Source organism: Urbifossiella limnaea (assembly GCF_007747215.1).
Classification (GTDB): domain Bacteria; phylum Planctomycetota; class Planctomycetia; order Gemmatales; family Gemmataceae; genus Urbifossiella; species Urbifossiella limnaea.
Genome location: NZ_CP036273.1, coordinates 4,005,212 through 4,061,453, shown reverse-complemented (window position 1 = coordinate 4,061,453; position 56,242 = coordinate 4,005,212). Strand labels below are relative to the sequence as shown.

At 69.9% G+C, this 56,242-nt stretch carries 51 protein-coding genes (2 of these 51 cut by a window edge); 28 read left to right on the top strand and 23 right to left on the bottom strand.

What is annotated here, in order from left to right:
* Positions 1-453: the end of a hypothetical protein gene (locus ETAA1_RS16625; RefSeq protein ID WP_145240361.1), read on the top strand. The gene continues 1,017 nt to the left of window position 1, outside the view; 453 of the gene's 1,470 nt are visible here — the last part of the coding sequence; its start codon lies off the left edge, out of view; the stop codon is at positions 451-453.
* A gap of 44 nt (positions 454-497) precedes the next feature.
* Entirely contained in the window at positions 498-1,349 is an 852-nt protein-coding gene (locus ETAA1_RS16620) for a DUF429 domain-containing protein (protein WP_145240358.1), read from the top strand.
* Between the two features lie 60 nt (positions 1,350-1,409).
* Here ETAA1_RS16620 and ETAA1_RS16615 read toward each other — a convergent pair whose 3' ends face one another.
* On the bottom strand, positions 1,410-2,867 hold the full coding sequence (locus ETAA1_RS16615; RefSeq protein ID WP_145240356.1) for a tetratricopeptide repeat protein: 1,458 nt from the start codon (positions 2,865-2,867) through the stop codon (positions 1,410-1,412).
* 118 nt (positions 2,868-2,985) lie between these two features.
* Here ETAA1_RS16615 and ETAA1_RS16610 point away from each other — a divergent pair, with 118 nt between their 5' ends.
* Positions 2,986-3,900 (top strand): L-threonylcarbamoyladenylate synthase, encoded by a 915-nt coding sequence (locus ETAA1_RS16610; RefSeq protein ID WP_238389235.1) that lies wholly within the window; start codon positions 2,986-2,988, stop codon positions 3,898-3,900.
* A 74-nt stretch (positions 3,901-3,974) separates the two neighbouring features.
* On the opposite strand, the gene ETAA1_RS16605 is transcribed toward ETAA1_RS16610, so the two are convergent.
* Complete coding sequence (locus ETAA1_RS16605; RefSeq protein WP_145240354.1) at positions 3,975-4,160, bottom strand: hypothetical protein; 186 nt, start codon at positions 4,158-4,160, stop codon at positions 3,975-3,977.
* Positions 4,161-4,406: 246 nt separating this feature from the next.
* On the opposite strand from ETAA1_RS16605, the gene ETAA1_RS16600 reads away from it, so the two are divergent.
* Positions 4,407-5,720, top strand: coding sequence for a hypothetical protein (locus ETAA1_RS16600; RefSeq protein WP_145240352.1), 1,314 nt, complete (start codon positions 4,407-4,409; stop codon positions 5,718-5,720).
* A 7-nt stretch (positions 5,721-5,727) separates the two neighbouring features.
* Here the strand turns inward: ETAA1_RS16600 and ETAA1_RS16595 are convergent, their stop codons facing one another.
* Entirely contained in the window at positions 5,728-7,005 is a 1,278-nt protein-coding gene (locus ETAA1_RS16595) for a Glu/Leu/Phe/Val family dehydrogenase (RefSeq protein WP_145240350.1), read from the bottom strand.
* Between the two features lie 116 nt (positions 7,006-7,121).
* A complete protein-coding gene (gene pfp / locus ETAA1_RS16590; protein WP_145240348.1) occupies positions 7,122-8,480 on the bottom strand; it encodes a diphosphate--fructose-6-phosphate 1-phosphotransferase in 1,359 nt (452 codons plus the stop codon).
* A 104-nt stretch (positions 8,481-8,584) separates the two neighbouring features.
* Here pfp and ETAA1_RS16585 point away from each other — a divergent pair, with 104 nt between their 5' ends.
* From ETAA1_RS16585 to ETAA1_RS16575, 3 genes are all read left to right on the top strand, one after another.
* The gene (locus tag ETAA1_RS16585; RefSeq protein ID WP_145240346.1) at positions 8,585-8,908 is read left to right on the top strand and encodes a hypothetical protein; all 324 of its coding nucleotides are present in this window, start codon (positions 8,585-8,587) and stop codon (positions 8,906-8,908) included.
* Between the two features lie 134 nt (positions 8,909-9,042).
* Positions 9,043-9,693, top strand: a complete 651-nt coding sequence (locus ETAA1_RS16580) for an FHA domain-containing protein (RefSeq protein WP_145240344.1) — start codon at positions 9,043-9,045, stop codon at positions 9,691-9,693.
* A 20-nt stretch (positions 9,694-9,713) separates the two neighbouring features.
* On the top strand, positions 9,714-10,799 hold the full coding sequence (locus ETAA1_RS16575) for a cellulase family glycosylhydrolase (protein WP_145240342.1): 1,086 nt from the start codon (positions 9,714-9,716) through the stop codon (positions 10,797-10,799).
* A gap of 50 nt (positions 10,800-10,849) precedes the next feature.
* On the opposite strand, the gene ETAA1_RS16570 is transcribed toward ETAA1_RS16575, so the two are convergent.
* On the bottom strand, positions 10,850-12,667 hold the full coding sequence (locus tag ETAA1_RS16570; RefSeq protein WP_145240340.1) for a hypothetical protein: 1,818 nt from the start codon (positions 12,665-12,667) through the stop codon (positions 10,850-10,852).
* Between the two features lie 161 nt (positions 12,668-12,828).
* Complete coding sequence (proS, locus tag ETAA1_RS16565; RefSeq protein WP_145240338.1) at positions 12,829-14,373, bottom strand: proline--tRNA ligase; 1,545 nt, start codon at positions 14,371-14,373, stop codon at positions 12,829-12,831.
* A 510-nt stretch (positions 14,374-14,883) separates the two neighbouring features.
* Between proS and ETAA1_RS16560 the strand changes: the two genes are divergently transcribed.
* The 4 genes from ETAA1_RS16560 (at position 14,884) to ETAA1_RS16545 (ending at position 19,342) form a co-directional block, all read left to right on the top strand.
* Positions 14,884-15,546, top strand: coding sequence for a hypothetical protein (locus tag ETAA1_RS16560; RefSeq protein WP_145240337.1), 663 nt, complete (start codon positions 14,884-14,886; stop codon positions 15,544-15,546).
* 90 nt (positions 15,547-15,636) lie between these two features.
* Positions 15,637-16,719 (top strand): substrate-binding domain-containing protein, encoded by a 1,083-nt coding sequence (locus ETAA1_RS16555; RefSeq protein WP_145240335.1) that lies wholly within the window; start codon positions 15,637-15,639, stop codon positions 16,717-16,719.
* A gap of 101 nt (positions 16,720-16,820) precedes the next feature.
* Complete coding sequence (locus ETAA1_RS16550) at positions 16,821-18,335, top strand: sugar ABC transporter ATP-binding protein (protein WP_145240333.1); 1,515 nt, start codon at positions 16,821-16,823, stop codon at positions 18,333-18,335.
* Positions 18,332-19,342: an ABC transporter permease gene (locus tag ETAA1_RS16545; protein ID WP_145240331.1), complete on the top strand. Its 1,011-nt coding sequence runs from the start codon at positions 18,332-18,334 to the stop codon at positions 19,340-19,342. Before ETAA1_RS16550 ends, ETAA1_RS16545 begins: the two co-directional genes overlap by 4 nt.
* A gap of 56 nt (positions 19,343-19,398) precedes the next feature.
* On the opposite strand, the gene ETAA1_RS32045 is transcribed toward ETAA1_RS16545, so the two are convergent.
* The 7 genes from ETAA1_RS32045 to ETAA1_RS16515 form a co-directional block, all read right to left on the bottom strand.
* The gene (locus ETAA1_RS32045; RefSeq protein ID WP_202920178.1) at positions 19,399-19,551 is read right to left on the bottom strand and encodes a hypothetical protein; all 153 of its coding nucleotides are present in this window, start codon (positions 19,549-19,551) and stop codon (positions 19,399-19,401) included.
* A 120-nt stretch (positions 19,552-19,671) separates the two neighbouring features.
* Complete coding sequence (locus ETAA1_RS16540; RefSeq protein ID WP_145240329.1) at positions 19,672-20,346, bottom strand: metal-dependent transcriptional regulator; 675 nt, start codon at positions 20,344-20,346, stop codon at positions 19,672-19,674.
* An 84-nt stretch (positions 20,347-20,430) separates the two neighbouring features.
* Entirely contained in the window at positions 20,431-21,573 is a 1,143-nt protein-coding gene (gene lpxB, locus ETAA1_RS16535; RefSeq protein WP_145240327.1) for a lipid-A-disaccharide synthase, read from the bottom strand.
* Positions 21,574-21,653: 80 nt separating this feature from the next.
* Positions 21,654-22,034, bottom strand: coding sequence for a hypothetical protein (locus ETAA1_RS16530; protein WP_145240325.1), 381 nt, complete (start codon positions 22,032-22,034; stop codon positions 21,654-21,656).
* Between the two features lie 219 nt (positions 22,035-22,253).
* Positions 22,254-23,237, bottom strand: a complete 984-nt coding sequence (locus tag ETAA1_RS16525) for an ABC transporter permease (protein ID WP_145240323.1) — start codon at positions 23,235-23,237, stop codon at positions 22,254-22,256.
* Positions 23,230-24,726 carry a sugar ABC transporter ATP-binding protein gene (locus tag ETAA1_RS16520; protein ID WP_202920962.1) on the bottom strand — a complete coding sequence of 499 codons (1,497 nt, stop codon included), beginning with the start codon at positions 24,724-24,726 and terminating at the stop codon, positions 23,230-23,232. The genes ETAA1_RS16525 and ETAA1_RS16520 overlap by 8 nt, the downstream gene beginning before the upstream one ends.
* A gap of 17 nt (positions 24,727-24,743) precedes the next feature.
* Positions 24,744-25,799 carry an ABC transporter substrate-binding protein gene (locus ETAA1_RS16515; RefSeq protein WP_145240319.1) on the bottom strand — a complete coding sequence of 352 codons (1,056 nt, stop codon included), beginning with the start codon at positions 25,797-25,799 and terminating at the stop codon, positions 24,744-24,746.
* A 98-nt stretch (positions 25,800-25,897) separates the two neighbouring features.
* Here ETAA1_RS16515 and ETAA1_RS16510 point away from each other — a divergent pair, with 98 nt between their 5' ends.
* Positions 25,898-26,581 (top strand): hypothetical protein, encoded by a 684-nt coding sequence (locus ETAA1_RS16510; RefSeq protein WP_145240317.1) that lies wholly within the window; start codon positions 25,898-25,900, stop codon positions 26,579-26,581.
* The gene (locus ETAA1_RS16505) at positions 26,578-27,153 is read left to right on the top strand and encodes a RipA family octameric membrane protein (RefSeq protein WP_145240316.1); all 576 of its coding nucleotides are present in this window, start codon (positions 26,578-26,580) and stop codon (positions 27,151-27,153) included. Before ETAA1_RS16510 ends, ETAA1_RS16505 begins: the two co-directional genes overlap by 4 nt.
* Here the strand turns inward: ETAA1_RS16505 and ETAA1_RS16500 are convergent.
* Complete coding sequence (locus tag ETAA1_RS16500) at positions 27,116-27,901, bottom strand: AMP nucleosidase (protein ID WP_145240314.1); 786 nt, start codon at positions 27,899-27,901, stop codon at positions 27,116-27,118. The two genes, ETAA1_RS16505 and ETAA1_RS16500, sit on opposite strands and share 38 nt — an antisense overlap.
* Positions 27,902-28,063: 162 nt before the next feature.
* Here ETAA1_RS16500 and ETAA1_RS16495 point away from each other — a divergent pair, with 162 nt between their 5' ends.
* The 4 genes from ETAA1_RS16495 to ETAA1_RS16480 all read left to right on the top strand — a co-directional run bounded on the left by ETAA1_RS16495 (position 28,064) and on the right by ETAA1_RS16480 (position 33,268).
* Positions 28,064-30,307, top strand: coding sequence for a DUF4139 domain-containing protein (locus ETAA1_RS16495; protein WP_145240312.1), 2,244 nt, complete (start codon positions 28,064-28,066; stop codon positions 30,305-30,307).
* Positions 30,308-30,389: 82 nt separating this feature from the next.
* A complete protein-coding gene (locus tag ETAA1_RS16490; protein WP_145240310.1) occupies positions 30,390-31,289 on the top strand; it encodes a sugar phosphate isomerase/epimerase family protein in 900 nt (299 codons plus the stop codon).
* 10 nt (positions 31,290-31,299) lie between these two features.
* Positions 31,300-32,376, top strand: coding sequence for a Gfo/Idh/MocA family protein (locus ETAA1_RS16485; protein WP_145240308.1), 1,077 nt, complete (start codon positions 31,300-31,302; stop codon positions 32,374-32,376).
* Positions 32,377-32,626: 250 nt separating this feature from the next.
* The gene (locus tag ETAA1_RS16480) at positions 32,627-33,268 is read left to right on the top strand and encodes a hypothetical protein (RefSeq protein WP_145240306.1); all 642 of its coding nucleotides are present in this window, start codon (positions 32,627-32,629) and stop codon (positions 33,266-33,268) included.
* A gap of 105 nt (positions 33,269-33,373) precedes the next feature.
* Here the strand turns inward: ETAA1_RS16480 and ETAA1_RS16475 are convergent, their stop codons facing one another.
* From ETAA1_RS16475 to ETAA1_RS16465, 3 genes are all read right to left on the bottom strand, one after another.
* Positions 33,374-33,754: a hypothetical protein gene (locus ETAA1_RS16475; RefSeq protein ID WP_145240304.1), complete on the bottom strand. Its 381-nt coding sequence runs from the start codon at positions 33,752-33,754 to the stop codon at positions 33,374-33,376.
* A 55-nt stretch (positions 33,755-33,809) separates the two neighbouring features.
* Positions 33,810-35,615, bottom strand: a complete 1,806-nt coding sequence (locus tag ETAA1_RS16470; RefSeq protein ID WP_145240302.1) for a hypothetical protein — start codon at positions 35,613-35,615, stop codon at positions 33,810-33,812.
* Positions 35,616-35,778: 163 nt separating this feature from the next.
* Positions 35,779-36,744, bottom strand: a complete 966-nt coding sequence (locus ETAA1_RS16465; RefSeq protein WP_145240300.1) for a DNA integrity scanning protein DisA nucleotide-binding domain protein — start codon at positions 36,742-36,744, stop codon at positions 35,779-35,781.
* 215 nt (positions 36,745-36,959) lie between these two features.
* Here ETAA1_RS16465 and ETAA1_RS16460 point away from each other — a divergent pair, with 215 nt between their 5' ends.
* Together ETAA1_RS16460 and ETAA1_RS16455 are read left to right on the top strand one after the other, a co-directional pair.
* Complete coding sequence (locus tag ETAA1_RS16460) at positions 36,960-37,439, top strand: TIGR03067 domain-containing protein (protein ID WP_145240298.1); 480 nt, start codon at positions 36,960-36,962, stop codon at positions 37,437-37,439.
* 56 nt (positions 37,440-37,495) lie between these two features.
* Complete coding sequence (locus tag ETAA1_RS16455) at positions 37,496-39,421, top strand: endonuclease MutS2 (RefSeq protein ID WP_238389234.1); 1,926 nt, start codon at positions 37,496-37,498, stop codon at positions 39,419-39,421.
* A gap of 6 nt (positions 39,422-39,427) precedes the next feature.
* Here ETAA1_RS16455 and ETAA1_RS16450 read toward each other — a convergent pair whose 3' ends face one another.
* From ETAA1_RS16450 to ETAA1_RS16440, 3 genes are read right to left on the bottom strand one after another with little or no spacing between them, the layout of a single operon-like run.
* Positions 39,428-40,048, bottom strand: a complete 621-nt coding sequence (locus tag ETAA1_RS16450; protein ID WP_202920177.1) for a CbiM family transporter — start codon at positions 40,046-40,048, stop codon at positions 39,428-39,430.
* A 5-nt stretch (positions 40,049-40,053) separates the two neighbouring features.
* Positions 40,054-43,500 (bottom strand): PVC-type heme-binding CxxCH protein, encoded by a 3,447-nt coding sequence (locus tag ETAA1_RS16445; RefSeq protein ID WP_145240294.1) that lies wholly within the window; start codon positions 43,498-43,500, stop codon positions 40,054-40,056.
* Positions 43,501-43,519: 19 nt separating this feature from the next.
* Entirely contained in the window at positions 43,520-44,425 is a 906-nt protein-coding gene (locus ETAA1_RS16440; protein WP_202920176.1) for an SGNH/GDSL hydrolase family protein, read from the bottom strand.
* A gap of 164 nt (positions 44,426-44,589) precedes the next feature.
* Here ETAA1_RS16440 and ETAA1_RS16435 point away from each other — a divergent pair, with 164 nt between their 5' ends.
* The 3 genes from ETAA1_RS16435 to ETAA1_RS16425 are packed head-to-tail and all read left to right on the top strand — an operon-like array spanning position 44,590 to position 46,846.
* Positions 44,590-45,207, top strand: coding sequence for a fused DSP-PTPase phosphatase/NAD kinase-like protein (locus tag ETAA1_RS16435; RefSeq protein WP_145240290.1), 618 nt, complete (start codon positions 44,590-44,592; stop codon positions 45,205-45,207).
* Complete coding sequence (locus tag ETAA1_RS16430) at positions 45,204-46,337, top strand: LptF/LptG family permease (RefSeq protein ID WP_145240288.1); 1,134 nt, start codon at positions 45,204-45,206, stop codon at positions 46,335-46,337. Before ETAA1_RS16435 ends, ETAA1_RS16430 begins: the two co-directional genes overlap by 4 nt.
* A gap of 44 nt (positions 46,338-46,381) precedes the next feature.
* Positions 46,382-46,846, top strand: coding sequence for an acyl-CoA thioesterase (locus ETAA1_RS16425; RefSeq protein ID WP_238389233.1), 465 nt, complete (start codon positions 46,382-46,384; stop codon positions 46,844-46,846).
* A gap of 23 nt (positions 46,847-46,869) precedes the next feature.
* Here the strand turns inward: ETAA1_RS16425 and ETAA1_RS16420 are convergent, their stop codons facing one another.
* Entirely contained in the window at positions 46,870-47,091 is a 222-nt protein-coding gene (locus ETAA1_RS16420; RefSeq protein WP_145240284.1) for a hypothetical protein, read from the bottom strand.
* A 397-nt stretch (positions 47,092-47,488) separates the two neighbouring features.
* Here ETAA1_RS16420 and ETAA1_RS16415 point away from each other — a divergent pair, with 397 nt between their 5' ends.
* Entirely contained in the window at positions 47,489-48,565 is a 1,077-nt protein-coding gene (locus ETAA1_RS16415; RefSeq protein ID WP_145240282.1) for a tyrosine-type recombinase/integrase, read from the top strand.
* A 658-nt stretch (positions 48,566-49,223) separates the two neighbouring features.
* On the opposite strand, the gene ETAA1_RS16410 is transcribed toward ETAA1_RS16415, so the two are convergent.
* Both ETAA1_RS16410 and ETAA1_RS16405 read right to left on the bottom strand, forming a co-directional pair.
* Positions 49,224-49,421, bottom strand: coding sequence for a helix-turn-helix domain-containing protein (locus ETAA1_RS16410; RefSeq protein WP_145240280.1), 198 nt, complete (start codon positions 49,419-49,421; stop codon positions 49,224-49,226).
* Positions 49,422-49,553: 132 nt separating this feature from the next.
* Positions 49,554-50,432 (bottom strand): IS1 family transposase, encoded by an 879-nt coding sequence (locus ETAA1_RS16405; RefSeq protein WP_145240278.1) that lies wholly within the window; start codon positions 50,430-50,432, stop codon positions 49,554-49,556.
* A gap of 154 nt (positions 50,433-50,586) precedes the next feature.
* Between ETAA1_RS16405 and ETAA1_RS16400 the strand changes: the two genes are divergently transcribed.
* From ETAA1_RS16400 to ETAA1_RS16380, 5 genes are all read left to right on the top strand, one after another.
* Positions 50,587-51,408 (top strand): hypothetical protein, encoded by an 822-nt coding sequence (locus ETAA1_RS16400; protein WP_145240276.1) that lies wholly within the window; start codon positions 50,587-50,589, stop codon positions 51,406-51,408.
* 44 nt (positions 51,409-51,452) lie between these two features.
* Positions 51,453-51,923: a hypothetical protein gene (locus tag ETAA1_RS16395; RefSeq protein ID WP_145240274.1), complete on the top strand. Its 471-nt coding sequence runs from the start codon at positions 51,453-51,455 to the stop codon at positions 51,921-51,923.
* A 6-nt stretch (positions 51,924-51,929) separates the two neighbouring features.
* Positions 51,930-54,926, top strand: coding sequence for a reverse transcriptase domain-containing protein (locus tag ETAA1_RS16390; protein WP_145240272.1), 2,997 nt, complete (start codon positions 51,930-51,932; stop codon positions 54,924-54,926).
* A gap of 205 nt (positions 54,927-55,131) precedes the next feature.
* Positions 55,132-55,833, top strand: a complete 702-nt coding sequence (locus tag ETAA1_RS16385; protein ID WP_145240270.1) for a hypothetical protein — start codon at positions 55,132-55,134, stop codon at positions 55,831-55,833.
* Positions 55,834-55,944: 111 nt separating this feature from the next.
* Positions 55,945-56,242, top strand: partial view of a hypothetical protein gene (locus ETAA1_RS16380; protein WP_145240268.1) — the 5' end (the start) only. It continues 536 nt past the right edge of the window; only the first 298 of its 834 coding nucleotides appear in the window; the start codon lies at positions 55,945-55,947; its stop codon lies off the right edge, out of view.

Here is a 56,242-nt window from a genome sequence, read left to right as displayed (position 1 = left end):
CAGGACCTGCGAGTCAAGGCGTTCCCGCCGATGCAGGTCATCTTGATCGACGAGGTGAACCGGTTCGAGGCGTCCCGCGACGACATCCTTAAGTGGCTCACCGTGCCTGCGTGGCAACTCCCCGCCGGGTTCGACAAGGCGCAACCGACCGGCGTGTTCGGTCCGCTCGGGCCGGGCATCGGCAAGGTGTCGATCGCCCGCAGCCGCATCCAACAACAGGTCGCCATGCTCCAGGCCGTCGAGGCGGTGCGGGCGTTCGCGGCAGCCAACGGCGGCCGGCTCCCCGGCACGCTCGACGAGACGCGACTGCCGATCCCGCACGACCCGTTCACCGGCCGGCCGCTGCGGTACGAGGTGGCGAACGGCACCGCCGTGATTCGCGGCACGCCGCCGTCCGGCCGCGAGGCGGACGCGACTCTCAACCGCGTCTACGAGGTGCAACTGCGGAAGTGACTCCTGACCTGGGCCGCTCCCCCGCCGTCGTGCAAAATGGCGGGATGCGCGTTCCCGACTTCGCGGTGGTCTACGGCGTCGATTTCTCCGGGGCGAAGCTCGCCGGCCGCAACATCTGGATCGCCCGCATCGAGCCGCGCCGCCGCGGCCGGCCGGTCCTCACGGCCCTCGACCGGCTCGAAGACATAGCCGGCACCGCGAAACGGGCGCCGGCACTGGCCCATCTCGTCGATCTGGTCGCGGCGTCCGAGTCGGCGCTGTGGGGCTTCGACTGCCCGTTCGGGCTGCCAGTCGAACTGTTCCCCTCAACCGCCGAGTGGCTCCACCAGTTCGATTTCCTCCGCGAGTGGGGCGACGAGGCCTACGCCTGCGGACTCGAATGCATCCGCCGCGCCCTGCTCGTCGGCGACCGGATGCACCTCCGCCGCACCACCGACACCGACGCGAAGGCGCCGTTCGACGGCTACCACTACCGCATGATCTACCAGACCTTCTACGGGATGCGCGACGTGGTTCAGCCGCTGACCCGCGTCCCCGGCACCGCCATCCTGCCGTTCCACTACCGCAAGCTGGGCCGGGCGAAACGCGTGTTGGTGGAGTGCTGCCCGGGGAGCGTACTGAAGAAGCTCGGCCTGCCGCACCAGAACTACAAGCAGCCGGAGGGCGGCCCGCTGACGCGGAAGCGGCTCCGCACGCGGCACGCGCTGCACACCGCGCTCGACGAGTTGGTGCGGATCGACGAGCGGTTCCGCCGGGTGATGATGCGCAACCCCGGGGCTGACGCGCTGGACGCGGTGATTGCGGCAGTCGGGGCAGCGCGGGCGGTCGCAGCGGCGGACCACGCTGCGATTGCGCGGCACCCACGGTATCCGCGGGAGGGGCATTTGTACGTGTAACGGCTCGGGGCTTGGCCGCTTGCGGCTTAGCGGCGTCGACGCCGCTAAGCCGCAACGTACCTACGCGTTCTGCAGCCGGTCGTTCCAGTCGTCCAGCAGCTTGCCGATCCCCTTGAACGAGTAGTCCAGGTTCGCCAGCTCGTGCCCCAGGTCGATCGCCCGCGCCAGGTCGTCCTGCTCGGCCGCGCCTGTCGCCAGCTCGAACAGTAACTCCTTCCGCCCGCGCTCCTCCGACTCGGGCACCGCGGCGAGCGCCTCCTCGAAGTTCCGCTGCGCCAGCCGCCAGTTGTTCCGCTTGCGGAAGCACAGCCCCAGCGAAAGGCCCGCCCGCCACTTCAGCCGCTCCTCCTTGCGGGCCTGCTGCAACTCGGCGATGGCCTCGTCGTAAAGCTCGGCCTTCATCAGCCGCACGCCCAGCTCGTACCGCTGCGACAGGTCCGTCGGTGTGCGGTCGGCCTTCAGCCGGTACAGCTCGATCTCGCGGGCGTTCACTTCCTTCGTCAGCTTGCCGCGGAGCGTCACCAACTCGCCCTCCGTCAGGGGCTCGTCGTCCTCCGACTTGTCGCGGTCCGGGTCCTTCATCCGCTCGCGGAGTTTCTTCAGCCGCCCCTCGGCCAGCTCCAGGTTCTTGCGGACCGGGGCCAGGTCCAGGTCCATCAGCGCGAGTTGAATCTGATAGTTGTTGCCGGTCGGGCCGAGCCCCTGTTGCAGGGTGGCGCGGGCGCGGTCGTCCTGGTTGTACTTGCGATAGGTGTTGGCGAGCTGGATGTACAGCGACGGCTCGGTCGGCTCCGCCTCGATGCGGCGGCGTAGCGGCTCGGCCTCGCGGGTGCCGCGCTCCTTGCTCTCGGTCGCCCGCGCCTCGATCCGCCCGATCACCGGCGACTCCTTGGAGCCGCTCGCGGCCTCGACGTACTGCCCGCGCTTGATCGTCTCACTGGCCGCCAGGTCCTTCGCCTTGTGGGCGGCCTCCACGTCGTTCGGGGCCACCTCGCGCACCATCTGCCACAGCACGATGGCCTTCTGGAAGTCGCCGCGCTTCTCGAACAGCCGGGCCAGCGCGCGGTTCAGGGTGGCGTCCTTGGGGTTCTTCTGGCGTGCCTGATCGAGGCTGAACACGGCCAGGTCGGCGAGCCCGAGGGCGTCGAACGCCTCGGACATGTCCATCTGGATGCCCACGTCCCACGGGTTGCGGCACAGCACCTGTTCGCCGTGCTCCAGCACGCGGGTGTAATCGCGGCCTCGCTTGGCGGACTTGGCCTTGGCCTTCCACCGCGGCGTGGTGAAGAACGCGAACCGGCTGCCGCGCAGGTTGTTGCCGTACTTCTCCTTCTGCGTCTTGCGGAGCGTCTGGCGGTAGAAGTAGTTCGCCGGGTCGAGCTTGCAGCAGGTGAGGAGCAGGTTGATGGCGTAGTCGAGCCCGCCCGACGCGATGGCCTCCTTCGCCCGGGTGAAGCTGTCGGTGGCGATGCGCTTCTGCTCGGCGGTGGGAGGGGGAAGGGCGGGCGTGTCGGGCATGGGGTCACGGCCTCCGCGCCGCGGCCGTCCGGAGAGTGGACAGCGTACAGTATCGTTGTACCTCATCCTACGGCCCGCCGGAATAGGTGGCGAACCGGTGACGACGGACCTACTGCGCGTGGACCCGGACAACCCCGACCCGGCGCTGATCGAGCGGGCCGCCGCCGTCATCCGCGCCGGCGGGTTGGTCGCGTTCCCGACCGAGACGGTGTACGGCCTCGGGGCCAACGCCCTCGACGCGGCCGCGGTCGGCCGCATCTTCGCCGCGAAGGGCCGGCCGGCGACGAACCCGGTCATCGTTCACGTGGCCGACGTGAGTGACGCTGTAAACGTTACCGCCGAATGGCCGGCAACGGCGGGCGCGCTCGCCGCACGCTTCTGGCCCGGACCTCTCACGCTCGTGCTGCCGCGCGGGCCGGCCGTGCCGGATGTCGTCACCGCCGGCGGGCCGACGGTCGCGGTTCGCTGCCCGGCGCACCCGGTGGCGCGGGCGCTGATCCGGGCTGCGGGAGTTCCGATCGCGGCGCCGAGTGCCAATCGAAGCACGGAACTTTCGCCGACGCGGGCCGAACACGTGGTGAAGGGGCTGGCGGGGCGAATCGATCTGATCCTGGACGGCGGGCGTTGCCAGGGCGGGATCGAATCCACTGTCGTGGATATGACCGGTACGCGAGTCCGCGTGCTGCGACCGGGATTGATCACTTCGCCGATGCTGGAAGCGGTCGTCGGTTCCATCGACTCGCAACGCGAACCATCCACGAGCACAATCGCCCGTTCGCCCGGTCAGATGGCAAAGCACTACAGCCCGCACACGCCGGTTGTGCTCGTGGCTCCGGGAGCCGAGCAACGATACGGCGAACGTGTGGGGCTGCTTCAGAACATGCCCGATTGCCCAACTGCCTACGCAGCTGTGCTATACGACCGACTGCACGAATTAGACTGGGAGGGTTACGAGCGAATCGTCATCGAGTTGCCGCCGGACACCGCGGACTGGGCGGGCGTGCGCGATCGACTGATGCGGGCCGCGGAGTAGTCGTCTTTCCGTCGAAGACACTTGTTTCCGCGACCCGGGGGTGGGGGTCGCGAAAACACAAATCTTGGTCCGACTCAGGCCGCGTTCTCGACGCTCAACGCCTGAGCCTGATCGACCCAGGCCCAAACACGGTTGGCCGCTTCGAGTTGCCCGGCGGCCACGAGCACACGCGCCAGCCCGTCCAGGGCTTGCGGGGCGTCGTTGCACAGGTCGCGGAAGCGGAATAGTTCGACGCTGAGGTCGCCACCAATCGACTGCATGTACGTATCTCCAATCCATCCCAGCCGGGGAGGGTGGCGGGTGGAGCAACTCCCCAGAAACGACTTCGCCTGATGGAGAATTTATTCTACTGATTCGGGCCAGGAAATCCAGTCAAACTCGGCGCTTCCGGCGAATTGTCGTAACCCCACCCCGAGAACCGGTTCCGTCGAGGATGGCGAAACTCCCTTCCGCCCGTACAGTGGTCCCAACGGACCCCGCATCGCCCCGGAGTGGGCCGGCCCGAAATGCCGATCACGCTCTCGCTCACCGGCCAGGCCGACGACGGCCCCGAACGGTTTAGCCGCGCCGAGGCCCGCGACTGGCTCGGGCGCGCGGCCGTCTGGTTCGAGCAGATCGGCGACACCGTCCTCGAAGCACCCGTCGTCCGCGACGCCGACGACAAACCTGTCGTCCTGGTGTCCTGCCATCCTGCGGTTCCGCCGGCCGAGATCCGGCTCGGTGCCAGCGGTCGGCTGCGGGTGTCAGCCCGCACCGACGCCGCGGGTCCCGGCTACCACGCCCACCTGTGCGGCCTACTCAAGCAGTTCGCCGCGGAGTTCAACGTCGGATGGGTGGCCGACGACGCGGACGACCCTACGGGCTTCTTCACCGACACGAACCGGCCGGCGTGCGAGCGGGCGTCCGACGCCTGGCTCGGAGCCGAGTGCAGTCGGGCACTCGCCGCGCGGCCGCCGGCGGCAATCGGACTACCGCCGAACCACGGCTTCCTGCACCCCGGTCCGGTGTTGACGCCGCTCGGCCCGCGCTCCCGCGCGTGGCTCGAAGCCGCGGCGTCGAACCCGAGTTCTGGCCGAGACGTGTTCGCGTGGTGGTCGCCGGGGACGGATGCCGCCTTCTACCGCAACCGCGCCCTGTGCCGGCTCTGGTGCGACTTCCCGTGGCGGCCGCCACTCACGGAGGCCGAGGGGGAGATGACCGACGGCATCGCCAACGACCTGGCCAGCGCCTACAAGCTCGACCCGGCGGGTGACCTGCCGTGGCGCGAGTGGCTGGAGGTGCTCGACGCGATCGAGAACGACGAGGAGGGGCACACGGTCAACCCGTCGGACCCGGAGTTGCGCGAGCGGGTGGCGCAGCGGGCGTTCGAGTTCGCCGCCGAGGGGCCGCCTATCGGCTACCGCCGAGGCCCGGTTCGGACCCCGGTCGGCTCCGGCTGGTCGATCGTCGTGCCCGGCGACTTCGCCCGCGAACTCGGCGACGACCGCACCTGGACCGGCTGGAACGCCACCCGCACGGTCTGGTTCCACGCGGTCGGCTACACCAAGCCCGACGGCACCCGCCCGACGCCGGAAGAATCCGTCGCGGTCGGCCGCCGCAGCCTGCCGGACGGCGACGCGGTCGCAGCCGTGAACTTGCCGGGGGTCCGCGGCGAGGCGGTGTTCGGCGAGACGACCGACGAGGGCGAGCGCCGCGTGTGGCGGCTCAGCGGCGTGACGGCGGCCGACGGCCAACTCGTGGTGTGTCACGTCTACAGTGAGACCGCCGCCGACCGCGACTGGGCCGTGGAGACGTGGCACAGCCTGAGGCACGACGGCTGACGCAGGGTTACGGGAAGAGGCCGCGCTTCAACTTCTCGGTGGCGACCTTCTGCACGCCGAGGCTCAGCGCCGCCAGCCGGTTCGACAGCTTCCGCTCGACCGCCTGCTTGCGGACGCGGGTGAAGGCCTGCATCATCAGCTTCCGCAGCTCGTGGTTCACGTCCTCCTCACTCCACATGAACTGCTGGATGTCCTGCACCCACTCGAAGTAGCTCACCGTAACACCGCCGGCGTTGCACAGCACGTCCGGGATGATGTAAATGTCCGACGCCGCCAACACGGCGTCCGCGTTCGGCGTCGTCGGCCCGTTCGCCCCCTCGGCCAGCACCCGGCAGCGGAGCTTTCCCGCCACGGTCTCCGTGACGACGCGCTCCATGGCCGCCGGCACCAGCACCGTGCACTCCGTCGTGAGCAGGTCGTCCGCCGCGATCTCGTCCGCGCCCGCGAAGCCGACCACCGTCCGGCGGGTGTTCGCCGGCGCGTTGACGTGCCTGGACAGGGCGGCGACGTCGATCCCCTTCGCGTTGCGGATCGCGCCGTAGCGGTCGCCGATCGCCACGACTTTCGTGCCGATCTTGTTCAGCTCCTCGCACGTCACCGAGCCGACGTTGCCGAAGCCCTGCACGACGGCGGTCGCGCCGACGGGGTCGATGTGGAGTTCGTCGAGGGCCGCGCGGACGCAGTATACCACGCCGCGGCCGGTGGCCTCGCGGCGGCCCATGCAGCCGCCGAGTTCCACCGGCTTGCCGGTCACCACCTCGGGGACCGCGTACCCGATCTTCATCGAATAGGTGTCCATGATCCACGCCATCGTCTGCTCGTCGGTGCCCACGTCCGGGGCCATCACGTCCACCCGCGGGCCGATGATGGACAGCACTTCCTCGGTGAACCGCCGGGTGACGCGCTCCTTCTCGCCGGCGCTCAGTGCCGCCGGGTCGCAGGTGATGCCGCCCTTGGCGCCGGCGAACGGCAGGTTCATGATGCCGCACTTCCAGCTCATCCACATGGCCAGCGCCGCGACTTCGCCCAGGTCCACGGACGGGGCGTAGCGAAGGCCGCCCTTGCTCGGGCCGCTGGTGAGCGAGTGCTGGACGCGGTAGCCCATGAAGATGCGGGTGGCGCCGTCGTCCATGCGGACCGGGAAGCCGGTGATGAGCGAGCGCTTGGGGACGGCCAGCCGGGCGGCGATGCCGGGGTCCAGGTCGATCGCCGCGGCGACGGCCCGGAGCTGTTCCGCGGCCATCCGGTACACCGGCGACGAGTCGTACAGGTTGTCGGAGGCCATGAGGCGGTCTCGGCGGAGAGGGGGGAATCCCCTCTATTCTACCGCCGGGGCCGACGCAACCCCGAGTCCGAGGAGGCCCACCCGCCTGCCGGGACGGGTGGGCCGGTTGACGTCGGCTACTCGACGACGTGTCCGAACTCCTCGCGGAACTTCTCCGGCGTGAGCTTCACCACCGCAGCCAGCTTCTGGAGCCGCTCGGGGTCGGAGAAGTCGGCCGGCTCCAGGCGGATCATGTAGCGGCGGGCACACTCGTAGTTCTCGGCGTCCACGTCCACCAGCCGCGGCCGCATCCGCTGCGTCTTCGGGTTGATCATGTCCTCGAACTTCAGCGGCACCAGCTTCCCCTCGAGGAAGCTGACGATCGCCCCGTACTTGTCCGCCTCCGGCGACAGCAGGAACTTCACCGCCCCGTACCCGAGGTTGCGGGTGTACTCGGCGTCGAACGGGATCGGGTCGGCGCAGCGCAGCTCGTACCCGAGGTCCTTGTCCACGATGGTCGTCTTGAGCCCCAGCACGTCGAGCCGCTTCGACAGCAGGGCTCGGACCATGCGGCCGAACTCGATCTCGCCGAGCCGGAGGTGGCCGAAGGCGTCGCGCTCGACGTTGCCGAACCGCCCCAGGTACTCGGCCAGTGCCTCGTCCTGCTCCTTCGTGCTCCGCCGCTTCAGCTCCGCGACGAGGGCCGCGGGCATCAGGTCCCACATGGCGGCGAGCAGGCCGGCCTCGCCGATCGACTCCAGCAGTCCCTCGGAAAGAATGGCCAGGCCGTACCCGCGGCCCTGGGCCTTCCGCTTGATCATGGAGCCGATCAGGATGTCGCACACGAGTTTGAGGGTGACCGGCTTGCCGCGGAACTCCTCGGCGATGATCGTGACCGTGGCGGCGGACGCCTTGCCGACGCCGAGCGCGAGGTGCCCCGCGGCGCGGCCCATGCACACGATCATGTACCACCGCGTCGTCGTCTTGGCGTCCTCGCGGACGTTGCTGGCCACCTGCACGCCGTAGTGCCGGGCCGTCTCGAACCCGAACGTCGGCACGCCCGGCGGCAGCGGCAGGTCGTTGTCGATCGTCTTCGGCACGTGCGCCACCTTGATGGCCCCGTTGCACTGCTTGTACACCTGGCTGCCGCCGAACGCCGTGTCGTCGCCGCCGACCGTGACCAGGTACTTTACGCCGAGCCCCTGGAGGGTGCTGATGACGCGGGCGAGGTCTTCCGGCTTCTTGGCCGGGTTCGTCCGGCTGGTGCCGAGGATGGAGCCGCCGCGGTGGTAGTACGGGGCCACGTCCGGGATGGTCAGCGGCCGGGCGGCGGAGGCGTCGCCGAGGACGAGGTTCTTGAACCCGTCGGTGAAGCCGATCACCTCCAGCCCCTGGTTGATGGCCTCGATGGTGACCGAGCTGATGACCCCGTTAATGCCGGGGGCCGGCCCCCCGCCGGTGACGATCGCCAACTTGCCGCGGCTCGACTCGGCCATGTGCTGCACCCTTCTCGACCCCCAACCGGGGTGGACGTTCGGTGTTCAGGATCGGAACTGCCGCAGTCGTTTCAAGGGGCCGCGCCGCGGGGTAAGATGAAGCCGTGAGCCACGCACACCACGTCATCCGCCTCCGCGGCGCCTGGACCGTCACCGCCGACGGCCCGCGGTTCCGGCACGCCCGCCCGTTCGGTTGGCCGGCGGCCCTCGACCCGCGCGAGCGCGTCTGGCTGGTCGTCGTCGGGGGCGGAGACGTCGCACTGAATGGAGTTCAACTCGTACCTCGTTCCGCCACCGGGGAGCAGTTCGAGGCGGACATCACGGCCCTCCTTCGACCACGAAATGAAATTCTTCTCACGCGCGACACGGCGGCCCAGTCGCTTGACGTGACGCTCGAGGTGCGGGACACGAATTCGGTTCCCGCCTGAGCGCCGTTGCGACCCCCGCCCGCATCGCCCGGAAATCAACCGGCCGTTCCCCACTCGACGGCGCCGTGAGCTACGATTTGCCCGGCGGTCGGTGACGCCACCGCCCGGTCGCCCCGTGTCAAGGACCGCGTTCGATGTCCAGTTGTCCGACGTGCCTGACGGCACTTCCCGACGGGGCCGCCGGCTGCGCCCGCTGTGGCGCATTCTCCCCGGGATCACCGCTGCTCGTCACCGTGGCACTCAGCCCCGGCGTCGCCTGCCTCGACTCCCGCTACCCGGCCGACTCGCGGCCGCCAGTCACCCCGGCCCCCGACCGCACACTGGCCCCTGCCACCGTACTCGTCAACACGAGCGGTGACGCGCGAGTCACTGTGACCCCGGCCCCCGCCGGGTCGCCCGACCGGCCGACGATCTTCGCGGTCCCTCCGCCGCCGCCGCCCGCGTTCGTCGTGAAGCTGCGGGTGATCCGCGGGCTTCGGATCGGGGCGGAATACCCCGTCTACCCGGGCCGGAACATCATCGGTCGGTTCGCGGACAAGCCGGTGGACGTTGATCTGACGGCGATCGAGCCCGACGGCCAGGTGTGGAGCTCGCGCCGCCACGCCTGCCTGACCCTTGACCGGTCAGTGCTCGTCGTCGAGGATTTAAACAGCCTGAACGGAACGTGGGTGAACGGCGCCCGCCTCCGCGCCGGCGGGGCGCTGCCGCTGAAGGCCGGCGACGTGATCCAGATCGGCGTCGCTCAACTCCGCGTGGACGTGGAAGCCGCCCCGCCGCCGGGCTGACCCGACCCGAAGGGGGGCACATGGTCTGCTTCACATCCCTTGTCACCCTCGCCCTCGTCGCACCACTTGCGTCCGCCTCCGACCCGCCACGCGTGGTGGTGTCGAAGGATGGAAAGGGTTTCGTGCGCACGCCCGGCGGCGAGGCGTTCCGTCCGTGGGGCTTCAACTACGACCACGACCCGACCGGCCGGCTGATCGAGGACTACTGGGCCGACGAGTGGGACCGCGTCGAGCGCGACTTCAAGTCGATGGCCGGGCTTGGCGCGAACGTGGTCCGCGTCCACCTCCAGTTCGGCCGGTTCATGACCGGCGCCGAGACGCCCGACGCCAGGAACCTGGAGCGCCTCGGCAAACTCCTCGACCTGGCGGCCCGCGAGCGGCTGTACCTCAACCTCACGGGGCTGGGCTGCTACCACAAGGCCGACGTGCCCGCGTGGTACGACCGGCTCGACGAGGCGGAGCGGTGGGCGGCGCAAGCCCGCTTCTGGACGGCCGTCGCGGGCCGGTGCAAGGGGCGGTCGGTGGTCTTCTGCTACGACCTGATGAACGAGCCGGTCGTGCCCGGCGGCCGGCGCGCGGCCGGCGACTGGCTCGGCCCGGCCTTCGGCGGCAAACACTTCGTGCAGTTCGTGTCGCTCGACCAGAAAGACCGCCCTCGGCCGGACGTGGCGCGGGCGTGGACTAAGCACCTGACCGCGGCCGTACGTGCAGCCGACCCCGACGCACTGGTGACGGTCGGCCTCGTGGACTGGAGCCTGGACCGCAAGGGACTGACATCGGGCTTCGTGCCGGCGCGGGTGGCGCCCGAACTCGACTTCGTGTCCGTCCATCTCTACCCGGAGGCGGGCAAGCTCGACGACGCGCTCAAGACTCTGGACGGCTTCGACGTCGGGAAGCCGGTCGTCGTCGAGGAGACGTTCCCGCTGCGGTGCTCGCCGGCGGAGCTGGGCCGGTTCGTCGAGCGCGCGGGCCCGCGGGCGGCCGGGTGGTTCGGGTTCTACTGGGGTCAGCCGCCGGCGGAGTTGCGGCGATCCCGCGAGATCAAGGACGCCCTGATACTGGGCTGGCTGGAACTGTTCGAGCGGGTGGCGAGAAGCAAGAAGTGACCAGGGCGTGTCGGGAGTGGCTGCCCCCGACACGCCGGACTAAGCCGCCGTCACTCGGACTGCGGCCCGCGGGGGCCGACGTCGAACCGGGCGGCGTGCAGCACCTCGCCCGTCGCGTCGTCCTGCACCAGCGCGATCACCTGTAGCTTGGCCATCTCCAGCGGCCGGGCCGAGGTCGGGAACGGGCGCTCGTTCGCCGCGAAGTCGTCCAGGTACTTCGACAGCTCGGCCCGCACCTGCGACACGTCCACGCTCACCGCCTGCTTGCCGGTCGCGGCCTTCAGCGCCGTCCCGGCCGCGCCGCCCGGCATCGCCCGGACCACGGCGTGGTGGAACCGGAGCTTGTTAGAGCCGACGTACTTTACCGTGTCCTCGACGAGCAGTAGCCGCAACTTCGGCTCACCGGCCGTCGGCACGCCGGCGTACTCGACGCCGATCTCGACCTTGTCGCCGGTGCGGGTCGCCTTGCCGGTCAGCTTCACCGACGTGCTCTCCTCCAGCAGCGGGTTGATGATGTTCGTGTACGCCCCGTACTTCGCCTCGGCGTTGGCCATGCCGCCGCCGCCGCCGGCCTTGGGCGTGCCGTTGAACAGCGTGCTCGGCGTGCCGCGGATGCCCTCGGGGAAGCGCTCGCGGTAGTAGTCCCACCGGGCGATGGTGCCCTTGTTCGTCAGCGGGTCGGGGCCGGGGATGTGCATGTGGTACTGGATCAGGACCAGGTCTTTCGAGCCGTAGCTCTTGCCGAGGGCGTCGAAGGCCACGTCCGCGGCCACGCACGGCGGGCACTGGGCGCCGGTGAAAAGTTCCATCACGACGGCGCGGTTCGCCTTCGAGTCCTTGCGGCCGGCGAAGGCGTCCGGCTTGAACGGCGGCACCGTCTTGTGGTACTCCTCGTCCAGCACCGTCTCCAGCTTGGCGATCTCGGCCTCGACGCCCTTGGCCTTGGCGGTCATGCCGGCGTTCTTCAGCGCCGTCTCGTACAGCTGCAACGTGGCGACGCGGTCGGCGGCGGGGGCGTCGGCCTTCATCGCCTTCACGACCGGCTCGATGGCCTTGACGCCCAGGTCGCCCACGTCGGTCCGCGGGGCCAGGATGTCGGCGAGCTGCCGCTCGGTGCCGTCGACGAACCGCTTGCCGTAGACCTCGCCCTGCTTACGGATCACGCCGACCAGCTTCTGCGCCTCACCGGCCGCGAGCTTCGTGGTCGGCACCCGCAGCAGGCCCATCGCGGCCTCCGCGCCGGCCACCGAGTCGGGGTGCTTGGCCACGACCTCGCGGAGGAGGACGGGCATCTTCTCGGTGACCTCCTGCCGGGCGTCAGCGAGTTGCTTCAGAAGCTCCTTCTTGACCGCGGGGTCCTTCTCCTGCTGGAGCTTGATCTGGATCGGGAACGCCTTCTGCTGCAGTTCGCCGACCGCCTTGTAGGCGGCCGCGGCCGGGCCGCCGCCGGTGGTGGCGCGGGTGAACTCGGTCGCGTCGGTGGCGGTCAGCTTCATCCGCGTCGGCCGCAGGTCGGCGCCGCCGCTGCCGACCACGGTCTTGCCGTCCGCGCCCGGGGTGCCGACGAACCGCGACGGCACGAACTGGAACTTCTGACCGTTCGGCTGGGTGACGAACTGCTGGACGGTGAACGTGACGCTCTTGTCCGTGGCGGTGTACCCGCTCACCTTCATGTCCGTCCCCTTGGGGGCGTACAGGACGGAGGCGGTCTGCTTGCCGTCGGTCGTTTCGAGCTTGAGGATGCAGCTCGGGGAGTCGCCCAACGGGGTGACGCCGCTGAGGAGGTAGTTGCCGTCCGGCGGCGGCGCGGCGGAGGTGATTGCGGCCGCGACCAGAGTCACGGCGGCTGCCGTCACGGTTCGAAACATGGTGGGCACCTCGGGGGGACGGAACCCCGCGACCCGGTGAGAGAGTACCGGGGGCAAAGTTGACCTGCGGGGTGATGTATTGGTAGGCCACTGGCACGAAGTTGCCAGTGGTGAAGGTGAGGAAGCAGGCCCACCGGTGAAACCGGTGGGCGAAGCGAGTTTTAGTACGCCCGTGCGAAGACCACACGCCGCGGCGACGGCTTGCCGGTAAACACGCACGTCCCCGGCTCGCCGGCGTCGCCGAACGGTAGGCAGCGCACGGTTGCCTTGTACTCCTTCTGCACCAGGTCTTCGACCTCGCGGCTGCCGTCGTAGTGGGCGAGCACGAACTTCAGCCCCGAGCCGCCCTCGTCGTCCTTCTCCATCGGGAACAGCGCCTTGAACTCGTCGAGCGTGTTCGCCGTCACCGTGTTCGCGTCGCGGAACGCCTTCGCCTTCTCGAACAGCTTCACCTGGATGTCGCGGAGCAGGGCGTCGATGTGCGCCGCGGCACCAGTCAGCGGCACGCCGAACTGCTTCCCCTCCTTGCCGGGCACGTCACGGCGGGCGACGGCGCACGCCGCCTTCTCGATGTCCTTCGGCCCGATCTCGACGCGCACCGGAACGCCCCGCAGTTCGTGCTCGGCGTAGCGGAAGCCGGGCTGCTTGTCGAACATGGTGTCGATCTTCACCGCGATCGGCTCGTAGCCGTAGAAGTCGTCGCGGGGCAGGGCACGCAACTCGGCGGCCAGCGTCTCCGCGGCGGCGATGCTCGGGCCGCGCTCGGCGTCGTTTCGGCCCAGCGGCACGATCACCACGTGGGTCGGCGCCAGCCGCGGCGGGCAGACCAGGCCGTTGTCGTCGGAGTGGGTCATGATGAGCCCGCCGATCAGGCGCGTGCTGACGCCCCAACTCGTGGCCCAGGCGTGCTCCTCCTTGTTGGCCGCGTCCTTGAACGTCACGTCGAACGCCTTGGCGAAGTTCTGCCCGAGGAAGTGCGAGGTGCCGGCCTGGAGCGCCTTGCCGTCCTGCATCATCGCCTCGATGCACAGCGTGTACACGGCCCCGGGGAACTTCTGGGCGTCCGTCTTGGGGCCGACCAGCACCGGCATCGCCATCCACTCCTCGGCGAAGCGGCGGTAGACGTCCACCATGCGGTGCGTCTCCTCCTCGGCCTCCTTCGCGGTGGCGTGGGCGGTGTGCCCCTCCTGCCACAGGAACTCGGCAGTACGGAGGAACAGCCGGGTGCGCATCTCCCAGCGGACGACGTTGGCCCACTGGTTGATGAGCAGCGGCAGGTCGCGGTAGCTCTGAATCCACTCCTTGTAGGTGCGCCAGATGATCGTCTCCGAGGTGGGCCGGATCACCAGGATCTCGTCGTCGCCGAGCGCGGCCTTGGGGTCGGGCATGAGCCCCTTGCCGTCCGGCTTGGCGACGAGCCGGTGGTGCGTGACGACGGCGCACTCCTTGGCGAAGCCCTCGACGTGCTCGGCCTCCTTCTCCAGGTAGCGCTTGGGAATGAACAGCGGGAAGTAGGCGTTGACGTGGCCGGTGTCCTTGAACAGGCGGTCGAGGGCGCGCTGCATCTTCTCCCACAGGGCGTACCCGGTCGGCTTGATGACCATGCACCCGCGCACGTCCGAATTGTCGGCGAGGCCGGCCTTCTGGACCACGTCCAGGTACCAGCGGGGGTAGTCTTTCGCGCGGGGGGTGATGGCGTCGGCCATGAGCGGGCATCCTGAACGAACGGTTGAAGGGTGCTGTTATAGAAGCCGTCGCGCCGCGCGGGTCGTGGCAGGCACTGGGGCGAAATCCGATCCCGGCTTGACTAGTGAACAGGCGTTCCGTATGATTCTCCCTGAGGTGTCGGGTGGGGTTCAAGCCTGAGTTCGTCGCGGCCCGGACCGCGCAACAAGAGTGGCCGGTCAACCCCGCCTCGACCCGTGGGTCCCAACGCGAGCCGCGCGGTACGCCTCCTTCAGGAGGTGCCGGGGGGCGCCGGTCGTCCGGGCGACTGGCCGCAGGGTCGAACCTGCAAACCCCCTGGCTAACGAGTGCGGCCCGGAGGGCGCGTCTGTGCCGAAACCCGACACCCCGCCGCCGGCGGCCGTTGCACCGCGTTCCCGCGCGGCCGCCGGCCGCCGGTTGGCGTTCGCCCGGGAGCCGACGATGGTTCCCTCTCGACAGCAACGCCTGCTCCCGGTATCGGGTCGGTTCCGCGTTCTGGGGTTACGCTAATGGACCGCCGCGCCGCGATCGGGTTCGCCTGCGGGCTGCTGCTCCTGAGCGGCTGCGTCCACAGCGGCACGTTCTCCGTCGAGAAGCTGCTCGGCTGGGAAGACCCGGCCACGGCGAACACGCTTCCGGTGTCCCTGCCGACCTCCGAGCGCGTGGACTCTCTTGGCCGGCGCATCATGGCGCAGAACCCGTTCAGCGGCCTGGAGCCGCTCTTTCACGTCGTGTGGGTCCGCGAGTCGGTCCTGTTCCACCGCGGCACATCCGAGGTGTTCATCAGCGCGGGCCTCGTCGAGACGTGCAAGACGGAGCCTGAGTTGGCCGCGGTGCTGTGTTCCGAACTCGGCAAGATGTCGGCCGAGAAGCGCCGCGCTTCGCAGTTCGGCAAGGACCGCGAGGGCATCTCCAGCGTCACGCTGCCGGACGCGACCACGTTCGACCCGTCGTTGGCGGCGGAGGTGGGGCACAAGGAGGCGGTGGGTACGAAGCGGTTCACGCCCGCCGAGTTGAACGCCGAGGCGGTGGCCCGCGACCTGCTCCGCGGCACCGGTTTCGACCCGGCCGAGTTGGACAAGGTGCAGCCGTTGTTGCGGCAGTCGCAGCGCGGTGATGACATTCGCAAGCAGATGGCTGGCAGCGCCGCGGCCCCGAAGTGGGAGCGATAATCGCGGCGTAACTCTTGCCGCCGGGCCGAGCGCGGGTACTTTGTAAAGAACCTTTACGAAGTCCCAGCTCCCCACTCCCCGGGTGCGGCTATGGCGCGGTGGTCACGTCTCGGGCTGGTCGCGGCAGTCGCGGTCGGCCTCGGCTTCGTCCCGGCCTGCGGCAAGAAGGACACGGCCGCGAAGCCGAAGGTCGGCATCATCACCAACTGCGTGGACCCGTTCTGGGACCTGTGCGAGGCCGGGGCCAACAAGGCGGCCAAGGACTTCGACGTGGAACTGGTGTTCAACCAGCCCAAGTCCGGCGACGGCGACATCCAGAAGCCGGTCATCGACGCCTGGGTCAGCCAGGGCTTCAGCGGCATCGGCGTGAGCGTCATCAAGCCCAAGGAGCAGACTGACGACCTGAAGCTAGTCGCCAAGAAGTCGGTGCTGGTGACGATGGACAACGACGCCCCGGACTCGGGCCGCGTTTGCTACGTCGGCGTGGACAACAAGGAGGCCGGGCGGGCGGTCGGCCGACTTGTCAAGAAGGCGCTGCCGAACGGCGGCACCGTCGCCCTGTTCATCGGCAGCGTGACCTCGGCGAACGGGCAGGCCCGGCCGGCGGGTGTGCTGGAAGAACTGGCGACGCCCGACAAGAACGGCTTGGCAGGCAGGCACCCGTCGCGGCCGGAGCTGAGCGGGAAGTTCTACGGCAACTACTTCCTGGTCGACGGCGAGCCGAAGATCGACGACATGGTGAAGGAGAAGGCCGCGAGCAACGCCCAGGCGATGCTGAGCCGGCTGGACGGCGTGCCGGACGTGTGCATGGTCGGGCTGTACGCCTACAACCCGCCGTCGATCCTGGAAGCCGTCCGCTCCAAGAACCTCGTCGGCAAAGTCAAGATCGTCGGGTTCGACGAGAACCAGGAGACGCTGAAGGCCATCGCCGACGGGCACATCGAGGGGACTGTGGTGCAAGACCCCTACAACTACGGCTACAAGACCGTGGAGGTGCTGGCGGCCGAGGCCCGCGGCGACAAGACGAAGCGCGTGGCCGGGTCGGCCCCGTACCAGGTCATCACCCGCGACGGCGGGCCGGACCAGACCATCAACAGCCTCCACATCAAGTTCCCGAAGGCGGGCGACTACCTGACCGCCATGCGGGAGCAACTCGCCAGCGTGAAGCGGTAGTTGATCGAGGCGAGCCGGGGGCGTCAGCCCCCGGATTCTTGCTCCAGCCACCCCGGAATCCCGGGGCTGACGCCGCCGGCTCGCCGGCTACCTTCGCGCCAATGACCACCCCCCGCGTCACCGCCGCCGCCGTCTCGAAGCGCTTCCCAGGCGTCGTCGCACTGGACCGTGTGTCACTGACGCTCGCGCCCGGCGAGGTGCTCGCAGTCGTCGGCGAGAACGGCGCCGGCAAGTCTACGCTGATGAAGATTCTGGCCGGCGTCTACCAGCCGGACGAGGGCGCGGTCGAACTCGACGGCCGCCCCGTCCGCTTCGCCGGCCCCGCGGAGGCGACCGCGGCCGGCGTCGTGTTGATCCACCAGGAACTCAACCTCGCCGAGAATCTGACCGTCGCCGACAACCTGTTCCTGGGCCGTGAGGTCACCGCCGGCGGCAAGTTGCTCGTCCTCAACAACCGCGTCATGACCGAGCGCGCGGCAGCACTCCTCGCCCGCGTCGGCCTCCCCGCCGACCGCGTGACCCGGCGCGTCGAGACGCTGCCGCCGGGCGAGAAGCAACTGGTGGAGATCGCGCGGGCGCTCGGCACCGCGGTCCGCGTCCTCATCATGGACGAGCCAACGTCGAGCCTCACGCAGCGCGAGACGGAACGGCTGTACGAGGTGATCGACGCCCTCCGCCGCGACGGCGTCTCGGTCCTGTACATCTCGCACCGGCTGGCCGAGGTGAAGCGCTGCGCCGACCGCGTGACGGTGCTGCGGGACGGAAAGAACGCCGGCGAGCTGGCGAGGGCCGACGTGACGCACGACAACATGGTCCGGCTCATGGTGGGCCGCGACATGAAGTCGTTCTACCCGAAGGTTCATCGCTCCGGCACCGGCGGCAAGCCAGTGTTGTCCTTGGCCGGGCTCCGATACCGGAATGGCCCCGACACCCCGGTGTCACTCGACGTCCGCGCCGGCGAAATCCTCGGCATGGCGGGGCTGGTCGGGGCCGGCCGCACGGAGCTGGCCGAGGCGGTGTTCGGCGTCCGCCAGCTCGCCGCCGGCTCGCTCACGCTCGACGGCCGACCGCTGACGGTGAAGTCGCCCGCCGACGCGATCCGAGCGGGCGTCTTCCTCGTGCCCGAGGATCGCCGGCTACACGGACTCGTGACCGCCGAGTCGGTCGGGTTCAACCTCAGCCTGCCGAACCTGGACCGGCTCCGCTCGCGCTTCGGCCTGCACCGTCGTGCCGAGGCCGCACTGCACGCCACGTGGATCGAGAAGCTGCGCGTCAAGACGCCGTCCGCGGCGCAGACCGTCGGCCTGCTCTCCGGCGGCAACCAGCAGAAGGTCGTGTACGGCAAGTGGCTCGCGCGCGGCCCGCGCGTGCTGGTCCTCGACGAGCCGACCCGCGGCGTGGACGTCGGGGCGAAGGCCGAGATTTACGCCCTGGTCGACGAGCTGGCCGGCCGCGGCGTCGCGGTGTGGATGATCACCAGCGACATGGAAGAACTCCTCGGCATGTCTGACCGCGTGGTCGTGATGCACGAGGGGCATTTGGCCGGCGAGCTGGCCGGGGCGGCGGTGACCGAAGAAGCCGTGATGCGGCTGGCCACGGGGGGGGAAGCCGGATGATGCGCATCCTCGGGGTGCTCGGCCTGCTCGCGGCCCTCTACGCGGGGCTCGTCGGCACGTACGTCGACAACGCCCCCGGGTTCGAGCCGGCGTCGCGGACGCAGGAGCGGATTCAGGGCAACCTCATCGACGTGGCCAGTATCCAGGGCCGCTACGGCGTCATCACGCTCGGCGCGGCCCTGGTCATCATCACCGGCGGCATCGACCTGTCGATCGGCGCCGTGGTCGGCTTCTCGGCGGTGCTGTTCGGCGTGCTGACGGAGCGCGGCGTGCACCCGTTCGTGGCGCTGCCGCTGGTCGTGGCCTGCGGCGGGTTCGTGGGCTGGGTGAACGGGCTGCTCATCACCCGGCTGAAGCTCCAGCCGTTCCTCGTGACGCTGTGCGGCATGTTCGTCTACCGCGGCGCGGCACGGCTCCTCGCGGGCACGGTCAGCCGCACGGCCACGGTCGAGGCGCAGCCCGACTTCGCGGGGTCGCTTCAGTTCTTGCGGTACGTCCTGGTCGGGAAAGACTCGACGGGCGAGTTGCAGTTCCCGGCGCAGTTCGTGGTGCTGCTGGTGCTCGCGGCGGTGGTCGGCTTCTTTCTCCACCGCTCGGCTTATGGCCGCTACTGGTTCGCGATCGGGCACAACGAGCTGGCCGCGAAGTACGCCGGGGTGAACGTGGACCGGCAGCGGGCGTGGGTGTACGTGGTGTGCTCGGCGCTGGCGGGGCTCGCGGGCGTGCTGCTGTTCCTCGATTCGGCTTACGTACAGGCCGACAGCGGCGGGCAGTACCTGGAACTGTACGCGATCCTCGGCGCCGTCCTCGGCGGGTGCAGCCTCCGCGGCGGCGAGGGGACCGCGGTCGGCATGGTGCTCGGGGCGATGGTGCTGCCGGTGCTCGAAAACCTCGTCACCATCCGCGGGCTCAAGAGCGACCTGATCCCAACCGTAATCGGGTTGACGCTCCTGGCCGGCACCATCCTCGACGAATTCATCCGGCGTCGACAGCGGGCCAGACACTGACGACGAAAAAGCCCACCGGCCGCGGCCGGTGGGCTTGGGGCATTATCACTTCGGCCTCACGCCGCCTTCGCGGCGGCGGCCCAGAGCATGTAAGCAACGCGCTCGCGTAGCTGCGACCGCCGGCGGCGGTGCTGGTACACGTCGCGGTACGTGTAGTACAGCGCGGCGATGGCGAGGCAGGCCAGGTCACAGACGATCAGGTGGAGCATGGTCAGGAGCCCGGTTGCGGGCGACGCGGAAAGATGCTCCAACCTAGAACGGGGTGCTGACCGGTCAACCGGATGCGGCCGGAAATGTGACGCCCTCCGGCGCCCGATTTCTCGGCGCAGTCAGCCGGCAACCGCCTCCAGCTCGCCGCGGAGGCCTGTCAGTCCCTCGCTACCGAGGCGGACGAGCCTGCCACCGACCTCGACTTCGAACAAGTCGTCGAGCGGCTGGTAGTGGAGGATGTGGACCGTCGCTCCGGGCGTGAGCCCGAGATCGCTCCAGTGTCGAAGGCGGGCCGGGTTGTCGTCCTGGGCCTCGCGAATGACCACGCGGGCGCCCTCGCGGAACTCCGACAGTCGCAGGAGCTCGCGCCGCCGCAACTCGCCCGTACTCGACGGGATGGGGTGGCCGTGCGGGTCCTCCAGCGGCTCGCCGAGGTAGTCGGCCAGTGCCTGCTCGAGCCGCGGCGAGATGGCGTGCTCCAGCGCCTCCGCTTCGGCGTCCACCTCGCTCCAGTCGAGCTTGAGTACCTGAGTGAGGAACAGCTCGACGAGCCGGTGCCGGCGGATCACGCGGAGGGCTTCGGACAGCCCGGTGGGCGTGAGTCGCGCACCGGACTTCGGCGTGTAGTCGATCCACCCGGCGTCGGCGAGCCGCTTCAGCATCCCGGTGACGGACGGCGCCTTGACGACGAGCGCGGCGGCGATCTTGGCCGGCGGCACGAAGTCGTCGCCGCCACCGAGCTGGTGGATGGCCTTGAGGTAGTCCTGCACCGCCTGCGACGGCTGGTCGGGCATGCCGGCTCCGGCACCGGGGGGAGATGGTTCCCGCCATCCTATCGGGGCGGGGGCGCGGCCGCCGCGGGAAGTTCGTGAATCTCGTCAGGCGGCGGCGGCACGGCCGCCGGCGGCGGCGAGCAGGTACGCGGCGGCGCGGTCGCACGCCCCGGGCCGGGCCTCGCGGGAGGTCAGTTCGCGGAGCCGGCCCACGACCTCCGACCGCGCGGCCTCGTCGTTCAACCAGCGGAGGACCGGTGCCGCGACGGGCGTCGGGTCGTCGGAGTCGGTGGCGTTTTCGGGGTACAGTTCTTCGCCGGCCAGCAGGTTTACGAGGCTCATCCACCGCACCTTGACCAGCTTCAGCACCAGCTTCCGCGTCCAGCGGCCCATCCGGTATACGACCACGGAGGGGACGTGGCGGGCCATCAGCTCCAGACTCACCGAGCCGGACACGGCGACGCACGCGGTCGCCATCGAAATCACTTCCGGCGTCCGGCCGACCAGCACCTCGACGGGAAGGCTCAGGCCCGCGAACGCGGCGCGGCACACGTCGGCGTGTCGGTCGTTGAATGCCGCGACGCGGAACCGCGCGTCCGGCCTCTCGGCAGCGACGCGCCGAGCCGTACCGACGAGCAGGCGAAGATTCGCGGTCACTTCCTGGTCGCGGGAGCCGGGGAGGAGGCCGACGATTGGCCCGACGCCGGATCGTTCGGCAGCCACGTACGCCGCGTCGGGCTGCTGGGCGGCCAGTTCGTCGAAGTACGGGTGGCCGACGAAGTGGGTGGCGACCCCGCGACTGCGGTACCACTCATCTTCGAACGGCAGCACGGTCAGGACGCCGGCGCACCAGCGGCGAATCTTCTCGACGCGGCCGCTCCGCCACGCCCACACCTGCGGCGGCATGAAGTAGTAGACGGGGATGCCGGCGGCGTGCGCCCGCTTCGCCAGCGGCAGGTTGAAGCCGGAGCAGTCGATGATGACGACCGCGTCCGGCCGGTCGGCGGCCCAACTCCGTTGCGCCAGCCGGGCGGCGCGGAAGAACGTCCGCAGGTGCTTCAGCACGCGGACGAAGCCCATGACCGCGTGCTTCGCCAGGGGGTACAGGACGGTCGCGCCGGCCGCGGCCATCCGCGGGCCGCCAAGGCCGGTGACGCGAACCGCGGGGTTGTGACGGGCGAGAGCGCGAACGAGGTTCGCGCCGTGCAGGTCGCCGCTCGGCTCGCCGGCGGAAAGAAACAGGTGCATGGCGTCCGTGCCGCTGGACAGTTTCGAGTTCAGAGTTTAGAGTTCGGAGGCGGCCTCGTGCAACCCTGAACTCGAACCGGCTACCGCGTCGGGATGGGTGACACCCCCGACTCGCGCTTGCCGGTGGGCAGGGCGGTCGGCTCGGCGACGCGGCGGTAGCCGAGGGAGCGCATCACCTCGAGCACCTCGCTCCACGTCGGGAACGGGCGGCGGTTCTCGCGCTTGTACCGGTCCATGGCCTTCATGAACTCGGTTTCCTCGTCGTTGTAGTCGCGCTCACAGGTGGTCGGGTCGATGAGCCGGCGGCGTTCGCTGGCCGCGCGCTTGGCGGCCGCGTTGGCGGCGCGGCGGTCCTTCGCGACCGGGATGTTGCGCTTGCGGCGGTCGTTCGGGAAGTTGTCGCCCTCGGCCGACGACGCAGCGGCAGCCACGGGGGCCGGCGTGACGTTCAGGTTGGACATTGGTGCTGTGCCTCGCAGCCGGTTAGGGGGGTGGCTGAGGGGCCAGGCTTACCATCCGGAAGGGTGCGTCCTGCGCCGGTCTTCGGGGATGGACGGGTCACTCTCAGCCTACCCGACGTGAGGGGTGTGTCAACCGATTTTCAGCCCCGGCCCCAATCCGGCGGTGAAAAATCGGTGCCGGTTGTGCCGGCTGCTCAAAACGCGTGCTATGGGGGAACTTCACCGCCCGCGCCAGCGGCCCAGCGCCACGTTGGCCAGAAGCAGGACGCCGATGAGGATGTACTGCATCTCGACCGGCACGTTGAACAGGCTGACACCGTTCTTGATGAGCCCCAGGATGGTGACCCCGAGCATCGCCCCGACGACCGTGCCCCGCCCGCCGGCCAGGCTCGCCCCGCCGATGACCACGGCGGTAATCACGTCCAACTCCAGTTGCTCCCCGAGGGTCGGGTTGCCGCTGTTACTGTGGGCGAACATCAGGACGCCGGCCCACCCGGTAAGTAGACCGCTGAGTACGTAGACCGCGAGTTTGGTGCGCCGCACGTCCACGCCGCACAGCCGGGCCGTCGCCTCGTTCGACCCCACGGCGTACAGGTGTCGGCCGAACACCGTGAGGTGCAGGAGCACGGCCACCCCGACGGCGAGCACCAGAAGCGACCACAGCCCGGGGTTCAGCGCCGAGGTCTTCCCGAGCGAAACCACCCACTCGGGGGTGACGCCGCCGGGGAAGGCCAGCGTGGTCCGCTCGGCGAGCCACACGGCTACACCGCGGGCGACGCCGAACATGCCGAGTGTGGCGACGAACGGCGGTAGGTCGAGTCGGGTGACGAGGAGTCCGTTCGCAAGCCCGCACAACCCGCCTGAGAGGATGCCGGCCGCGACCGCCGTGAGGCTCGCTTCGACGCCGCTGCCGGACGACGCCAGTACGGCGGTGTACACGCGCATCGTCACGACCGTGACCAGCGCGACGACCGCGCCGACCGACAGATCGATGCCGCCGCTGATGAGTACGAGGAGCATCCCGAGCGCGACCACGGCCGGAATGGTCCCCTCGTGCAGTAGCACCTCGAGGTTGCCGACGCTGAGAAACGTCTTGAGCCCGCCTTGCGAGCCGATGAGGACGGCGAACAGGAGGAACACGCCGACAAACCCGGCCCACGGGCCGGCGGGGAGCGCGAGGCGCTTCGAGGCTGCGTCAGACATGGTGGGCGGGGGTTGAAGGTTTGTCCGCGCCGGTCGCCGCGGCGATGACGGCTTCCGGTGTCCAATCCGCGACCGGCCGCGCCGGCCCGAGGGTGCCGCGGGCCATCACCGCGATGCGGTCGCACACGCCGAACAACTCGGGGAGGTAGCTGCTGACCACGAGCACGGCCTTGCCCGCGGCGGCGAGTTCGCCGATGAGCCGATAGATGTCGGCTTTGCTGCCCACGTCCACTCCTCGGGTCGGCTCGTCGAGGAGGAACACGTCCGCGTCCTGGTGGAGCAACCGGCCGAGTGCGACCTTCTGCTGATTGCCGCCACTCAGTTCGGCGGCCGGCTGCTCGGCGTCACGGTACTTCACACCCAGACGGGTGAGTTGAGCCGAAGCCGCGGCGCGGATGCGGGCGGGGGACAGGAAGCCGTGGCGGGCGAGCGGTGCGAAGCGGCTCAGGGTGAGATTGTCGGCGAGGCTGCGGGACAGCGCCAGGCCTTCCTCCTTGCGGTCTTCACTCAGCAGCCCGAGCCCCTGCCGGATGCGCTGTGTCGGCGTCGCAGTTCCGCCGGTGAAGGCTTGCACCTTGACCGACCCCTCGCGGACCGGGGCGAGGCCGTACACGGCGCGCAGCAGTTCCGTGCGGCCCGAGCCCACGAGCCCGGCGAGACCGAGGATCTCGCCGCGGCGCAGCGTTAAACTCGCCGAGCGGGGCAGGGGAGAGCCAGCGACGCCGTTCAGTTCCAGAATGACTTCGCCGGCGGCGTGCGGCACGCGCGGGTACTGCTCGTCCACGGCCCGACCGACCATCAGTTCGACGAGCCGCGGCCGGGTCACGTCCGTCACGCGGCCGGTGCCCACGGCCGAGCCATCGCGGAGAACCGTATAACGGTCCGCGACCGCCTCGATCTCTTCGAGGAAGTGGCTGATGTACACCACCGTCACGCCGCGGCCTTTGAGGCGGGCGACGAGCTCGAACAGCCGTTGCGCGTCCTCCTGGGTCAGGGCGCTGGTCGGCTCGTCGAGCACAAGCAGCTTCACGTCGGTGAGCAGGGCACGGGCGATTTCCACAACCTGCCGCGCGGCGGGGGACAACGACTCGACTGAGGCCGCGGGGTCGATCTCGGGGTGGCCCAGTTCGGCGAGGGCCGCCCGCACCCGGTCGCGGTCGGCGGTCTTCCGCAGGAACCCGGCACTCGTCGATTCGAGCCCGAGCAGCACGTTCGCTTCGACCGACAGGTGCGGGCAGACGGCAAGTTCCTGATAAATCATGGCGACGCCGCGCCGCCGGGCGGCCTGTGGCCCCGCGGGCCGGTACGGCATGCCGTCCAACGCCATCGTGCCGGCGTCGGGCGGCTCGGCGCCGCTCAACACCTTCATGAGCGTGGACTTGCCGGCGCCGTTCTCGCCGACAAGGGCGTGAACCTCTCCCGCGGCCAACTCCAGATCGACGCCGCGGAGCGCGTGCGTCGGCCCGTAGCTCTTGCGGACGCCCGTCATGCGGAGGCGCGGGGCGGTCACGGCGTCGCCCCCCGCTTCGGGAAGTGCGGCGGGTTCATCACGCGCCGGGCCTGCAACTCCGGGTCGAACAGCCCGCGGATCGCCTCGCTCTCGACGTTGTCGCGGGTCACGACGTACTCGCCGGTGCTCAGGTCCATCTGCGTCCGGCCCGCGTTTACGTCCTCGCCGAGCCGGTGGCGGACGGCGCACCACGTGGACAGGTATCCCATCCGGTACGGGTCCTGGAGCACGCTGCCGACCACGTCGCCGCTGGCGATGGAGTGCAGCAACGGCTTGCTTGCGTCGAAGCCCATCACCAGGACCTTACCGTTCAGGATCTGGGAGCGGAGCACGTCCACGAGGCCGCTCGCGGACGACTCGTTCGGCGCGAACACGCCGTCCACCTGGTCGCGGAACTGGAACACGAGCGGGCCGGCCTCGCGCATCGCCGAGTCGCGCGTCGAGCCGGCGTAGCGGTCGGTCGAGAGCCACACCGCGTTCGGGCACAGCCGCTTCGCGGTGTCCTCGAACCCCTTCTCGCGCTGCTCCGTACTCTCGGAGCCGACCGCGTATCGGAACAGGATCAGCTTCGGCGTCGTCTTCCCACGTTTCTTCAACTCGCCGATCAAATGCTCGGCCGCGAGGCACCCGCCGCGGTAGTTGTCGGTGGCGACGTACTTCACGAAGTGGTCGGGGTCGGCGAGCCCGGAGTCGATGACGACGACCGGGAGCCCCGCGTCGGCGGCCCGGCGGACGCACGCCGTCATGGTGCGGCTGTGCTGCGGGGCGAGCACGATGCCGTCGGCCCCGGTGGCGACGCGCCGATCGACGATCCGAATCTGCTCCATCGCGTCGCGCTCGCGGAGCGGGCCGTCGAAGATGATGCGGACGCGGCGTCCTTCAGACGCCAGCAGGTCGGAGGCACACCGCTCCGCTCCGCGGCGGACGGACTGCCAGTGTTCGTGCGTCATCCCCTTGGGAATGACGACGATGACCAGCTCGTCCGCGTCGCGTCCGCAGCCGGCGGACAGGGCGGTGGCGAGCAGCAGGAGGATGCGCAGGCCGCGAAACATGCCGCGAGTCCGGGGGGAGGGCCGGGCCGTTGGGCGAAAGGTAAGGGCGTCGGCAGCGCGGGTCAAGTTGCCGGGGCGGAATTCCCGATACAACCCCGATGACCGGCCAACCGCGCCGGCACCCCGGGAGGCCGACGCCGATGCCGAACGGCCACCCCATCAACCTGATCCGCGTCTTCGACTTCTACCTGGCTCTGATGTTCGTCATCAGTCTGGTCCGGCGGTGGGAAGTGTACTGGGACGCGATCCGCATCATCTTCGTCGTCCGCGGCCGCTGGCCCCGGCTGATGAGCCGGCTGGCCGAGCACGGCAGTATGCTGCTGAACTGGGAGTTCTTCCGCCCCGCGATGCTGGCCTTCGGCCTGACGCTGATCCAGATGATCTGCTCGCGGGTGATCTGGCCAGACGCCGACCTGAGCGGCGGACAGTTGCGGGAGGAGTTGCTCTGGTTCGCGGTCGTCGTCGCCGCGGTGGTCCCGATGCTGGCCGTCGATCTCTACTTCGTCGTCAGCGTCGGCCGGTTCGACCACTCGGAAACGGTGAAGTACTTGGACCAGGCCGAGACGTGGCTCGGGTGGCGCGGCCCGCTGGTGAAGATCGCCACGCTCGGGCTTGTGAACCCGTCGCAGATGGTGGACGCCGAAGTCCGCAAGAGCATGACCGAGTTCGGGGCGACGGCCCGCTCGTCGCTGTGGTGGGTGTCGGCGCAAATCGGGTGCCGGGTGCTGTTCGGGCTCGCCCTGTGGGCGGCGTGGGCGGCCCGTCTCGGGAGCTTCGGATGACCGACGCCGACGCCGCGAACCGGGTGTGGCAGCACGGCATGCACGAGGAGCAGCTGTTCCACAACCGGCTGAACTACTTCTCGTTCCTCGAAACCGGCCTGCTGTCGCTGTGCGCCATCCTGTTCAACAAGGAACCGTCGCTCACGCTGTTCGTGCCGCTCACCGTCGTAGGGCTACTGTTCACGCTGTTGTGGCTGCTCATCCAGACGCGGCACTGGGCGTACTGCCAGCACGTCCACCGCCGCGCCCGCGAGCTGGTCCCCGACTACCGCGACACCCTCGCCGGCTGGGCCGGCCCCGGCCGCAGCGACGGGTGGTCGATCTCCCGGCCGCTGGCGCTGGCCGTGCCGCTGCTGTTCGCCTTCACCTGGGTCGGCTTCCTGGCGTGGCTGCTGCTGCGGACCGACAACCCCGCGACCGACGCACACATCACCCCCGAACGCGCCGCGATCCTGGCGCTGACGCTGGTGCTCGGGTGGGTGGTGATCCGCTTGCGCCGGGCCGAGCGGCGGTTGAAGGAAGTGCGGGCCGCGGTCAACTCGCCGGCCGCTCCTCGAAGCGCAGGTGCTTGACCGACTCGCCCCGGTCCCGCAACTCGACCAGCGCGTCAATGCCGATGTCGAGGTGTGCCCGCACGAACTGGGCGGTCACGGCCGCGTCGCTGCGGGAGGTCTTGACCCCCTCCGGCGTCATCGGGTTGTCCGAGACGAGTAGCAGCGCCCCCTTCGGGATGTGGTTCGCAAAGCCGACCACGAACACCGTCGCCGTCTCCATGTCGATCGCCGACGCGCGGATGTCGGTGAGGTATTGTTTGAACTTGTCGTCGTGCTCCCAGACGCGGCGGTTCGTGGTGTAGACGGTGCCCGTCCAGTAATCGAGGTCGCGCTTCACGATCGCCGCCGACACCGCGGCTTGCAGGCGGAACGACGGCAGCGCCGGAATCTCGGGCGGCATGTAGTCGTTGCTCGTCCCCTCGCCGCGGATCGCCGCGATCGGCAGGATGAACTCGCCGACCCTCGTCTTTTTCAGCCCGCCGCACTTCCCCAGTAAAAGTACCGCCCGCGGCTCCACGGCCGCGAGCAGGTCCATCACGGTGGCCGCCATCGCGCTCCCCATCCCGAAGTTGACGATGGTGAGGTTCTCGGCCGTGGCCGATTGCATCGGCCGGTCGCGGCCGACGACCTTGACGCCGAACCGCTCGGCGAACAGGTCGAGGTAGTTGGTGAAGTTGGTGAGGAGCACGTACTTGCCGAACTGCTCGACCGGCCGGCCGGTGTAGCGAGGCAGCCAGTCGGCGACGATCTCGGCCTTCGTCTTCATGCAACGGCTCCCGGTGGGGTGCGGGTATTGTGCCGGCCGACGCCGACCGTAACCAGCCCGCGTAACGACGCGGTAACGACCCTGCGAGAAAGCCTGCCGCGAGCGCGGGGTTGGCGGTATGATCGTCCGTGTTGCCTCACCCGTGTTCCGAGAGGGTCTGCCATGCTGCGACGGAAACTACTGTGGGGCGTGCCACTGGCCGGGGCCATTGGCTCCGGCGTCGTCGCCGACCGCTGGCTCGCCAACACCGCCCTCGCAGACGGCAAGCAAGACCTCAAGCCCGCCGTGACGCTGCCGATCAGCCGCGTCGTGATGTTCAACAGCGGCGTCGGGTACTTCAGCCGAAGCGGCGAGGTGGACGGTGACGCCCGCGTCGATCTCACCTTCCAGGAAGCGGACATCAACGACCTGATCAAGTCGATGGTCCTGGAAGACTTCGGCGGCGGTCGCGTCGCGGCGGTGTCCTACGACAGCCGCGAACCCATCGCGCGGACGCTGGCCAGCTTCTCGATCAACCTGAACGGCGACACCACGTTCGCCGGCATCCTGCAGCAGGCCCGCGGCGAGCGGGTCGAGGTGACGACGACGCCGACGGCGCAGAACCAGCCCGGCAAGCTGACCGGCTCCATCGTCGGAATCGAGACGCAGGCGGTGGCCGGCGGCCCGAACCAGCCGGCTGTACCCGTGGCCGTGCTCAACATGTGGTGCGCCGAGGGGATGCGTGCCGTGAAGCTGACCGAGGTGCAGCAACTGCGGTTTCTGAACCCGGTGATCGAGAGCGAGTTCCGCCGGGCACTGGAAGTGCTGGCGATGAACCACGATGCTGCGAAGAAGGCCGTGAGCCTGCACTTCGCCGGCGACGGCAAGCGCCGCGTGCAGGTCGGCTACGTCGTTGAGGCGCCGGTCTGGAAGACGAGCTACCGGCTCGTGCTGGACGCCGAGGGGAAGGGCGGCAAGCCCTACCTCCAGGGTTGGGCGGTGGTCGAGAACCCGACCGACGAGGACTGGTCGGGCGTGCGGATGGCGCTGATCAGCGGCCGGCCGATCAGCTTCAAGATGGACCTGTACAACCCGCTGTTCGTGCCACGGCCGACGGTCGAGCCGGAGCTGTTCGCGTCCCTCCGGCCGCCGACGTATGACGGCGGCTTCAACGGCCGCGGCGAGGCCGACAAGCTGGCCCTGCGCGACGCCCTGAACCGCGCTCCGATGGCGAAAATGGCGCCGGGTGCGCCGCCGGCGCCGGCCGCATCGGCACCGCCGATGAACGGGCCGATGGGCGGCTTCGGCCGTGGTGGTGCCGGCGGGGGTAGCGCCGCGATGGGTCTCGCGGCGACCGACAGCCCGGCCGACGCCGAACAGCGCCGCCGCCATGCCGCCGACGTGGGCCGCGAACTCGCCGGCCGGCTCGGCACCGGGGCAGTCGGCAGCGCCGCCACCGCCGGCAAGCTCGGCGACTTCTTCCAGTACGCCATTGACCACCCCGTCTCGCTCGCCCGCCAGAAGTCGGCGCTGCTGCCGATCGTCGGCAAGGAGGTTGAGGGCACGCGCGTCAGTATCTACAACCCGGCCGTGCAGCCGAAGCACCCGCTGTTGGGGCTTCGCTTCAAGAATACGTCGGGTGTCCACCTGTCCCAGGGGCCGATCACCGTGTTCGAGGGGAGCACCTACGCCGGCGACACGCGCGTCCTGGACGTGCAGCCGGGCGAGGAGCGGCTCGTGAGCTACGCGATCGACCTGGGCACCGAAGTCGATCCGCAGAACGGCCCCGGCACGAGCCGGATCACGAACGTGCGGGCGGTGAAAGGCATCGTCACGACCACGACGAAAGTGCGCGAGGAGAAGAAGTACCGCATCGCCAACCGCAGCCAGACGGACCGCACACTCGTGATCGAGCACCCGAACCGCACCAACCAGCAGTTCAAGCTGGTGGAGACGGACCGGCCCATCGAGGACACGGCCGGCGTGTACCGGTTCCAGGTGGCGGTGAAGGCCGGCGAGGAGAAGACGTTCCCGGTCAATGAGGAGCGCGACGTGGCCTCGCAAGTGGTGCTGTCCAACAACCCGGACCAGACCATTCGCTTCGTGATGAATTTGAACGAGGCCACGCCGGCGCTCAAGCAGAAACTGGCGGAGGCGCTGAAGCTGAAGGCCGCGTGGGACACTCAGGTCCGCGACCTCGCGCAGGTGAAGGCGAACCTGGCCCGGCTGAACACCGACCAGGACCGCATCCGCCGCAACCTGGGCGCGACGCCGCGGGAGGCCGAGGTGTACAAGACGTACCTCGACCGGCTGGCGACGCAGGAGCGCGAGATCGACGGCTACACCACCCAGGAGAAGAACCTGATGGCGGCCGAGTTCACCTCGCGGAAGACGTTCGAGGACTTCCTGGCAATCCTGACCGACTGACGACGCGGTGTCACGCCGCGAAGCCCGGGGACGGCCGTCCCCGGGCTTTCTACGTTAGCGGCACCCCCGCCCGCGGTGCCCCATGCCCCTGCGCCTCTCCGCGTTCCCCAAGTGCTACCTCGACGCGATCGCCGGTGCGCGGTCGATGTCCGTCTTCGACTGGATCGAGCAGGCGAAGCAACTCGACGCCGACGGCCTCGAAATGTACGACGGGTTTTTCACGTCCCTCGACCCCGGCTACCTCGACTCCGTCGGCGACGCCATCCGCACAGCCGGGTTCGCCATGCCGATGCTGTGCTGTTCCCCCGACTTCACCCACCCCGACGCTGACGCCCGCGAGCGCGCCGTCGAGCGCGAGGTCGCCATGATCGGCGTCGCGCGCCGGCTCGGGGGGCCGGGCACCGTGTGCCGCGTGCTCAGCGGGCAACGCTACCCCGGGCTCGACCGCCGCGAGGGGCTCGACCGGGTGGTCCGCTGCATCGAGCAGGTGCTGCCGGTGGCGAAGGAGCACGACATCGTGCTGGGCCTGGAGAACCACTACAAGGACGGCTTCTGGCAGTACCCCGAGTTCGCCCAGAAACAGGACGTGTTCCTCGAACTTCTCGCCGCCGTGCCGGAGAGCCCGCACTTCGGCGTCCAGTACGACCCGTCCAACGCCCTCGTCGCTGGCGACGACCCGCTGGAGTTGCTGAAACTCGTCGCCCCGCGGGTGGTGAGCATGCACGCCAGCGACCGTTACCTCGCCGACGGCACGACGATCGAGGAACTGCGCCAGGCCGACGGCACGCTCGGCTACTCGCCGAACCTCCGACACGGCGTGACCGGGAAGGGGCTGAACGACTACGACGCCATCTTCCGCACGCTCGCCGGCGTGGGCTACCGCGGCTGGGTGAGCATCGAGGACGGCATGAACGGCATGGGCGAGATGGCCGAGTCGCTGGCCTTCCTGCGGCGGAAGGTCGCCGAACACTTCCCCGACTGAGGGCCGCGAAGTGCAACCGGTACGGGTCGGGATCGTCGGCTGCGGCAAGGTGGCCGGGCTGCACGCGGCGGCGCTGCGGGCCGTCCCGGAGGCGGTGTTCGTCGGCGCATGCGACGCCGACCCGGCGCGGGCCGCGGCGTTCGCCGCCACGCACGGGGGAGTTGGTTTCACGGACCTGGACGCGCTGTTGAGTGCCGGCGTCGAGGTGGTGCTGATCGCCACGCCGCACCCGGCGCACGCCGCGCCGACGATCCGCGCCGCGGAGGCTGGCGTACACGTCCTCGTCGAGAAGCCGATGGCGGCGACACTCGCCGATTGCGATGCCATGATCGCCACCGCCGAGCGGGCCGGGGTTCGCCTCGGCGTCATCAGTCAGCGGCGGTTCTACGAGCCGGTCCGGCGCATCAGGGCGGCGATCGACGCGGGTAAGCTCGGCACCCCGGCGCTGGGGCTGTTCCTGATGTACTCGTGGCGCGACGCCGCGTACTACACCTCCGACCCGTGGCGCGGCCGCTGGGACACCGAGGGCGGCGGCGTTCTCGTCAACCAGTCGCCGCACCAACTCGACCTGCTGCTGTGGCTGCTCGGCCCGGCCGCGGAGGTGACCGGCTTCTGGGGCAACCTCAACCACCCGACCGTTGAGGTGGACGACACCGCGGTCGCTGCCATCCGCTTCAAGTCCGGCGGGCTCGGCTCAATCCTTACGAGCGTGGCGCAGAGGCCGGGGGTCTACACGAAGGTTCACGTCCACGGCTCGAACGGGGCGTCGGTCGGCGTCGAAACCGACACCGGGGCGAGCTTCGTCGCCGGCGTGTCGGGCATCGCTGAACCCCCGGTAACGGACCTGTGGACGATCCCCGGCGAGGAACACCGGTTGGCCGAGTTCCAGGCCGCCGACCGCGCCGCGTTCGCCGGCGTGGACGGCACCACGCACTACCACGCTCTGCAAATCCGCGACTTCGTCCGCGCCGTGCGCGAGGGCCGGCCGCCGCTCGTGACCGGCGAAGACGGCCGGGCCGTGGTCGAGATGTTCACCGCGGTCTACCAGTCGCACCGCGAGCGCCGGGCGGTTCGCCTCCCGCTCTGACTCGCGATCCGCGGAGAACGATCAAGCCGTAATCATTGTTTCTGGCCGGTGGGGGTCGGGTCGCGGAAACATGTCACCGACTCATAAAAAAGTTGGTTCGAGCTAGTTCCCGTCTTCGCAGTTGGCATGGCATCGCCTCGAAAATCGACTTTGCGCGGCCGGATGTGCCGGTCGTAGCGGTTTTGACGGCGCCGGCGGCGGTCGCGGGTGGTACAACGGGTGCAGTCTGACACACCTGCGAGGACCGAACGTGAGGACGATCGTGCTGGCCCTGGCGACCGCGATCGGGGCCGCCGCCCCCGCGCGGGCCGACACCATCCCCCTGTTCGTCGGCGACGGCGGTGGTCCGTTCCCCGGCAGCTACCAGCCGAGCACTCCGTTCACGTTCGAGCTCCGCGCCCCGGGCTTGAACTCGTTCACCAACTTCAACCTCGACCTGATCGTCGAGACGACCAGCCTTAACCCCATCACGCTGATGAGCGTTGAGGTGTTCCGCCCCGGCGACGGCGAGTACGCCTTCGGGGCGGCCGGCACGTTCGGCTCGAGCCAGTCGGCCATCGTCGACAGCCCGAACTTCACGGTCAACATCGCCGGTTCGATCGCCGGGATCGGCGTTAACACGGTGGCCGGAGCCAACGACGTGCTGGCAAGAATCCGCGTCACGCCGGGGTCGGGGCTGAACGAGCCGCTGACCTTCTTCATCGACGCGGGCTCGTACACGATCGGGGCCACGTCCGAGACTGGGCAGGGGTTGCAGCCGCCCGACCCGGTGACCGTGTTCCCGGAGGCGGCGCCGGACCCGGCGGTCGTGCCGGGACCGGGCGGGGCGGTGTTGCTGGGAGTCGGTGGGGTGTTGGTACTGGCCCGGCGGCGATTTACCCGGCGGGTGTAGTATCGGGAGAGGTGTCCCGGGAGCGTCCGCACCCGGGCTTCGGATACCGTCAACACGCCTGACACGATCCGGGGGCCGACGCCCCCGGATCACCGGCGGCTTGCGTCACTTCTTGTTGTGGACGTGCGCTTTTACAGTTGCCGCCTTGCCCAGCGCCGAAAACGTGACCGTGGTCGCCTCGTCCGGCCCCAGGTCCGCGGTGACGGTGCCGGTCGCCTTGGCCCGCTCGATTCCCAGCGCCTTCGACGCCGGCGGCGTCGTGTCCTGGGGCACGTCCGACGACCGGTAGATCCCCACCTCGATCGGCTGGTCCGACTCAAACTCGACGGTGATCCGCTGCGGCTTCGGCTGCTTGGGCAGGATCATCATCTGCGTGTCGCCGGGGGTCAGCTGGTACGTCTTCTTCTCGTCAAGGCGGGCCGGGCCGCAGCCGGCGGCAGTTGCGAGCACGACCGCGGACAGGCACAGGAGCGCGTGCGTGGGCACGAGGACCTCCGGGGTGGGGAAGTGGCCCGGGGGCGGCCCCGGGCCGGGTGGCGAACTATTCGACGCGGCGGAACGCGCCGGCCAGCATCCGGGCGGCGACGTTCATCGCCGTGCCGGGGACGAACACGTCCACGCCCGCGCCTTGCGGCTTCAGCGTCAGCGCGAACCCGACGTACGTCGGCTCGCCGCCCTGAACGTTACCGAGTTTGCCGATCGCCGGCCGGCCGTTCGGCGTCGGGATGCCCTTCACCTGGTCGGTGATCATCTGGACGGTCTGGCTCGTCTCCGCGAGGTAGACCGCCGTGGCGTCGGCCGGGAGGTTGGAGCGCGTCAGCTTGAACCCGGCCTCGGTGCCGACACCGGCGGTGCCTTCGAGGTAGTCGTCGAGGAGCTTGCTCGCGGCGCCCCAGTCGTCGGCGGTGAGCGTGGCCACGGCCTTGCCGTCGGTGCCGATCCAGTACGTCATCCGCTCCTTGGCCACCCGCTTCAGGTTCCCCAGGGTGGTCTCGCGGGCCTGCTCCGGCAGCGACTGGATCGTCGCCTCGAAGTCGAACGCCAGCTTGATCTCGGAGAACGTGAACCCGCGGTGCGCCTGCGCCGCGTCGGTGACGCGGGTCTTCTCCTTGGTCACGACGCCCATCACCTTACCGCCGACCGGCACGGCCCCGTACGCCCCGACGAGGCCGGCCGCGGCCTGCTTCGCGTTCTTGTACTGCGACATCACGATGGCGGCGTTGGCGCCGCTGCTGCCGGTCACCTCGACGCCCGCGCCGGCCGCGCCCACCTGATTCAGCAGCTTCGTGATCTTGGCGTCCTGCGCGTCCTCCCCCTCCGGGGCCGCGAAGTTCTGGGTGAACGGGCGGAACGTGTCGCTCAGCTTTTTGCCGAACCGCCAGCCGCCGTACGCACCCAGCCCCTGCGGCAGCTTGCCCAAATCGGTCAGCGACGTCGGCGCCTCGGCGGCCAGGGCCGTGGACGTCGGGCTGTCGGTGGTGAAGCGCGTGCGGGCGGCGAACCGCAGCCCGTCGGGCCGGAACTCCATCGCCAGCAGAAGCCCCTGCGCGTCCTCGACGCCCTGCAGCAGCCCGGTGAACATCGTCTTCACCACGTCGATCTGCCGGCCGTCCAGGCCGGGAATCTTGCCCTGCATCTCGGCCTGCCCGAGGCCGAAGTCGATGAGCCCCTTCACCTGCCGGATCTGCTCGCCGTACAGGTCGTTGATCACCTCCATGTTGACGTAGACGGCGGCGTCGGCGGCCATGAACGTGCCGGACAGGTCCGGCCCCATCGAGCCGGACTGCGCCCGCGTGTACGGCGCCGCGTAGCTCGCCGCCACCTCCTCGCTCGGCGACACGGCCACGTAATCCTTCAGGTCGGCGAGGTACATCTTCTTCGTCGGCCCGCCGCCGAACGACACCTCGGCCGACTCGACGCCCTTACCAGCCTTCGCCACCGTGTCGCGCTCGCCGGCGGTGAGGAACGAGCGCTTGAACTCGGCGTACCCCGTGACGGGGAGGAGCACGGCGAAGGCCGGCTCTTCGTCGCCGAGCTTGGAGAAGTCGTGAATCACCCCGAAGAGTCGGCGGTCGCCGGGCACGCTCTCGGTCTTGCGGCCCTCGAACACCTTGTCGATGCCGAGCTCCAGCCCGCCGCGGACCTTCTCGGCCTCGGCCTTCGGGAGGGAGTCGGTCATCTTGGTCAGGCGGTCGGTCGTCTTCTGCCAGCCGTTCACGGCGACGACGAGCGGCGCCTTGGCCGGGTACGGGAGGCTGACGTTCTTACCGGCCGGCTGGGCGGCGACGGGGCCGGCGGCGGCCAGGGCCAGGGCGGCGGCGAGGGGGAGGCGCAGGGTCCGCAGCATGAGCGGTGTCTCGTGAGGACGGGGGCAGACGGCTGACGCCGGCCGGGCGCCCGCGTTTCGCTCGCGGGCCATCTTACCGACCACGGCCGCCGACGGTCACGCTACCCGGCGAACGGGATCGTGGTTTCGCCACCCGGTGATTCGCCGGCCGCCGGGCGGGCTTTCAGGAAGCGTCGTCGCCGGCCTCGCCGTCGGGCTCCTCCTGCGTTTCGAGGCGGAACGGCTGCCAGACGTGCGGCCGGGCGAGCGGCTCGATGTGCAGCACTTCCTCGCCCTTCTGGAACACCCGCACCGACCCGCTCGACTGGCTGACGGCGAAGGCGATGGCGTTCGTGTGCTTGCTGATGCCGGCGGCGGCGGCGTGGCGGCTGCCGAACCCCTTCCGCAGGTTCAGCCCGTCGGCCCGCGCCCCGAGGTGGAGGCACGCGGCTTCGGCGATGCCGTCGCGGCCGATGAGGAGGGCGCCGTCCAGCTTGGCGATCTCCTTGATCTGCTCGCGGACCTCGCGGTCGCGGATGTCCCGCTCGGCCCGGGTGTAGCCCCGGAACGGGTTGAAGTTCTGGAACCGCGACAGGCCCAGCACCTTCTTCGTGTCGCCGACGACCAGGATGGTCCCGATCGGCTGCCCCTCGCGCCCCTCGCGCCCGATCTCGGTGGCGAGTTCGACGACGGCCCGCAGCACGTCGAGGGGCACCGACGTGCCGAGGACGCGGAGGTCCTGCGAGGTCATCCGCTCGAGGTGCTCGCCGAGGTGAATGACGCTGAGGCTGTCCACGGGCTCGGGGGCGTCCTCGAGGGTGGCGATGCCGTTGTAGAGGGCGACGACGTGCGACCCGGGTTGCAGCATCTCCTCGCTGACGGCCTTGAGGAGGGCGTCGTTCATCCGCTCCTGCGTGGGCCGCGGCTCCGGGTCGAGGTCGATGACCGTCCAGTCGGGGTGGTCGCGGAGCGGCTTGGTGAGGGCGGGGTTCTCGGCGGCGACGAACAACCGACAGCCGACGAGGAGGCGCCCGACCTCGTCCCAGTCGATGGCCGTCTCGGTGAGCACGAGGACGGCGTCGGCCGGGAGCGTCTTGACCAGGTCGCGGGCGGCCTGGAGGAGCGCGACGGTTTGGCTCGGCAGGCTCATGCGCGAGGACGATCCGGGGGCTGGAACGAGTCGGCGACGGGGGTTACCGAGCCCACTGTATTCAGGTTCGCACGTCGGGCCAACTGTCGGGGCGGGAATTCCGGCCGGAATCCTGGTTTGCCCGGACCCCTGCCGCACCACTGACCGGCCTTGACGCCGCACGCGCCCGTCGGCATAGCCGCCCGCCAACGGTCGTCCGGGCGCGGGGGTGGCACATGCGGCGGGTCAGTCTGGCGGCAGTCGCGGCGGCTCTCGGCTTCCTCGGTACGGTCACGGCTCAGCCCCCGGCCGCGCCCGCCGGCGACCTCGCCGTCATGCAGGGCAACTGGAAGCCGCTCGCCATCCAGCACGAGGGGAAGAGCCAGGCGCCGGTCGACGAGATGGCCAAGCTGACCGCCGTGTTCGACGGCAGCGAGTACCACCTGTACTACGCCGACAAGTCGAAGAACCCGCCGACCGTGCTCAAGCTCGCCGTCATGACCGTCGCCCTCGACCCGAGCACGCGCCCGAAGGGGATCACGTTCGAGTTCGCCGGCGGCAACCTGAAGGGGCAGAAGCGCCACGGCATCTACGAGGTCGCCGGCAACGAGTTGAAGTTGTGCTACGGCCCCGTCGACCGGCCGCGGCCGACGCAGTTCGTCGCCCCCGCCGGCAGCGGGCACTTCCTCGAAGTCTGGGCCAAGCAGCCGAAGTGAGGCGGCGGCGGTCGTAGAATACCGAACCCGCCGGCGCGGCGGGGTGTCCGACCCGCATGATCGCCGAACACCCCGCCCCCCCGCTGATGGACGCTCACACGCTCGAACTCCTCCAGTTCGACAAGGTCCGCGACCTCCTCGCTGCGTACGCCGCCACCGCCCTCGGCCGCGACCTGGCCGGCGCCGTTGAGCCGTTCACCGACGCCGACCCGATCCGCGCGGAAACACGCCTCGTCACCGAGATGGTCGAAGCGCTCGGGCTCGGGCAGGCGCCGCCGTTCAGCGGCCTGCACGACGTGCGGCTCCTCGCCCGCCGCGCCGCCATCGGCACCATGCTCACGGCCGAGCAGCTCCTCGAAGTGGCCGACACGCTCTCCTGCACCGGGGCGATGTACCGCTACCGGATGCGGCTCGCCGAGCACCTCACCGGCCTCATCGACCACCTCTCCGGGATCGAAGACCTGGGCCTCGTCGCCAAGACCATCAGCGGCTGCATCGACACCCGCGGCCACGTCCTCGACATGGCCAGCCGCGACCTCGCCGCCGTGCGGCAACTCCTCGCCGACCTCGACGAGAAGGTGAAGAACGAGGTCCGCCGGCTGCTCGCGAACCCCGAGCTGCGGCGAATCCTGAGTTACCCGAACGCCACGATCCACGGCGACCATTACGTGCTGCCCGTGGCGGCGAACCACCGGCACAAGGTGCAGGGCGTGGTTCACCGCGTCAGCGGCACGGGCGAGACGATCTTCGTCGAGCCGGCGAGTATCGCCAACCTCAGCGCCGAGCGGGTGACGCTGAAGGCCGACGAGGACCGCGAGGTGAAGCGCGTCCTGCGCCGGCTCAGCACCGAGGTCGGCAAGGTGGCGAAGCCGCTGGCCTACGCGGTCGAGGTGCTGGCGAAGCTCGACCTGGTGGCGGCGAAGGCCCGGTTCAGCCGCGACTTCGGCATGTACCCCGCAGACGTGAACGACGAGCGCCGCCTGTGGCTCCGACAGGCCCGGCACCCGCTCCTCGAAAACCTGTTCCGCGGCGACCCCGCAGAGGGTGCGCGAAAGGTAATGCCGATCGACCTGCGGCTCGGGTACGGGTTCAACCTGTTGGTCGTCACCGGCCCGAACACCGGCGGGAAGACCGTCACGCTGAAGACGACCGGCCTGCTGTGCCTGATGGCCCAGTGCGGCATGCACATCCCGGCCGGCGAAGGGAGTCAGGTGCCGGTCTTCCGCCACATCCTGTCCGACATCGGCGACGAGCAGAGCCTCGAACAGTCGCTCAGCACGTTCAGCTCGCACGTCACGCGCATCGCAGCGATCCTCCGCACGGCCGACGCCGACAGCCTCGTGCTCCTCGACGAACTCGGCGCCGGCACCGACCCCACCGAAGGGGCCGCGCTCGGGAGAGCGATCCTGGACGAACTCGACCGCATCGGCTGCCGCGCGGTCGTGACGACGCACCTCGGCGACCTGAAGACGTACGCGTTCAACAACGACCGGGCCGAGAACGGGGCGGTGGAGTTCGACGCCGAGACGCTGCGGCCGACCTACCGACTGCTGATCGGGCAGTACGGGATGAGCAACGCCCTGAAGATCGCGCGCCGCCTGAAGCTGCCGAAGGGTGTGTTGCAGAAGGCCCGCCGCTACCTGAAGCGCCGCAAGGGGAAGACCGGCGAGCTGGCCCGGTTGCAGGAGCTGCGCGAGGAGGCCGAAAAGGCGAAGGAGGCGGCGCTCGCCGCGACGCACGAGGCGAACCGCGAGAAGGAGGACTTCGAACGCCGAAGGGCCCAACTCGACCGCGAGGCCGAAGCCGCGGCGGCGCTGGTTCAGATGCGTGCGGGCTTGAAGGCCGGCGACGTGGTGCTGGTGTCGCGGTTCGACAAGACGGGCAAGGTCGTCCGCGTCGACGCCAAGAAGCAGACGGTGACCGTCGGCGTCGGCATCGGCCAGTGGGAGGTCCCGTTCGACGAAATCTTCCCCGCCGGCTGACCGCCCTCAACTCGCCAGCAGGTCCGGCTTCACCTTCTCGACGTAGCTCACCATCACGCCGACCAGAAACCCCTCGATCAGCATGACGGGGACGTGTGCCAACAGCACCAGCCGCGCCAGCGTCGGCCAGTCCTCGATCCCGCCCAGGAGCAGCACCAGGAAGTTCAGGATCGCAGCACCCGCGACCGCGCCGCCGCCCAGCAGCGTGCCACGCGTGAATGCGCGCAGGCCGAGGCGCCGCAGCGCGGGATGCACGGCCGCGACGCCGAGGGCGGGCAGCGCCATGATGCACACGTTCAGCCCGAGCGAGTCGAGGCCGCCGTGCGCCAGCAGGAACAGGTGGAGCGTCAGGCCGACGGCGATCGCCAGTGGCGCCCGCCGGCCGAGGCAGGCGCCGACGAGGCCGTTCAGGATGGGGTGGACGCTCGTCAGGCCTCCGAGCGGTAGCGAGATGCTGGAGGCGACGAAGAACGCCGCGGACAGGACGCCGACGCGGGGGATGTCGCGCTCCGGGAGTCGCCAGCAAGCCGCGGCCAACAGCGCCGCCGCCCCGACGAACCCGCCGACCGCCCACGGCCCGGCGACGACGCCGCCGGACAGGTGGACGGCGAACAGCGACAGCGGCACGTCACTCACTTCCCGCCAACCACGGCCGCCCGCGCCGGCGAGCCGGGCACGTCGGTCAGCTCGACGCGCAGGTCGTCGGCCCGCTTCGCGCGGTCGATCACGACGGTAACCGTCTGTACGCCGGCCGGCAGGTCGAGCACGGTTTCGGCGGCGGGCTCGGCGGCGCGGCCGTTCACGAACACCTGCAACCCGGCGACGCTGTTGAACCGCAGACCGACCTTGCCGGCGGTCGTCACGTCGAGCTGGAAGCGGGCCACGGCCAGCGGGTCGTTGCCGTTCCACACCACGAGCCGCGGCAGCTCGGAGGCCGGCAGCACGCCGCTCACCTTCGAGTACATCGGCGTCCAGGCGAAGGGCGTGCCCGCCTCCGCGGCCGCAGCGAGCCGGGTGCGGCGCGCCAGGTTCATGTTCTCGGGCGTCCCCTCGATGATCTCCCATCGCCGCACCACGCGGGCCGGGTTCGCCGCGTACGGGCCGACCTTGCCGAGCTCGCTCAGGAACCGCGCCAGGTCGGCGACCTCCTGCCGCGTCAGCGGGTCGATCAGACCCTCGGGCATCATCGACTTCGTCGTCTTGCCGCGCTCGGTGATGTCGCGCGTCGGCACCGCGATTTCCTGGTCCTTCTCGTCGCGCAGCACCAGCATCCCGTTCGCCTCGCGGACCACGACGCCGACGCGGACCTTTTCGTCGGCGGTGACGACGCGCTCGGCGTGGAAGCCCTCCTTGATCGCCTTGCTCGGCAGGAGCAGCGACTCGACGAGGTAGTCCGCCGGGGCGCTCGCGCCGATGCTCGACAGGTCCGGACCGACGCGGCCGCCGGCGCCGCCGACGGCGTGGCACGCGAAGCACTGCATCTCGCGGCGGCGGAAGATCGCCTCGCCACGGGAGGCGTCGCCGATCGCCGCCAGGTCGGCGACGCGGGCGCGGATGTCGTCGGGGGTGGGCTCCTTGCGGGCGGCGGTCAGGTCGCCGGCCTTCGTGAGGGCGTCCGTGAGCGCGGCACCGTCGGCGCCGACGGCGGAGCGGACGGCGCGGAGGCCGAGCTTGGCCACGTCGGGCGGCAACTTCGCGGCGGCGAGAGCCTTCGCCAGCACGGGCGCGCCGCCCTTGCGGTTCAGGAAGGCGCCGTACACCTCCAGCAAGTCGTCCTTCGCCTCGGCGGTCGGCAGGAAAGCCGCTGCCTTGCCCGCAGCGGCGGGCAGGTCGAGCGACGCCAGCGACACGATCGCCAGCCGCCGGGCGTCGCCCTTGCCGGTGTCGGCGAGGGAGGCCAAAAACGTCTTCGCCCGCGGGTCGCCGTAGAGCGCAACGGCCTCCATCGCCGCGGCCCGGTCGGCCGTCGCCACGGGCGTCTCGCGCTTGGCGATGCTCTCGATCCCCGGGCGGGTGTTCTGCTCCTTCCACAGCGCCAGGATGCGGCACGCGGACCGGGCCGCGGCGCGGGACTCGGGATTCGTGCCGTTGCTAATTTCGTCGATGAGGTGGAACAGGTTCACCTCATCGCGCGGCTTAGGGACGCGCCGGGTGCGGATGGCGTCCTCCACAGCGGCGACCAGCTCGACGCGCTGGGTTGGAGACACGTTCTCCACCTTGTCGGCGAAGTTCAGCACTTTCACCAACTCGTCGGGGCCGCCAACGCGGGCGAGCAGCATCCACAGGCCGTGCCGGTTGGCGGCGGGGACGGTCTTCCCCTCGATCAGCGCCAACACCGGCTTCACGGCGTCAGCGGTGCCGACGGCGTTGAGCGCGAACGCCAGCTTCTTCGGGTCGCCGCCGAACGTCAACTTGCCGGCTCGGAACTCGGGCATCCACTGGGGTTCGAGTTCACGCGTCGTCAGCCACAGGGCGTAGTCCAGCGTCCGGTCCATCGGCTTGTCGAGAACGCGAAGGGCGATCTCGGCGGCGGATGCCGACTTCGCGCCGACGAGCCCGCGGACGGCTTCGAGCCGCACGCGCGGGTGATCATCGGCGACGGCCGCAGCGAATTGCCCGGTCGCGCCGGGCGCGACCTGCGACAGCACGCGGACGGCCGCGGCACGGGTGCGGAAGTCAGCCGACTTCTGAAGCTTGCTCAGCAACTCGGAGTCGGTGTCGTTCAGTCCTTGCGAAACCCAGAGGGCCTCGAGTCGGGCCGCGTCCGCGTCTGAGGGCAGCGCCGAGACCCACTTCTGCAACTCGGGCTTCACCGACGCCGTGCCGCGCTCCACGAGGACGCGCTTCGCCATCTGGCGGGTGAAGTCCTCGGGTGCTTTGAGTGCCTCCAGCAGCTCGGCTACGCTCGCCCCCTCCAGCTTCGGCCACGGGGCGAGCGGGCGGTTCTTCGCGGTCACGCGCCAGATGCGGCCGTGCGTCTTGTCGCGGCGCGGGTCGCGGAAATCGACCTCGCCGTGCTGGATGATCGGGTTGTACCAGTCGGCGATGTACAGCGCCCCGTCCGGCCCCATCTTCGCGTCGATCGGCCGGAACGCCGGGTGACTGCTCCGGATCAGCGGTTCCTGCTCGCGGCTGGCGTAGCTGCTCCCGTCGTCCTGGAGCTTGAACCGGCACACGCGGTGGCCGCGGAAGTCGCTGGTAATCAGGTCGCCCTGCCACTCCGGCGGGAGGTGCCGGCCGCTGACGATTTCGAGGCCGCAGAACTTCGGCGAGCCGGGGTTCAGCCCTTGCAGGATTCGCGCGACGTGTTGGCCCTGCGACGTGAGATAGTACCCGCCGACGACCAGGTAGTTGATCCCCTCGCCGCCGGCGCCGTCGGTCACGAACGACTGGCCGGCGCGGTCGAAGGCGTGGCCCCAGGTGTTGACCCAGCCGCGGGCGAACACGTCGAGCTGGCTGGTGCCCGGTTCGTAGCGCCAGATCCCGCCCGCGTTCAGCCGGCGGACGCCGTGCGGCGTCTCGATGTGGCTGTGGATGTAGATCGACTGGTTGAAGTACAGCCGGCTGTCCGGCCCCCAGCGGAACGTGTGAATGATGTGGTGCGTGTCCTCGGTGCCGAAGCCGCTGAGGAGCACCTTGCGGCGGTCGGCCTTCCCCCCGGGCTGCGACGCCGACAGGTGAACCAGCTCGGTGCTGTTGGCGACGTAGACGCCACCGTCACCCGGCACCAGTCCGGTGGGAATGAGGAGGCCGTCGGCGAAGACGGTGGTCTTGTCGGCCTTGCCGTCACGGTCGGTGTCTTCGAGGACGATGATCCGGTCGTTGGCCGCCTCGCCGGGCTTGATCTGCGGGTACGTCGCGCTCGACGCCACCCACAGCCGGCCCTTCGCGTCGAAGTTGATCTGGATCGGCTTGTTCAGGAGCGGGTCGGCCGCGTACAGCGACACCTCGAACCCCTCGGCCACCTGGAACGAGCGGCGCTCGACCTCCGGGTCGGGGTCGGGGATCTTGGCGTTCTGCTGGGCGAACGCGGCCGACGGCCACAGGAGCAGCAGCGCCGCGGGGAGGAAGCGGGGCATATGGCGTCCGATTGAGGGGTTACTTTTGGAGGGCGGCGCGGGCGGCCTCGACGGCCGTCTCGGCGGTGGCGACCAGCGGGTCGAACTCGGCGATTTCCTTGGCGTTCTTCCCCTGCTCGTGCTTGCGGAAGCCGAACAGGTACGTCTCGTTCTGCGGCCGCCAGCGGTGGAAGAACAGCTCGTTCTTCGCCACCACGGCGATCCGCAGGGCGTCGAGCTGCTTCCACTCCAGCGTCCGAGGTGCGCCGCCGACCGCGGTCAGGAAGCCCGCCGCCGTGTCGCGGAAGCCGTCGGCGGTCGGGTGGACGCCGTTCTCGGTGAACGTGGTCTGTGAGAAGGTCGGTTGCAGAGCTGTGAACAGGTCCACGAGGGCGAGCCCGCGCGCGGCAGCGACCTTCTTCACCGATTCGGCGTAGAGCGCCAGATCCTTCATACGGGCGTCGCGGGCCTCGGCGCTGAGCATCTTGGGGAACGCCTGCACCGGCGCCGGCGTGAACAACACCACCCGCGCGTTCGCGGGGCGGATTGAGTCCAAGAGCTTGTTCAACCCCTGCTCGAACCGCGGCAGTCCGGCCGCGCCCTCGAACGACTCGTTCGCCCCGAACGCGACCCACACCGTCGTCGGTTTCAGTTCGAGCGTCAGGTTCACCATCCGCTCAAAGCCCTTGGCGGGCGGGTCGAAGGCGGCGCGGGCCTCGCCGAACACGGTGTCGCCGCTCCACCCGAGGTTGCGGACGGTGAACCGCTTGCCGGGGTTGGCCGCGTAAAGTGCCGTCTCCCAGTAGCCGTACCGCTGCTCGCGCTCGACGAGCGTGTTGCCGAGCCACACGACGCGGTCGCCGTCACGGAGTTCGGGGCGGGGCGGGGCGGCGGGCTGGGCCGGCGCGAGCAGCGCGGCGGCGAGCAGGGCAGGGGGGAGAACCACGGCGGACCTCGCGGCGCAGGGGATACGTTCAGGTTACGCCGGCCGCACCGCGGGGGGAAGGTGGCGCCGGCGGCCGCGGGTCGAAGTTGACACCGCCCGCCCTCTGGGGGTATTCCGGCGGCTGCGATCGGCCGAAGAATGCGGGTGGGAACGGGGGGCCGCGGATGCCGGGCTGGGGGCGTTGGGTACTTTCGCTCGTCGTCGTCGCGCTCGTCGCGGTGCCGCCGGTGGCGCTTTTCCGCGCCAACTACGCCCACGCCAAGCGGTTCCGCGAGGTGACCCCCGGCCGCTTCTACCGCTCCGGCCAGATGACCGCCGGCGGCTTCCGCGAGACGATCGAGCGGTACGGCATCAAGACCGTGCTGAACCTCCAGCACGAGAACCCCGACCCGCACATGCCGGAGTCGTGGCTCGGTCGGCCGGCGGTGCTCGAAAGCGACCTCTGCAAGCAACTCGGCGTCCGCTACGTGCTGATGACGCCGGATGTGCTGCCGCAGCCGAACGACGTGACGAAGCAGCCGGCAGTCGTCACCGACTACCTGAAACTGCTCGACGACCCCGCCTCGTACCCGATCCTGATCCACTGCAAGGCCGGCCTCCACCGCACCGGCCGGCTCACGGCGATCTACCGGATGGAGTACGAGGGCTGGAGCACCGGCGACGCCCTCCGCGAACTGCGCGACAACGGCTACGGGTACGCCATGGCCAGCGAGGCCGACGACTTCATCATCCAGTTCGTGAAGCACTACGCGCCGCGGCGGCCGGGCGGGGGACCGAAGTGACCACCACCCTCGACCGCATGGTTCTGTGGAACTACTTCCGCTCCTACGCCATCGTCCTCAGCAGCCTGCTGAGCCTGTACGTCATCATCGACCTGTTCACGAACATCGACTCGTTCGGCCGGGCCGGCGGCGGCGCGGCCGGCGTCATCCGGCACGTCGTCGGCTACTACTCGTACCAGATCGCGCTCATCTTCGACCGCCTGGCCGAGCCCGCGGCCTTGATGGCGGCGGCGTTTACCGTCTCGTGGATGCAGCGTAACAACGAGTTGCTGCCGCAGTTATCGGCCGGCATCCCGACGCGCCGCGTCATCCGCCCGATCCTGATCGGCTCGGCCGTGACGCTGTCGTTCGGGCCGTTGAACCAGGAGTTCATTCTGCCGCGGATCGCCGGGCAGTTGTTGATCGCCAAGGACGACCCCGAGGGCGTGAAGGCGCAGGTGCTGGCCGGGGCCTACGACCCGAGCGGCGTGCAGGTGGAGGGCCTGGCCGGCGTGCGGAAGGAGCGGCGGGTCATCAAGTTCTACGCCACCTTCCCGGAGAACCCGCCGTACCCGATGTTCCACGTCACGGCCGACGAGGCGATCTACTTCCCGCCGGGGTCCGACGGGCCCGTCGCCGGCGGCGTGCCGCCGGGCGGCGGGTGGTGGCTGCGGCTCGGCGAGAAGGAGACGAAGGAGAACCCGCCGCGCGAGCCGCTGCCGCCGAACCTCCGGCAGGTGGAGATCGGCCAGTACTTCCTGACGACTCAGGACGTGGACTACGACATGATGAGCCGGGGGGCCGGGTGGTACCTGTACGCCCCGGTCGGCAAGCTGCGGGAGCTGCTGTCGCGGAACGAGCCGCGGCGGCAGGCCCGGGTGGCGGTGCTCTTCCACACCCGCGTGACGCGGCCGATCACGGGTGCGTTACTGGTGCTGCTCGGGCTGGCGGTGGTGCTTCAGAACCCCAACCGGCACGTGTTCATCAGCACGGGCGTCTGCCTGGCGTTCAGCGTGTGGTTCTACCTGTGCCTGCTCGGCAGCAAGTACCTCGGCGACCAGGGGTACGTCGCCCCACCGCTCTCGGCATGGCTGCCGGTCCTGTTGTTCGGGCCGATCACGGTCGTGGCCTTCGACTCCGTCCACACCTAGCCCGCCGCCGCCGCCCGCGGCGGTGCACTCCGGGGAGCTCCGCCGTGGCGACCGAGCCGTACACCGCCGTGAAGGTGGTGATGATGCCGCAGGACGCGAACCCGCTGCCGGGAGTCGCCACGCTCCCCGACGGCAGTCAGTACCCGGTCTACAACACCGTCTTCGGCGGCGTCATCCTCAGCCACATCGACATGGCCGGGGCCATCGGCGCCCGTCGCGCCGTGCAGTTGAACGGCGGCACGCCCCGCGCCGCGTTCGTGACGGTGGCCCTGAACCGGGTTGAGTTCAAGAAGCCGGTGCTGGTCGGCGATGTGGTGTCGCTCAACGTGTCGGTGGTGAAATTCGGCCGCACGTCGGTCACGGTTCACGTGGACGTGCTGGCCGAGCGCGGCGCCGAGACGATCTCGGTGACGGAAGCCGAGGCGGTGTTCGTCGGCGTGGACATGTCCACGCCTGACCGCAGGCCGATCCCGCTGTTCCCGACGGAAACGAGCCCACCCGCCGGTTAGGCCGGGCGGGCTCGGTCGTCGACTCAGGCGGACGTGGCGGCACGTTCCCAGTCGTCGAGGTACATCCGGACGCGGCCCATGTCGGGCTCACCATCGAGGACGATGACGTCGCCGACGGTGTCCGTGTGGATGTGGCCTCGGAGCCCCTTGCGGCCGAGGTAGGAGAGCAGGGTGGCGCCGTAGGGCGCCGGCACGCGGACTTCGTCGCGGTCGCGGTTGAGCACGGGATGGACGCTCGCGGACATCTGAACCCTCCGTGTTCGACGTGTGGAGAGACGGGTTCGGTCGGGCGAAGTGTTCTAAGCAAGATTGAACCACAGAGCCGCGGTCGCGCCAACCCCCAAACCGAAATCTTCAGGATCGGTTCGTGGGAGCCGCGAACCCGCGGTTGCCGGTGGCTGTCCGGTCCGGTACAAAGAGTACGTTCCGGGCCGTAGCGCAGCTTGGCTAGCGCGCTTGCTTGGGGTAGAAGGGGGCCGCTCATACCGAGCCCCGCTGGCACTTTCCCCAAACCGTTCTCCTGAAGCACTTTTGGAATCCCTGGAACCCGGCCTGCCGTACCATCTGGCAGGGAACCACGGCAGGGAATCGACGAATTCAGGTTCCTGGTTCTCCACCTCGGTTACGAGGAGACCGGAGCCCATGGCCCGCACCCGACACCCCTGGTACCGCAGAGTCCGGAACGCCTGGTTCGTCGAAGTCGACGGCAAGCAGGTCCGGCTAGGGGAGCACCCCGCCGACGCCCCCGGCCCTCGCAAGTCCAAGAACACGGGCCTGTGGAACGCCCCGCCCTCCATCCTCAAGCTCTTCGGCGAACTCATGGGGCAGCGCGAGTCGGAGCCCAGCGCCTCTGCCCCACGGGACTCCGTCGTCTTCCTGTTCGGGCGCTACTTGGGCTGGACGAAGAAGAACAAGGCCGAGGCCACTTACCAGCAGCGTCGCTTCTTCCTGCGCTCGTTCATCCGCTTCCGGAGCGTGCGCTCTAACCCGCCGAACCGGATCACAGTCGACCTCGTCGAGCACTGGCTCGACGCGCACCCTACGTGGACGGCGTCGCGCCGGCACGCGATCCTCTGCGTGCTCGGCGCCTTCAACTGGGCGGTGAACCCGAAGCGGAGGTTGCTGTCGGTCAATCCCATCGCGGGGATCGACGTCCCGCCGGCGACGCGGGTGCGCGCCTACCTGACCCCCGAGCAGCGGAGGGTGCTGTTCGATGCGACCCGGGACGAAGCGTTTCGCGGCTTCCTCACCGCACTGTCGGAGACCGGTTGCCGGCCCGGCGAGGTCGCGGCCGTTACGGCCGCCGACGCGAACCTCGACCTCGGCGTGTGGACGCTCGAGGCGCACAAGACCGGCAGGAAGACCGGGAAGCCGCGGGTAGTGTACCTCACCGACGCGATGGTCGGGTTGACCCGACGGCTCGCCGCGCAGAACCAGGACGGCCCGTTGTTCCTCAACTCGCGGGGCCGGCCGTGGAACCGGAACGCGATCCGCTGCCGGTTCCGCGTCTTGCGGAAGCGGTTCCCCGCCTTCGGGCACTTCACCGCGTACAGCTACCGCCGGGCGTTCGTGACCGACGCCCTCGAGAAGGGCGTTGACGTGGTGAAGGTCGCGGAGTTGGTCGGGCACAGCAGCACCGACATGGTCATGCGGCACTACAGCCAGTTGCAGGAGCGGGTCGCACACATGCGCGAGATGGCGAAGAAGGCCGCCGGGTGAATGCCGCGGCGGCGAGTGGCGTACCTCCTCCGAGTGTTGGCGACGGAAGGGCCGCCGCAGTTCATGAGCCACCCCGAAATCGTCTAGCACCCGCCGTGCTAGACCGCATCCCGGTTGACCGCCACCCCGGAGGGCAAGGCGTACGCGCTCGTGTTCCACGACTAGATGAAGGACGTGGAGGCCGCGGACACCCTGCAGCTGCTTGCCCTGGACCCGGACAAAGACGGCGACTGCTCGTACGCTGCGGCGCTGATGACGCTGGCGGTCGGCCGCAGTGTGGTCGATGGCCACTCCGCGCACCACGTGAAGGCGTTCGACGCCGACCACCGGTACAGGTTCTTCTCCAACACCCGGGCGCCATCCAGTCCGCGCTGTCCCTCAAGACCCTGGAGGTCACCGTCACCTTCCTGGTCGGCGGCACCCCCACGGCCGTTATCGCGTGCGGCAGCCGGGCGACGGGGGCAGACTCAATGCTGGTGGGCATTCCCGGGTGGGCGGTTGCGTGCCCCGGCCGTCCACGAGCTCTCACACCGCCGGTCTGTGGGTTCAACCGAGTCTGACGTGCCGCACGAATTCGCCCGACTTGAGGACCGCCAGCCCGGGGCGAGGGCGGCCTTCCAGCAGGCACCAGGCTCGTCGGTCCCGGCGCAGAGGTCGTTTACGCGAAGTGCTCGGCGTAGGTCTTCGCGTCGTCCCGGCGGGACTTCGCCAGGTACTCGTCCGCGTCCTTCTCGGAGATGCGGATGGTGCCTCGACCAACGCCAAGGCGGGCGTGCGGCAACGTGCCGTTGGCGACGAGCGCGTACACGGTTGAGCGGCTGACGCACCAGCGGTCGGCCACCTCCTGGACGGTCATGTTCCTCACGGGCTATCCCTCGCTTTCACGGGTTCTCACTCGCTGCCGATCCGAACGACTCCGTAAAACTCCGACCGCTACAGGCATTACCCCCTGCCGTCTGCGGCAACGCTAACATCGGTCACCTCATCATCAGAGGTCGAGCCCGGGCCGAAGGGGTTTGACCTCGTCATCGGTCGAGTTCTCACCCCCCGACTGCCCCTTGAGCCATCCCTTCACGGTGTCGAAGTCCGAGCCCAACTTAGAAGCGATTTCTCGTGGGTGCATGCCCGTCGCATAGAGGTCGATCGCGTCCTGTTTGCGCTTCCGGTACGCCTTCTGGCGGCACGCGAGCGAGCAGTGTTCCTTGTCGGTCCGGCCCGCGCCGGTGGCGACCAAGAACCACCGGTCGCAGACTGAACACCGCCGGGTCCGTTTGTTACCCGCCACCGTGTCGGCGAACTGCAGCCAGAGGGCTCCGAGGAGGTCCACTGGCGTGCGGGACCAGCCGGCTGTGCGGCCCCGCGCGTCGTAGCTGAACCGGCACTCGACCCGCTCCCGACACCCCTGGTCGACGGCCTCGGCCACCCGCGCGGTTAGGTCGGGGTCGTCTTTCCCCTCCGCCACCCTTTCCCAGAGCAAACACGGGGCACGCATCGCTTCAATCTGAGCCTTCCAGAAGGACACCGTCTCCGCTCGCTCCCTCCCCAGTCGGTCGGGAGCAAGCCCCGTCCGCCGCACAAGAGCGTCGTTGAGCGGGTCGGCGCCACCGGCGCGATCAGGAGCTAGACCGCCCCCAGCCAGCCAAAGGAAGTCCCCGAGATGGCCGTAGGCATTTGCGAAGTCGAGCATCGCCTGTGGCTCGGGAGCCAACTCCGCGAAGACGCGGAATAATGCGGGCTGCTCGGCGGCCGGCACATACACGCGGTTCGGCCACGGGCGAGACACCACCAGGACTGGCGTCCCGCCACCATCCTTCGGAAGTTCCCAGCCATAACCGGCCTCAGAAACCTTCCAGGCCCACCCGTTCATGTGCTACGCCTCTTCCATGCGCTACGCTTGTTTTCTTCTGTTCTAAGTTTTACACTACATGTCGTCTCGTGGCAAGTGGCTACCCACCCGTGATCGCGCTGTTCCGCATGGCCCCGGTCCGGGCATGCTTTTCCACCCCTCAATGGAGGCGATCGTGTCGAAACCCACAAGCCGCGGCCATTCGACCCCGGTTGCAGCTCTGCGGCTCCCGGCAGTCGTGACCGCTCTACTCAACGACCCCGTGTTCTGCGCACTCGTTCCCGCCCCGCCACGGCGCGGCCGGATCGGCGTCGCCGGCGAGTTCGTCGTCGTCGGCGTGGCGGACTACCTGGCCGCCGTCGAGCGGGAGGAGGTGGATGTTCATGCCGTCCCCGTGGGCGACCCCGACGAGGACCCCGCCGTGGTGCAGATGTTCGGCGCGAAAGACCTGTTGCCGGAGGCCAGGAACGAATTGGCGATGGGCCGGGCCTACGTCGTGACGGAACAGGTGATCAAGGCCATGCCGCCGCTGAACAGCATCAAGGACAAGACGGCCTACAAGCGGAAGCACACGAAGAGGCGGTCCGAGCGGCTGTACAAGATGTGGCGCGAGGTGTTCGGGGTCTCCCGGACCCACCTCTGCCGCTACGCCGGGGCGCTGGCGGCCCCGGCCGAGGTCCGGCGGCAGTTCCTCGCGGGCCACCTCCGCCTCGACGACGTGCTGAGGGTGGTGGCGGCCGGGGCCGAGGTGGCCCGGCGGGTCGACCAGGCTCTGCGGGCCGGCGTCCCGGTGGGGGAGGTACGGAGCCGCCACCTCGGCGGGGGCAGTCCCGCGGCCGTCACGGGGACGCTCGTGGGGTTCGTCAAGTCCATGCACCGGTGGTCGAAGGTACTCGGGCCGCTGGAGGGCGAACCGCCCGAACTGACTCGCGAGCAGGACCGCACCCTCCGGAAAGCCGGGGAGTTGATCGCCCGTCTCCGGCAGAAGGCTGGCTGACGGCCGCCACGTCACCGGGCGGTAGCCCCAGGCCGGGCGCGACGGTGCTGTGGTCTGCGGACAAAGGGCTCACGGCCGAGCACGGGAACGGCACCGCCATCGGCAACATGAGCGCCACCGACACCGGCAACATGAGCGCCACCGACACCGGCAACATGAGCGCCACCGACACCGGCAACATGAGCGCCACCGACACCGGCAACATGATCGCCACCGACACCGGCAACATGATCGCCACCGACACCGGCAACATGATCGCCACCGACACCGGCAACATGATCGCCACCGACACCGGCAACATGATCGCCACCGACACCGGCAACATGAGCGCCACCGACACCGGCAACATGATCGCCACCGACACCGGCAACATGATCGCCACCGACACCGGCAACATGAGCGCCACCGACACCGGCAACATGATCGCCACCGACACCGGCAACATGATCGCCACCAAGTTGGTGTACGGCGTCCCCACCACGAACGAGTTCACCACCACGAACGGGATGGCGTAGACGAACATGCCGCCGCACGGGCACACCACCGGCAACATCACCCCGGCGACGGTAACCGTCCGCACCGCGGGGGCTGTGGCGGCGATTACCCCGCCGCTGGCCGGGCTGAGCCTGTTGACGACCCGCGAGGTGGTCGCGGCGGCGGACGGGTCGCCGGTCCGCCTGAAGTGGGTGACCCGGCCGCTGTTCGCCCCGGCCGACGACCTCGCCGGCACCCCCTGCCTGGCCGGGCCGCGCCCACTGGCTGCCCTCGCGGCCGAGTTCGTCCGCGCCGGCGGAGGCCGCGTCCGGATGCCCGCCCCGGCCCCGTGGTCGCCCGCCGCCCTCGACCCGGGGCTCTGCCCCGACGCCGGGGTGATCGGCGCGGTCGCCCGCGAGCCGTACCTCACCGTCCGCTACGACCGCCGCGTCGTCGACCCGGTGTGGCTGGCGGTGCAGATCCCGCTGGCCTTCGCCGCCAAGTCGGTTGCCGTGGTCGGCAAGACCGTGGGGCAGGTCGACGCGTTCGTCGCCCTGGCCCGCGACGCCGGGCTGGACGTGACGACGTTCACCGGCCCCCGCGGCCGCGAACTCCCCCGGACCCGCGTCGCCGTCAGCACCTTCGAGGGGCTGGCGCACGACGACGCGCTGCTGGCCCGGCGCGAGGTCGTCGTCGTCCTGGACGTGCTCGAGGGGCTGGAAAAGCGGGCGCTCCGCGCCGTCGAGTGCGCCAGCCCCGGGCGGCTGGTCGGGCTGCTGGCCGACACCGCCGCCGTGCCCCCGGCCGATCTCGACCGGCTGATGCGCGTCTACGGCCTCGCCGAGGTGCGGGTCGGCCGCCACGGCCTGACCGACCGCGCCGTGGTGTACGGAGCTGTGCCGTACCGAGGAACCCGGCTCGCAATAGGGCTACCCCCCGGGAAGGTGAAGGACATCGGCGTCTGGGCCAACGCCGGCCGCAACCGGCAGATCGCCGACATCGCGGCCGCGCTACACACCGGCGACCACCGGGCAGTCACGAGGCTGGTGCCGAAGAGTCTCCGTCGCCGGTTGCCCCCGTCCGGTCGACGAGCGAAGACCGGGTACCACGTCGCCGTGGTCGTCGAGAACGCCGAGCACGGGAACCGGGTCCTCTCGCTGTTGCCCGGCTGGGCGGGGGCGGGGCGCGGACTCTGCCCGTTGCCGGCGCCCGGGCGCACGGGACTGGGCTGGGGCGAGCCGGTCGGCGGCGAGCCGGCCGCCGTCGTCTGCACCTTTGGCGGGCTCAAGGAGGTCCCCCTCGGGGAGTACGACGTGGTGATCCGGGCCGACGGCGGCACCGGCCCCTTGCCCCGCGCCGCCGACTTCGGCTCGGCGGACTCGACCGCCCCGGAGTTGGTGTTCATCGACATCGACGACCGCTTCCACCGCGGCCTGCAGCGCAACGGCCGCAGCCGGCGGGCGGCGTACCGCCGGCTGGGCTGGCGGTCGATCGCCGAGCCGGCGGGGTCCGACCAACTCCGCCGCTACCTGGCGCGCCACCCTGATGGGGACGCGATCCGGGGCACCTTGGCGGCCACGAAGCTGGTCGGGGGCGACTCCACCACCACCGACGCCGACGCCGACGCCGACGACACCACCGCGCAGGCGGAACCGATTGTGGTAGCGCTGCTCCAACCGTCAACGGCACAACTGACGCCACCGACCGGCCGGCCGCGTCGCCTGCCGCCGAACCGGCTCTCGGGCTATTCGCGGCACTCCCGCTTGCGCCCCAAGAACGAGGCGCGGAGGGTGCTCGAGGGACGCAACGGCTACCTGCCGCTGGTCGACGAGATCGTCGGCACCGACAACCTGTACGCGGTGCTGCTCGACATGACGGGCTCCGGCGCCGGGTGGGGCGCGGGCGAGGACGGCATCGGGCTGTACGACCTGTCCCCGCGCGAGTGGGTCGGCCACCTCCGCGGCCTGTCAGTGCGGGTGCTCGACGGCGGCTACCGGCCCGAGCCGACCCGTCTCGTCAAGGTCCCGAAGCCCGACGGCAGGTTCCGCCCCATCGAGGTGGGCTCGGTCCTGGACCGGGTGCTGGCCGGCGCCCTGAACCGCGCGCTGGCCCCGCACCTCGACCCGCACTTCCTGGGCGGCTCGTACGGGTTCCGGTCGGCCGGGTCGGCGGCGCCGCCGGACCTCCGCCGCGACCACTGGGACGCGCTCGCCGCCCTGAAGGCGTACGTCGACTACACCGGCATCACCAACATCGTGGACGACGACGTGAAGCAGGCGTTCCCGAGCGTCTGCCACGACCTGCTGCTGGCGGACATCGAGGCGATGCTCGCCACCGCGCTGCCCAAGAACTACGACCCCGCCCCGTTACTCAACCTGGTCGAGGCGATCGTCCGGGGTCGCGACCCTCGCCACCACCGAAAGGAGGGAGTCGGCATCACCCAGGGGTGTCCGCTGTCGCCCCTGTTGTTGAACACCCACCTGCACCCCCGGCACGACCTCGCCGTCGACCGGGAGGGGGCACTCATCCCGTTCTGGACCAGATACGCCGACAACGTCGCGTACCTGGTCCGGAGCGAGACCGACGGCGTGGAGGCGCTCGGGTTGGTCCGCCAACTCCTCGGACAGGTCGGCCTCGACCTCAAGGGGACGACGGCCGGACCGTCTACACCGACCGACCTCCGTGTCCGACCCGTGGAACTCCTGGGGTTCACCCTCCAGGTTCGTGACAGGAAGGTCGTCCCGGACATCCCGGACGACGCCTGGACGGACCTGGCGGCGGCTCTCCAGGACGCCCACCGGGCGGACGACCCGGGGACGCAGGCCAGGTCCATCCTCTGCGGATGGGCGGCAGCCTGCGGACCGGCCGTCGAGAACCGGCTGGAGGCCGTCCACCAGACCATCCTCTCCACCGCCCGGGAGAACGGGTTCGACGGGGCCATCTCCCCAGAGAAGCTGTCCGAACGGCTGCGGGGCTCACGGAACCGATGGCGGGGGAAGCTCGAGAGGGCAGCCCGTCAAGGACGTGAGTCCAGAGAAGGATGACGACGGTGACGGGCAGCTCCGCCGCCCAGTCCCGCGGGGCCGGATCAGCTGACTGTTCCAGTCCCGCAGTAGTGCTGCCCCTGATCGACCCGCTGGCGGGTCCGTCGGGGTGCGGTGGGGTGACGTAACCCCGGCCCATCACACTGGGCCGGCGTAGTGGGCGACGAGGTGCCGCCCCGACGAACTCACACAAGGAGGGATCAACGTGGCGATTCTCGACGACGAGCGACTGGCGCCGACGGTTCGCCAGCTGGAGCGTCACCTTCAACAACGGGTGGTGAAGCTGGCCTGGTACCACCGGCTCGGGGTCCTCCTCGGCCGAATCCAGGAGTGTAGCCGGTACGGGGACGACTGGATCAGGGCCGTCGGGGGTCGGTTCGGGCTGGATCGCAGCCTGATCTACTCGACTCTCAACTGCGCGGGCCGGTGTTCGCCGGCGGACATCCGCGCGTGGGACGGCCGCATCAGCTGGGCGAAGCTCTGCGTCGCCCTGAGGGTCAAGGACGACGAGCGGCGGGCCGCCACGATCAACCGGGCGATCACGCTCGCCCAGCCGGTCCGCGAGATGAGTGCCGACGTGGGCTGTCACGAGGTCAGCAACCGCCCGCGCGGCGGCCGGCGGGCCGCGCCGCCACGGTCCAAGGGGTTCGAGCGGAACGTCGCCGGCTACCTGCGGCAGCTCGACCGCCAGACCAGTTACCAGGACGCCATCTTCGCCGCCCAGTCCGGGGGGCTGCTCGCCACCATCCGGGACGGGGTGTCGACCCCGCCGCGGGTCCTCGGGGACCTGCGCAGCCTGGTCGTCGAACTGGACCGGGTGGGGCGCACCCTCACCGCCGACGCGGTCCAACTGGCGGACGCCCTCGCCGACCTGGAGCGAACCGGGTCGGAGGTGGACGTGAGCTGAACGGCGTGTCGGGGGCGCCAACCCCGGGTCCGCCCCGCCAACGCGACGGCAGAAGGAACAAGCCCATAGGAACCGGCGGCAAGGCCGCCGCCACAACGGAGTACAAATCCTGTGTCAACCTTGCCCGAGATCATCCACCGCAGCCTTAACCCGGCCGCCGCGGACGACGAGTTGCTCGACCCGCTGGTCGCCAGCCGGCCGCTCCGCCCGCTCGACTGGCGCTGGCGGTTCGCCGGGACGCTCCTGCGGTACGGCCGGACGCCGCACGCCGAGTCCGACGACCCGTGGGTCCACCGGGCGTTCGGCCTCCGCCGCCACCTCGCCGACCCCACCGCCGACCACCCGCGGCCGTCGACCCCGTTACTGGCCGCCCACGACCTGCTCCGGTCCCCGCACCCGTTCGGCCGGT

What these genes read in the sequence shown, in the direction of transcription:
- ETAA1_RS16620 (WP_145240358.1), top strand. Translation starts at nt 498, where the DNA reads ATGCGCGTTCCCGACTTCGCGGTGGTCTACGGCGTCGATTTCTCCGGG.
- ETAA1_RS16615 (WP_145240356.1), bottom strand. Translation starts at nt 2,867, where the DNA reads ATGCCCGACACGCCCGCCCTTCCCCCTCCCACCGCCGAGCAGAAGCGC.
- ETAA1_RS16605 (WP_145240354.1), bottom strand. Translation starts at nt 4,160, where the DNA reads ATGCAGTCGATTGGTGGCGACCTCAGCGTCGAACTATTCCGCTTCCGC.
- ETAA1_RS16600 (WP_145240352.1), top strand. Translation starts at nt 4,407, where the DNA reads ATGCCGATCACGCTCTCGCTCACCGGCCAGGCCGACGACGGCCCCGAA.
- ETAA1_RS16595 (WP_145240350.1), bottom strand. Translation starts at nt 7,005, where the DNA reads ATGGCCTCCGACAACCTGTACGACTCGTCGCCGGTGTACCGGATGGCC.
- pfp (WP_145240348.1), bottom strand. Translation starts at nt 8,480, where the DNA reads ATGGCCGAGTCGAGCCGCGGCAAGTTGGCGATCGTCACCGGCGGGGGG.
- ETAA1_RS16580 (WP_145240344.1), top strand. Translation starts at nt 9,043, where the DNA reads ATGTCCAGTTGTCCGACGTGCCTGACGGCACTTCCCGACGGGGCCGCC.
- ETAA1_RS16575 (WP_145240342.1), top strand. Translation starts at nt 9,714, where the DNA reads ATGGTCTGCTTCACATCCCTTGTCACCCTCGCCCTCGTCGCACCACTT.
- ETAA1_RS16570 (WP_145240340.1), bottom strand. Translation starts at nt 12,667, where the DNA reads ATGTTTCGAACCGTGACGGCAGCCGCCGTGACTCTGGTCGCGGCCGCA.
- proS (WP_145240338.1), bottom strand. Translation starts at nt 14,373, where the DNA reads ATGGCCGACGCCATCACCCCCCGCGCGAAAGACTACCCCCGCTGGTAC.
- ETAA1_RS16560 (WP_145240337.1), top strand. Translation starts at nt 14,884, where the DNA reads ATGGACCGCCGCGCCGCGATCGGGTTCGCCTGCGGGCTGCTGCTCCTG.
- ETAA1_RS16555 (WP_145240335.1), top strand. Translation starts at nt 15,637, where the DNA reads ATGGCGCGGTGGTCACGTCTCGGGCTGGTCGCGGCAGTCGCGGTCGGC.
- ETAA1_RS16550 (WP_145240333.1), top strand. Translation starts at nt 16,821, where the DNA reads ATGACCACCCCCCGCGTCACCGCCGCCGCCGTCTCGAAGCGCTTCCCA.
- ETAA1_RS16545 (WP_145240331.1), top strand. Translation starts at nt 18,332, where the DNA reads ATGATGCGCATCCTCGGGGTGCTCGGCCTGCTCGCGGCCCTCTACGCG.
- ETAA1_RS32045 (WP_202920178.1), bottom strand. Translation starts at nt 19,551, where the DNA reads ATGCTCCACCTGATCGTCTGTGACCTGGCCTGCCTCGCCATCGCCGCG.
- ETAA1_RS16540 (WP_145240329.1), bottom strand. Translation starts at nt 20,346, where the DNA reads ATGCCCGACCAGCCGTCGCAGGCGGTGCAGGACTACCTCAAGGCCATC.
- lpxB (WP_145240327.1), bottom strand. Translation starts at nt 21,573, where the DNA reads ATGCACCTGTTTCTTTCCGCCGGCGAGCCGAGCGGCGACCTGCACGGC.
- ETAA1_RS16530 (WP_145240325.1), bottom strand. Translation starts at nt 22,034, where the DNA reads ATGTCCAACCTGAACGTCACGCCGGCCCCCGTGGCTGCCGCTGCGTCG.
- ETAA1_RS16525 (WP_145240323.1), bottom strand. Translation starts at nt 23,237, where the DNA reads ATGTCTGACGCAGCCTCGAAGCGCCTCGCGCTCCCCGCCGGCCCGTGG.
- ETAA1_RS16520 (WP_202920962.1), bottom strand. Translation starts at nt 24,726, where the DNA reads ATGACGGGCGTCCGCAAGAGCTACGGGCCGACGCACGCGCTCCGCGGC.
- ETAA1_RS16515 (WP_145240319.1), bottom strand. Translation starts at nt 25,799, where the DNA reads ATGTTTCGCGGCCTGCGCATCCTCCTGCTGCTCGCCACCGCCCTGTCC.
- ETAA1_RS16510 (WP_145240317.1), top strand. Translation starts at nt 25,898, where the DNA reads ATGACCGGCCAACCGCGCCGGCACCCCGGGAGGCCGACGCCGATGCCG.
- ETAA1_RS16505 (WP_145240316.1), top strand. Translation starts at nt 26,578, where the DNA reads ATGACCGACGCCGACGCCGCGAACCGGGTGTGGCAGCACGGCATGCAC.
- ETAA1_RS16500 (WP_145240314.1), bottom strand. Translation starts at nt 27,901, where the DNA reads ATGAAGACGAAGGCCGAGATCGTCGCCGACTGGCTGCCTCGCTACACC.
- ETAA1_RS16495 (WP_145240312.1), top strand. Translation starts at nt 28,064, where the DNA reads ATGCTGCGACGGAAACTACTGTGGGGCGTGCCACTGGCCGGGGCCATT.
- ETAA1_RS16490 (WP_145240310.1), top strand. Translation starts at nt 30,390, where the DNA reads ATGCCCCTGCGCCTCTCCGCGTTCCCCAAGTGCTACCTCGACGCGATC.
- ETAA1_RS16470 (WP_145240302.1), bottom strand. Translation starts at nt 35,615, where the DNA reads ATGCTGCGGACCCTGCGCCTCCCCCTCGCCGCCGCCCTGGCCCTGGCC.
- ETAA1_RS16465 (WP_145240300.1), bottom strand. Translation starts at nt 36,744, where the DNA reads ATGAGCCTGCCGAGCCAAACCGTCGCGCTCCTCCAGGCCGCCCGCGAC.
- ETAA1_RS16460 (WP_145240298.1), top strand. Translation starts at nt 36,960, where the DNA reads ATGCGGCGGGTCAGTCTGGCGGCAGTCGCGGCGGCTCTCGGCTTCCTC.
- ETAA1_RS16455 (WP_238389234.1), top strand. Translation starts at nt 37,496, where the DNA reads ATGATCGCCGAACACCCCGCCCCCCCGCTGATGGACGCTCACACGCTC.
- ETAA1_RS16445 (WP_145240294.1), bottom strand. Translation starts at nt 43,500, where the DNA reads ATGCCCCGCTTCCTCCCCGCGGCGCTGCTGCTCCTGTGGCCGTCGGCC.
- ETAA1_RS16435 (WP_145240290.1), top strand. Translation starts at nt 44,590, where the DNA reads ATGCCGGGCTGGGGGCGTTGGGTACTTTCGCTCGTCGTCGTCGCGCTC.
- ETAA1_RS16420 (WP_145240284.1), bottom strand. Translation starts at nt 47,091, where the DNA reads ATGTCCGCGAGCGTCCATCCCGTGCTCAACCGCGACCGCGACGAAGTC.
- ETAA1_RS16415 (WP_145240282.1), top strand. Translation starts at nt 47,489, where the DNA reads ATGGCCCGCACCCGACACCCCTGGTACCGCAGAGTCCGGAACGCCTGG.
- ETAA1_RS16410 (WP_145240280.1), bottom strand. Translation starts at nt 49,421, where the DNA reads ATGACCGTCCAGGAGGTGGCCGACCGCTGGTGCGTCAGCCGCTCAACC.
- ETAA1_RS16405 (WP_145240278.1), bottom strand. Translation starts at nt 50,432, where the DNA reads ATGAACGGGTGGGCCTGGAAGGTTTCTGAGGCCGGTTATGGCTGGGAA.
- ETAA1_RS16390 (WP_145240272.1), top strand. Translation starts at nt 51,930, where the DNA reads ATGCCGCCGCACGGGCACACCACCGGCAACATCACCCCGGCGACGGTA.